Source organism: Pseudomonas sp. NPDC098747 (assembly GCF_044760045.1).
GTDB lineage: Bacteria > Pseudomonadota > Gammaproteobacteria > Pseudomonadales > Pseudomonadaceae > Aquipseudomonas.
Genome location: NZ_JBIWAL010000004.1, coordinates 1 through 56233, shown reverse-complemented (window position 1 = coordinate 56233; position 56233 = coordinate 1). Strand labels below are relative to the sequence as shown.

The window sequence follows — 56233 nt, the reverse complement described above, 5'->3', positions numbered from 1 at the left end:
GCCACCAGCCACAGCGCCATTTGCCAGCCAAACCTTTCAGCGAGCAACAGACTTACAGGCACTCCAAGCACCGTACCGCTGGCCATGCCGCCCATGATCACGGCAATCGCCTTGCCCCTCAATTCGGGAGCGCAAACAGCCGCCGATGCCGCGATGCCGGTGGCTAGATAGACACCTGCGCCGATGCCTGCGATGGCTCGACAGACCAGCAGTGCAACAAAGTCATCGACCAGGGCACTAGCCACGTTGGCCGCTACGAACAACGCCAAAGCGACCAGCAGGCCAAACCGTTGTCGTTGCGCCGGCAGTATCGCCACGAAGAGCGGCGAGCCAATGCCATAAGCCAGCGTGAACGCAGTGACCAGTTGCGCTGCCACGGCCACTTGCACATTGAAAGCTTGCTCGATCATCGGGATCAGGCCGGCAGTGACATAGGAAGCCATCCCCAAGGCAAAAGCGCCAATAGCGATGAGATAAACGGGTGCCGGTATTGTTTTGGACATAAGTTACTCCTTGTGCAAAGCAGGGGGCGTGACTCCGCAGCCCCCAGGTTTGATCAGATCACCAGATTGACGTCGTACTCGGTGAGCCAGGCGTTGAGGCCCACTGCCAACTCCATGCCCATGCGATCGTACATAGGCGAGTTGTCGCCCAATTGGCGGGCGAGGGTGGTAGTGACTTGCTGGCTGTCGAGAAGTGCACGAACCGGCGCGTTCGGATCTGCCATGATTGCGGCAAGATCAGCGCGCAATACGGCTTCATAGGCAGGATCCTGCGTCGACGGATACGGGCTCTTCACGCGATCAGAGATCGAAGCGGGGAGCAGGTCCCGGGTCGCGGCGCGCAAGATGCTTTTCTCTCGGCCATCAAATGCCTTGATCTCCCAAGGGATGTTGAAGGCATATTCGACCAGTCGGTGATCGCAGAACGGCACCCGAACTTCGAGGCCAACCGCCATGCTCATGCGATCTTTGCGGTCCAGCAAGGTTTGCACAAAGCGTGTCAGGTTCACGTACGTCATCTCGCGCATACGCTTATCCGTTGCGCTTTCGCCCGGCAACACCGGCACATCGCGCAGTGCTTGTTGATACGAGTCGGCAACAAACTCGTTCATCGACAGTTTTTCCATCAAGCCTTTGGCGAACAGCGGTTTGCCGTCGAAATACTTGCCGGTCACCGACGTCAGCCAAGGGAAGGTGTCTGCCTGGATTGCATCCGGGTCGTGGAACCAGCGATAGCCGCCGAACACTTCATCGGCGGACTCGCCCGAAAGCGCGACGGTCGAGTGCCGACGCACTTCTTCAAAGAGGCGATAAAGCGAAGGCCACATGTCACCCCAGAATGCGGGCGGCAAGTCCAGCGCCCGAATCACTTTCGAACGCAGTTCCGGATCAGCCATCTCGCGGCTGTCGAGCAGGATCTCACCGTGGGTTGAACGGATCTTCTGCACCAGATCTTTAACGAATGGTGCATCTGGCGTTCCGCGCACGGCATCGCTGGTGAAGCCACCGCCGTGGTCCATGAAATCCAGTGAGAACGAACGAATGTTTTCCTTGCCCGCCGCCAGCAGTTTTTTCGACGCCAGTGCGGTGATGATCGATGAGTCGAGCCCACCGGAAAGCAAACTGCACAGTGGAACGTCCGCAACGATCTGACGGTCGACGATGTCTTCGAGCAGATCACGGGTGTGCTTGATGGTTTGTTCGAGGCTGTCGGTGTGTTCTTTTGCCTCCAGCTTCCAATAACAATGGCGCTTGAGGCCGTTACGACTGATGGAGACGAACTCCCCCGGCAGCACTTCACGCATCCCTTCAAAAATGGCCTGGCCCGGGGTTTTGACCATTTCGAAGATTTCGCGCAAGCCGTCTGCACCGACGTTGCGTGGCACCAGAGGGTTGGCGAGTAAAGCCTTGGGCTCTGAGCCGAAGATTACGCCGTCTGCCGTTTCGAAGTAGTACAGCGGCTTGACGCCCATCCGGTCACGGACCAGATGCAACGTTTGCGTGTGCATGTCCCAGATCGCAAACGCGAACATGCCGTTGAGGTGTTCGGTGAAGCCTACGCCCCATTCAACATAGGCGCGCAGCACAACTTCCGTATCGCTCTGGGTCTCGAATTGATGCCCTCGGCTGAGCAGTTCGTTACGCAATTCGCGGAAGTTATACACCTCGCCACTGTAGGTGATGCTCGCCGCAACGGTGCCGGCATTACGCGCGAGCATCGGTTGGCGACCACCTTCCAGATCGATGATTGAAAGACGACGATGTCCAAGCCCCACTGGGCCATCGATCCATACACCGCCAGCGTCCGGGCCACGGTTGGCCATGGTCATGGTCATGCGCTCAAGCGTAGGTTGTTGGTGAATCAGGTCTTGGCTAAAAGAAAGCCATCCGGCTATACCGCACATAGTAAAACTCCTTGTTCAATTCTTTAGCCGAGACTTTCGAGGTCCGCGTCTTCCGGTATAAGGGTTCGCATGCCTGACTGGATGTATTGGACAGTGGTGCCCGTCAGTGACTGCGTGTCGATTTCATTGAGCAGCGTCTGCAGTTCAATCGTTGTCCCCAGCCCCGCGAAGGGTTGCCGGGGCTGCTCGCCGTTGACGACGAAACTCAGTACATCACGGCATAACCGACTGAGCTTGAGGATCGTTGCAGTCGATGGGTCAGTAGCGCTCTGATAGCTGCGCTGCTCCATTTCAACAATTGCGCCGCGTTCATCACGGGTCCAGATTCGCAGATGGTCGCTGTCCCAATCCGGCTCGTCGAACTCAAGCCTTGAGTGGATGATCCGCCCAGTTGGGTCGGCGAAGGTGAAGTCAACCGTGCGTTGCCGGTGGATATTCACGAAGCTTGCATAGCCCGCCACGGCGGCACCGCCGAGATCGGCGGTGAACATCACCGTGTCCAGCACATCGTTGCCGGAAATGGAGAAGTCCGACCTGATGCCGATTGCATGCTGTAATTTAAGCGGGGAGGGCGAAGGGCAGACCCAGCTCACGAGATCCAGTGCGTGGATAACCTCGCTGACAACTCCACAGGTCGGGCGGTAGTCGTTGAGCCGGTCTTTGCCCCAATGAAAACTTGAGCGCAAAAGTTGCCAGTCATTGACCTCAGCCAGTTGCTTGAGTCGGACGGTGGCTTGCGAATACCGTTCCACCAGATCCAGTGCAAAACCGCTGACATGGCGTAACCCCTGGCTGATCGCCAAGAGGTCGTCACTTGCGGTCAGCATTGGTTTTTCACAGATCACGAAGCCGCTGTAGCCGGCCAGATCGCCTAGTACCTCTGCATGGTTGATGTCATTGGCACTCACCACGACAATTTCGGGCTGCAGCTCTCGCAGTGCATCCTTGAGATCGGCGTAGTAAGGGAGACGGCTGTTTTTTTCTCGCCGGGAGCAATAAGAGAGCGTGACTTCGAAGTCCTGGCTCAATAGTTCAAATGCCCGCTGAAAGCGTTTGCCCGCATAGCCCAACCCGATAATCAGGATGTTCATGCGCATTGCTCCCGTGCTTGCCACGACCATATGTATTCGGTGCTGCGGTGATAGCCCATTCGTTGGTAAAGAGGTTCTGCAGCCGGGGTCGATTGAAGTACCACTTTGCCGACTTGCATGGTCTCGAACCAATTCATGAGCGCCTGCATCAAAACCCGTGACAGCCCCCGGGACCGAAACGCAGGCAGCACGACCATTGACTGAACCCAGCCGCACAAGCCGTTCAGGCAGTCCGGCCCAGGAGCCCGGCGATCAATGAAGCCGGTCACGCAGCCCACCACTTGGTCGCCGCTGATCGCTACCAGCAGTTGGGTTGCCGACGAACTTTCGAGCACTTCGTTGAGCCAGGTGGCATAGGTCTCTCGCCAGCGCTTTTTTTCTTCGATGGACGTGCAGGCATAACTCGCCCCCGAGCCTTCAAGCAGCAGCGCCCGCAACTCAATGACTGCGTCGAAATGCTCGCGGGTCGCTGGCCGTACGACTATTTCGTCGCTACGTATCACGCGACACCTCGCAGTTCGAAACCTGGTGCGAGCGCAATATCGAAATGCAGGAACGTCTCCTGCAACGCGGCGGCGAGGTGTTCGATTTGCGCCTCGCAGTGGTTGGGCGTCACGTTCACTCGAAAACGCTCCGTACCAATCGGCACAGAAGGCGAATTGATAGGTTGCAAGTAGACGGAGTGCGTATACAGCAGATGTTCAGCGGCCGCCTTGCACAAAGCGCCCTGGCCGATGAGTACCGGCAGAACGTGAGTGGTCGAGCACGGCATGACCGGGATGCCGTGCATCTGCAACTGATCGCGCAAATAGCGGGTTTTGGCATGCAACGCGTCTCGTTCGGTGTTGCTGGCCTTGAGGTGCTCGATACTCGCGATGCATCCCGCGACCACTGCTGGTGGCAGAGCGGTGGTAAAAATGAAGCCGGTACAGAGTGACCGAATGGCATCGATCATCGTATGGCTTGAGGCTACGTAGCCGCCAATAATGCCGATGGCCTTGGCCATGGTGCCCTGGATGATGTCCAACTGATCTTCGACACCCAGCTCGGCAGCCAGGCCGGCGCCCCGAGGACCATACATACCGACGGCGTGCACTTCATCCAGATAGGTCAGTGCATTGTGTTTTTTCGCGACCTGGGCAATTTCCGCAATAGGCGCACGATCGCCGTCCATGGAATAGATCGACTCGAACACGACGATTTTTGGCCGATCATGCGGATACAGCGAGAGCAGCTCTTCCAGATGAGCGACGTCGTTGTGACGGAACACGTGCCGGTCGGCCGTGACGGCCCGGATACCGTTGACGATGGAGGCGTGATTCAGTTCGTCACTGAACACCACGCAGTCCGGGAGTTGCCGGAGCAGGCATTGAAGGGTGGCATCATTGGAGCCAAAACCGGTCGGGAAGACCAGCGCCGCCTCCTTGCCATGCCATTCGGCGATGCTTCTCTCAAGCTGACCGAAAAGATTATGCGTACCACCGATGTTGCGCGACCCACCGGCACCAGCACCATAGCTGTCGACGGCATGATGCATTGCCGCTCTGACGCCCTGATGTTGGGACATGCCGAGATAATCGTTGCTGCACCAAACTACAACTTCGCTGTCATTATTGTCAGTGAGATGGGCCATAGGGTAGCGGCCGCAAATCCTGTTAAGCGTTGTAAATTGCCGATATTGCCCTGAGGAATGCAACGCCTCGAGCTTATCTTGCAGTAGAGCTTGATACATTCTTACTACTCCTTGGCATGGAATCTCGCGATAATCCTTCGCGGGTGTAAAGTGGCCGCTTGGTTCCCGGCCGAGCGGATTCTTTAACAACCTAATAGTTAGTACAATGGCTACCGTTTATAGTGTTACTAGGAGTAACTGGATAATGGAAAGGAATCTTGAACGCACTCGACAGGACCTGGCTGAGTTTTTACGCAGCCGCCGAGAGCGGATATCCCTGGCAGAAGCCGGGCTACCTCCGACAGGCAGACGCCGCACGCCCGGGCTGCGTCGAGAAGAAGTCGCCGCATTGGCGGGTGTTGGATTGTCTTGGTACACATGGCTGGAGCAGGGACGTGATATTGGCGTGTCACCTGCCTTTCTGGACAATCTGTGTCGGGTTCTCAAGCTTGATGCAGTTGAGCGCCGGCACCTTTATCTTCTTTCCCACCAGCGTCCACCAGCCGAACAAGGCAAAACATGGTGCGTCGTTCCGCAAATTGTTCACCGTCTGATGGCAGATCTGCCGCTTCGGCCTGCTTACGTTCTGAACCTGCGCTGGGATGTTCTGGCCTGGAATCCCGCTGCTGACAAGATTTTCAGGTTCTCTGAAAAAGCGCCCGAGCAACGCAATATTTTATCGATGTTGTTTACCGATGAGCGCACAAAATCACTTTTCCGCCCATGGGACGACCAGGCAATCCAGATGCTCTCCAGCTTTCGTCGGGATTATGTTCACGCCTCAAATGAAAGCGATGTAGCTTCGCTGGTGCGTGAACTTGAGAGCGTCAGTCCGCAGTTCAAGGAGTGGTGGTCGCGGCAAGACATCCATGGACCTTGCCAAGGCATTCGACACTTGGCGATCGAGTCATTCGGCGATGTCACATTGGAGCACACGACATTAACCATCGACGTGGAAAGGCACTTGCGCCTTGTGTACTTCGCCCCAATGGAACAGGGGCTGGCACTGTCTGAGTTCGAGAAATGGCTGGGGAAGTGCGTGGCAGAAGCTAAATGTGATCAACTTGTAATTTCATAGCTTTTGCTGCAAGGATTTGCATTGTTCTTGTTTCGACGTTCAGGAGGAAAAAGCTTCTGAGCGTTGTTGCGCAGTCGCCTTGTGTCTGTGAGGTTGCAGCCGAACTAACTGAGCCTGGACTTCGGTTGCTGCCTTTAAAACGCTCTGCGCCCAGTTCTCATCATCCGGACGCACGACCACCACGCGAAAACCGTGATCATGGCCTTCAATCTGCACGCCCTCGGAATCATCGACATGCAGATCGATATCGAATGCGGGGGGAAATTTCGAAGGGGAGTTGCAAAGCCCATGCGCCGCCAGGGCATGGTTATGCCGAACACTGTTGACCACGCCGTCAACGTGGATACCGTGCAGCAATAACCAGCGTCTGATGTAAGAAGGTGTGCGACCGGACGAGGTATAAACCCAGATGCTGCATCCCTGCCTGCGTAATTGTCGGGTCAGATCGCGTGTGCCCCTACGCAACGGCTCGCCTAGCCAACGGTGAACAAAAGCGGGCAGCCTGCTGTGCTCGACATCGCTGTGATGAGCCTGACAGGCCAACGTGTCATCTATATCAAACGAGATGCGTATACGTTGGCGCCTGAACACGTCCATCGCAATGGAGCGTTTAATTGTTTGCCACGCTCGACTGCTGGAAACACGGCATCTTTCCAGCGCTGAAGACCTTCTCATCAATGGCCCCCCTGATAGGCGGGCAGTGGTTTGTCGCTTAAAAAGAATTCCATTGGGTCAGGGGCCTGTTCTTCCAGGAAGGCTGCATATTTTTTCTTGATCTTGGGCAATTCGTACAGTGCCTTGACACCATGTTTTGCGGAGTTACGTATGACTGAAGACGGGTTGAAGTAACCCTCGGCGTTGTCTAGCGTCAACACGAAAGGAGGTAGCCCTGCGCGCATCAGCAAATAACTGACGATGAGCGACCCAGTGCGGTTATTGCCTTCAATAAACAATTGCGGCTTGCTGAGGATTCGAACATAGACACCGGCCGCACGCTTCCAGACTGACTCGCTGCGATACGCGCAGTACCAATTGAACAAGTCCTTTATCCCACCTTCAACGTTGTTGAAGAAGTGTTCCTCGGTAGCGGCAAGGTGCTGAGCGTATTCCAGGCGGCGTGCCGGCTCTCGACCGCAGAGCACGGTGGCATTGATTTCCAGCATCAGATTCAGTTGCTGAAGATCGAACAGGTCGACGCCACGTGCGACGTAGTCGTCAATCAGTGCATAGCCTTCAACCACATTGTTGAGCACTTCGTCAGTAAAGGGATCACGAGGCTCGGTAAAGTGGCTGCTGAGCTCCGCGAAGCGGCCCTGCACCTTACGCAGTGCGCGCTCAATCGCTGGCAAGTCAAGACGACGCGTTGCAGACATTGGCAATCCTGAATAAAGGTGTAATAGGTAAAACAACCGAATGCAGGCCAATGCCTTTCGGCCATTGTCTGCATTCGGTCTTGACCAGCCGTGTGTCGACTAGCTGAATTTACCGCTGATGTAATCGCTCGTCATTTGTTCGCGAGGATTGTCGAAGATCTGGGCAGTGGAGCCCATCTCAACCAGATAGCCGGTACGTGTGCCCTGGGAAATGTCTACCGAGAAAAATGCAGTGGTGTCCGCGACACGGATGGCCTGCTGCATATTGTGGGTAACCAGAGCGATGGTGTAATCCTTCTTCAATTCGACCATCAGTTCCTCGACCCGCCGGGTGGCAATCGGGTCGAGTGCCGAGCACGGTTCGTCCAGCAACAGGACTTCCGGTTCGGTGGCGATGGCACGAGCGATACAGAGTCGTTGTTGCTGGCCCCCCGACAGAGACAGGCCGCTGACCTTGAGCTTGTCCTTGACCTCATCCCACAACGCGGCGCCCTGCAGGGCGTGCTTCACGCGGTCACCCAAATCGCCCTGATAGCGATTGAGGCGCAGGCCAAAAGCGACGTTATCGAAAATGCTCATCGAAAACGGGTTTGGCTGCTGAAACACCATCCCGATGTATCGGCGCACGACCACAGGATCAACGCCTTTCCCATAAACGTCTTGCCCGAGGAAATGCACATGGCCCTCGAAACGAAAGCCTTTTACCAGATCATTCATTCGATTGAGGCTGCGCAGCACGGTGCTCTTGCCGCAGCCGGAAGGACCGATGAATCCGGTAATCTTGTTTTTTTCGATCGGCACATGGCTGTCGCGTACTGCCATGAAGTTGCCGTAGAAAATCTTGTCCAGCTTGCAGTCCATGACCACAGATGCCTGGGTCTCGAACGGGGCGGCTTTTTGCACAGATAATACATTCACAGTTCAGGTGCTCCCATTCTCAAAACTTTGGCTTGCCGAAAATACGGCTGACAACATTCACGACCAGCACGATCATCACCAACACCAGCGAGGCCGCCCATGCGAGCTCGAGCTGATTGTCGAACGGCATGCCTGAGAAGTTGTAAATCAGCACAGCAAGCGATGCGGTTGGATTCATTACCGCCAGGTTGCCGTCGTGGTAGATCCAGTAGTTACTGAACAGGGCGGTAAACAGCAATGGCGCCGTTTCGCCGGCTGCACGGGCCACCGCCAGCATTACGCCGGTGAGGATCGCCGGCATGCCGGTAGGCAGTACGATTTTCCAGATGACCTGCGATCGGGTACAGCCCATGCCATAGGCGGCATCCTTCATGATCTTGGGCACCATCTTCATCGACTCTTCAGCGGTCAGCACAACGATCGGCAGCATCAGTACTGCCAGCGCCACGCCACCTGCCGGTGCCGAGTAAGTACCCGTGGTCATCACCACCAAAGCGTAGGCAAAAACCCCGGCCAAAATCGAAGGCAGCCCCGTGAGCATCTTGGCGGCAAAGCGCGCGGAATTGGCCAGCTTGCTATCCGGCCCGAGTTCAGCAAGAAAGATGGCCGCCATGATGCCGATCGGAACCGCGAGTGCAGCCGCGATACCGACCATGACGAAGGTGCCTGCCATCGCGTTGCCGAAACCGCCGCCCGTCTCGAAGCCGGTCGGCGGCAGTTCGGTGAACACCTCCAGGCTGAGGCGGGCACCGCCACGTGTGATGAGCATGTAGAGCACGGAAATCAGAGGCACGCTGGCCAACAGGGCGCCAGCCCAGACCAGCGTGGTCAACACAAGGCTGCGCAGAGCGCGCCCTTCAAACTTGCGCTGCAGACTAGGTAGCGCGGCGGTAGGGGAGGAGAGGTTACTCATCATTTAGTACCACGCTGGGCATAGACCATGATCATGGATCCGATGATGTTCACTATCAGGGTGATCAACATCAGGACCAATGCGGCATACATCAAAACCTCGATCTCGGTCGGTCCCGCTTCGGGGAAATTCAGCGCTAACAAAGCCGCCAGCGTGTTGGCCGGTGCAAACAGAGAAAGGGAAATATTGTTCGAGTTGCCTACCAGCATGGCCAAGGCCATCGTTTCACCTAACGCCCGGCCCAGACCCAGCACCAGCGAGCCAAAAATGCCGGTGGCAGCGGAGGGCACCATAACTTTGAGAATCGCTTCCCAGTGGGTGGTACCCATGCCATAGGCCGCCTGCTTGGTTTTCATCGGAACGCCGGTGAGGGCATCCTGCGAAACAGCAGCAATGGTCGGCAGAATCATGATGGCAAGTACCAGCGCGGCAGGTAACAGTCCCGGTCCACTCAAGGTCGTACCGAAAAAGGGTATCCAGCCAAGTTCGCTGTTCAGCCAATCCGTGAGGGGCCGAATGGCCGGAATCACTACATAGATTCCCCACAGTCCATAAACGACGCTGGGAATAGCCGCGAGCAATTCGACAATGGTGCGAAAAATGGCCGCCAGTTGCGCCGGCAGGAAATCCTGGGTCAGGAAAATCGCCATGCTGACGCCGAAAACGCCTGCGATCAACAATGCGATAAAGGCGCTGTAGAGCGTGCCCCAAATGGCCGGCAGAATGCCGTACTTGCCCTGGTTCACATCCCAGACAGTCCCCAAAAGGACGTCTAGACCGTGTTTCTCCATGCCTGGAACTGCCTTGCGTCCTACCTCGAATATCAAGGCAAAGACCAGCGCCAGAATGAGAACCACACCTATGCGCGCAAGCGCGCGGAAGGTGCGATCAACCAGGAAATCCTTTGTAGAGGGTGGGCGGCAAGCAGAATCCGGATTAACCGGTACGACAAATGGCTTGTTCATGGGCTCTTCCGGAGCGTAGGGGAAAACTCCTCGGCGAGGCTAAAAGCACACGCCGAGAGAGGCCTCACGAGCATCACTGAATATTGGCGGAAGCTTTGCGAACCTGATCGACGACCGATTGCGGCAGGGGGATGTAACCCATCGAATCGGCAATTTTCTGACCTTCAGTCAGGCTGTACTCGACCATTTCACGCATGGCTTTGGCCTTGGCCGGGTTCTCGTTCTGCTTGCGGAAGATCATCCAGGTGTAGGAAGTGATCGGATAGGACTTGGCGCCATCCGGATCAGGCAGCCAGGCCACCAGACTTTCAGGCATCTTCACCGCAGCCAGAGCCTCGGCACCGCTCTCTGCATTAGGCACAACGTAATGACCTGCCTTGTTCTGCAATTGGGCAAAGTCGACCTTGGCCAGCTTGGCGAAGCCGTATTCGATGTAGCCAATGGCGCCAGGGGTCTGGCGTACGGTGGCAGTCACGCCATCGTTTTTGGGCGATTTGATGAATTTGTCGCTGGCTGGCCAGTTGACGGTGTTGCCTTCACCTAACGCTTGCTTGAACGCCGGGTTGATTGCCGCCAAGTGCTTGGTGAACACCGCGGTAGTACCGCTGGAGTCTGCACGCACGACAACAGTGATTGGCGTAGCAGGTAGTTTCAGCTCCGGATTGGCCGCGACGATCTGCGGATCGTTCCACTGAGTGATCTTGCCCAGGAAAATGTTGGAGTAGACGTCGCGTGGCAGCTTCAGCCCTTTGGGACTGCCCGGCAGGTTATAGGCCAGTACGATTTCACCCGCAGTCATCGGCAGCAGTTGCGCGCCCTCGGCAACCTTGGCGATATCCTCGTCTTTCATGGCCGAGTCGCTGGCCGCAAAATCAACCGTTTTGTTCAGGAAGTCTTGTACACCGGCACCGCTGCCCTTGGATTGGTAATCCACGGTAACGCCAGCGGTTTTCTTGCTGAAATCTTTGAACCAGGTGAGGTAAATCGGAGCCGGAAAACTGGCGCCAGAACCTGTCAGGCGGATGCTTTCCGCAGCGAAAGAAACTGAGGTCGCACAAAGAGAAACCGTAATGGCGAGCGCAGCAGACTTCATCAAACTTTTCATCGAAGGAACTCCTTGTGATAGCGGGCCCCGGAACTCTGCAACAATTTTGTTACGGTTTTATGAAAGTCGAATGGCGCAGGACCCGTCTGACAGATTTGTCTGATAGCTCGATGTCGCCTTGCACCGGTAGCGCCCCTCGTTACGGGACTGCTTTGAACCAAAAGTTGATGTAATTACTTCGTAACAGATTACGACTAACACTGAGTCAGGCCCCTCCCGACGCGAGCTTCTCCCATGCTATCCACCGAAGACACCTTGATACAGCGCATCCACCGTGAGCTGCTTGATCACGTTGACGAAGAGCTTGAACTGGAATTATCCGAAGACGGCACTGACTTGAATGCTCTGTTCGATGAGCAGATGGAGGAGGGGAGTGAGAAGGAAGCTCGAAGAGTTTATTTCAGCGAACTGTTCCGCCTGCAAGGCGAATTGGTGAAGCTGCAAAGCTGGGTGGTGAAGACAGGCCACAAAGTAGTCATTCTGTTCGAAGGTCGTGATGCCGCTGGCAAAGGAGGTGTCATCAAGCGGATTACCCAGCGGCTCAATCCTCGCGTCTGCCGGGTTGCCGCGTTGCCTGCACCCAATGACCGCGAACGTACTCAGTGGTACTTCCAGCGCTACGTCTCGCACCTGCCGGCAGCGGGTGAGATCGTGCTCTTCGACCGTAGCTGGTACAACCGCGCGGGGGTCGAACAGGTGATGGGATTTTGCAACGCCGATCAGTACGAAGAGTTCTTCCGCACCGTACCAGAGTTCGAAAGAATGCTTGCACGTTCCGGCATTCAGCTCATCAAATATTGGTTCTCCATTTCCGACCAGGAACAGCACCTGCGTTTTCTCAGTCGGATCCACGATCCGCTCAAGCAGTGGAAACTCAGCCCCATGGATCTGGAGTCCCGTCGGCGCTGGGAAGCTTATACAAAGGCCAAGGAAGTGATGCTGGAACGCACCCACATCGCCGAGGCGCCATGGTGGGTGGTGCAAGCCGATGATAAGAAGAAAGCGAGACTCAACTGCATCCACCACCTGCTCGGGCAGATGCCCTATGAAGAAGTGGAGTTACCGGTGATAGAACTACCGCAGCGCGTAAGACAGGAGGACTACTCCCGCAGCCCGACACCACCGGAACTCATCGTGCCCCAAGTCTATTGAGATAGGCTGAAGCGGGGCGCCTTCAATTGAATTGGCGCGCCGTCTTCATATAGATGGGTCGTTTCAAGAATGGCCGTTTATGGTCGAGGTTAGCACCTGCGACACCCGGATTAATATAACTAAATAAAACAGTCATTTAGTTTAGTTATAACTTTTAATTATTTACGGAGGAGGGGATCTGTTTCTGGCGTATAGGGAATATTAACCGTTAATCGGTCACCCGCAGACGTTACAAACAAACCTGCTCTTTCGACCAGGTCGTCAGCAATTTCTGAAATCAGGGTGAAACTAGCCTTACTTTCCCACTCGCCATAATCTTTCGCAATTTCAAGGCATGCTTCTTGTAAACGCTCAAAATAGGGTAGAAACCAATGATTATTGAGTGCTAAAGCCGTTTTTTCAGAATGCTTCCAGGATATTCCTAAGCCTTGAAGATTACCCAAGTGATATGACGAAAATTTCAGCAGCGTGCCATAGCAGTCGTATATTTCACTTAAGATTTGCTCAACAGACAAATGTCCTCGGAACGCCAAGATCAGGTTGTTAGATCGCTCATCAACGAGCGCCAAATCGTTTAGAAAGGCGTCTTCGTAGGTTTCTGTTTGGCTTTCACCTAAACCTGCAGAGCGCTCTGTTACTGCGTATTCGTCCCAAGCAGCAAAAATTATTTTCCACTGAAGCTGCTCCAGAATCGGCCCATATTTTGGGCGTAGCATTTCATTCGGAAAGCATCGATCGTACGCGTTCGTTACTTCAACATGGCCACATTCATGGGCCAAAACATGGATTGCATGAGCTCGACCGTCGACGTCATCCAAGTCAAGTAGAGGCCAAACGTGGCCTGCATTTACGACGATATGCGATTTCAGAATGTCGCCACGCAAAACGGCAGGTGTCATGGCAACGCCCGTCACGTGCGAGTTAGTAGCGGTCAGTTTGTAAGTCGTTTCGTAACCACGATCCAGATCAAGCAAGGCCTGGTTGTAGTCAACGGCAATTGTTACGCCGTCCAGACCGCTTAAATCGAATTTACTACCCAGTGCACGAATGGCTTCGCCGACGATCGTCGCAAGATTTGTTGCCGCGTCCACGTCATCGAAACCTCTCGCTTGGATACCAAAACTAGGCATCTTCGATGCATGTTGGTTGATGGTGTCAGGCGAAATATCCTGCGTGTCATCCATGATGATTGCTCCTCTAAAATGGTTTGAGCAGCCTGTGTTATCAAAACCATCATCGTCAAGGCGAGACTGCCAAATTGAGGCAGAGACTTTCAGCAGCCGTGCCAGGCTTCAAATCTGATCACAGAGCCCCTCAGGCCCGTACATGACGGTTCGCATAATGTATATTATGTTAAACGACAGGTCATGTCATAGATGTTCATGAGCTGCCCAAGCCACTGATTCGACAAACCCGCTTCTGGCGTCCACTCTCTCAACGGGCCATGTACTTCGTGTTCATGGCAAGTCATTGAATGAGGTGGCTGCCGATGAAGCTGATTCAGTGCCGTTTCTCTTCAGGTCAGCGTGTACCGCTGCTCGTGCAAGCTGGTAATGCAGCGCCGTTGCCCATACTCGTTCCGTTCATCTACGTCCAACTCAAACTCAGGCACCGCGCTTACAATACTGCTGCGGCGCATCTGCGCGCGATCCAGGCTTTCTACACCTATGCCAAAACCCGAGATCTGGATATCGATGAGGCCATCTTGGCCTGCCACTTTGAGGCGATTCTGGCTTTGCTGGATGGTTACGCCATCTGGCTCCAAAGCGGCCGTCAAGCCGATAATCTGGTCGCCCGAATCGGCATCGCTGCAACGGCACCTTTTCCGCAGATCGATCCGCGTACCCGTGACCAGTACCTGCGATTGCTGAAGCAATACCTGTCCTGGTGTGTCACCCGTTACATCCCCCGAGCCCGTCAAAAATCAACCACCCTGGTTAACATCGAGGTGGTATTTGCAGATGTCGCCGATGTCATAGAGCGGCGCTTTGAGAGCCATATCATCAATGTTCGTCCCGACCACACTCGTTACCGCAGCCTGACAGCTACGCAACTCCAGATCATTCGCACACTGATTCGCCCGGGCGCCGCGGAGAATCCGTTTCCGGAACGATTGCAGTTGCGCAATTGGCTAATGATTGAATTGCTGCTGGAGACTGGGATCCGTCGCGGTGAGCTTCTGAAGCTCTACACCACGGATATCAATCAGGGTTCTCAGCATGCCTATGTCAGTATCAATGATCGCGAACATGATCCAGGCGACCCGCGCGCCGAAGAGCCTGCACTGAAAACACGTGGTCGTACGGTCGGCATCTCGGCGCAGTTGTATGAGGTCTATGAACGTTATATCCAAGGCAACCGACGCCCCGTGCGCAACGGTAAACCGATGAAACTGCCTTACCGCTATTTGTTCATATCCGACCAAGCCCGCCCACTGTCGATTCGCGCCCTATCTAGCGTGCTTGATCGGCTGTTTCTGACCATTGAACTGGCTCATCCGGGACTTTTGCCTACACTATCCGCTCATGACTTTCGTCACACCTTTGCTGACCACTTCTTGGCATACCTGGTCGAGACGCGGGGGTATGACCTAGAGCGAGCTACAGACGAACTCCGGCGAGTCTGTGGCTGGTCTGATACTTCGACGATGCCACGTCGTTATGCAAGTCGTTATCTAGCCGAGTCGGCCAACCTCCACAACGCCCAGCGGGCTTCGGCGGCTTGGGAGCGGCTCGACACGTAGGGAGATTAGGTGTGGCCAAGTCATCTGACCAAGAACACGCGTTACCCGCCTCCCCTGCGCCAGCCTATGTGTTCGAGGGGCCGGCTCAGGTTGCTATTCGAACTCGTACTAATGACCAGCCAAGGTACGTCGATACCCGATTGAGCGTCTGGACGTGGTACGACGGCGGTCTTGCAATGAAAATTGATTGGACTGCTCTTCGATTTAGCTCTGAGCTCATGGCAATTAGCAAAAGCTTTATGGCATATGCGCTTGAAAAATATGCACCAAGAACTGCGCAAATGTTTGCAAATTCCCTTCAGGTTTTATCTAGGACTAAGCTAGCAAATGGCCTTCCTTGGGATAAGACCCTTCTAATTACCGTTCTTGAGAACTTGAAAAAATCAAGACACGATCTTGTAGGATTTCGTAGGTTTTATCGTTGGGCGGTTGATAGAGGCATCAAAGGTTTTGATCTAAATACTTACCTAACAATCAAAGATACAAAGTCAGCCCGGGTGGATCCGTATGCACGAATTTTTCTTTCGCAGTCTGGTTTTGACCTTGATGAGGAGGTTCGGTTGCTCAAGCGTATTGAGCGAGTACTTCCAACAGATCCTTGGGAGGACACCCAGTTAAATTTGATGCTTCTCTTGGGTTTTGAGCTCGGACCGCGCGCGATTCAGTTCCACTCGCTTGACATTGCGGATTTTGAATTCTTTGAAAGCACTAATCATGAGAAGTACTACACATTGTGGCTCCCCATGGCCAAAAAGGTTGGTCAACGCCGACCTGAACGCCGACCCCGCAAAATAACCACCCGGCTGGGTGAAAAAATCTCACAGCATATTTCGGAAATTCAACGCCGCTTTGGCAGCAACTGTGAACCATTATTTGTAAATCCCAAAGGAAGGCGCCTCTCGGTAACCGAAATCGGTGTAGGCCTCAAACACGAGCTGCGTGAAGCCGGGATAGACAAACCGAACCAGGTAACCATGTTACTGCGTCATCACCTCGGGCAAGGTTTGGCGGACCAAGGAACTCCAGCAGACATGATTGCCGAACTGCTGGGCCACAACAGCACAGTTGCGGCGCGTGCTTATGTAACGGCAACCCCAAATATTGCTCGGATCAAAGAGAAAGCACTGGGTAAGAGCCCGGCCTATCAACGCATCATGCGCAGCTTATTAACTGGGGAAATCGTCCAACGCCGCGATACGGTGCCGGAAAGAGCCATCCGCGGCGTCATCGATACGCAGTACATCGGGGACATTGGTGCCTGCGCCCTCCCGGTTCATACCCACTGCCCCTACAATCCCGTGTATGCCTGCTACACCTGCAAGAAGTTTCATCCGTTTGCTGACGGCCGCCATGAGCAGGTGAAAGAGGAGCTGCAACGAGAAGCCCAACGGTTCATTGACATGGCAGAACAAGCCGGAGACCTCATTCACAACCGGCCCCTCGCCCAGCATCAGACAACCATCCTGGCAGTAAGCGCTACGATCGAACGCTGCCGGCAGCACACGGAGGATGCCGCAGATGACGCTGTCTAGGGCACGGCAGAGCCTCGAAGGCTTCATTAACCAGGAGCAAGCGATTTTTCAGTCATTACCGATTACAACGCCGTGGGAGTCAACGCTGTGGTCGGTCGAGCATTGGCTGCCGCAGCGCTTAAAGCAACAGACCATCACCTTTGAAACTCACCGACAATCGCTTGAAAAGTATGGCTATTCTGTTCCTCCTAAAGCTGCCCTCCCCTTGGATTTCCAGGATTTTTGCAAGGCCTTAATCGTATATCTGCAGCGCACCCGGAGCCTGAAGTTTTCGATGGTCGCGGCCTACAATATTGCCGTCCGGCGGCTGTACAACCCCTTGTTTGAACGCGGCGTATCCGACCCCACACAGTTGACGCGAGGCGATTTTGACCGCGTCGTAGGATTTCTCCGCGAAAGTGGCTACAAGAACCTCTACGACGCGATCTCTCATCTTCAAGTAATAGCGGATACGATTGATAATCTGCAATTAACCGAGATCGCCATCCACTTTGAGCATGATGCCAAACCAGAAAAACGCCGACACGATTACATTTCATTGCACGATCCTGATCGTGCGGTAAAACAGCGTAAATCTGATGACAGGCTGCCTTCTGGCGAAGCGATGGAAGCCTACGCTTTATGTTCGAACAACCCGCTTAGTGAGGGCGAAGAAATCTTGCTGCGCGTGATCGATTTATTGATTGCGACTGGGCAACGGGGTAATGAGGTAGCAGTAATTCCCTATGACTGTTGGGTCGAAAGGCCGATCAAAGGGACGACAGGAGAGGTGGTTGTAGATGCCAATGGCAAGCCTCTGGTCGAATGCGGGATTAGGTACTTTGCGGAAAAGCAATTTCAATCCCGTGTTCATTGGTTCGCAGAAAGCGACGTTCCTTTAGCCAGGCGCGCGGTTGAACGACTGAAGGTGCTGACGCAAGAGCAGCGCGAAATCGCTAGGTGGCAAGAGGCCCATCCAGGACGTCTCTGGGATTACTCTCCGCAGACAGCAATGTCAGAGGTCGAAGTTCTGCGTTGGCTCGGGTTTAGCCAGAACCGAGACACCGCTAGGAATCTGTATGTGTACTTTTTACGAAATGGAATTCATCCCTGCGATCAGACCAATGATCGAACGAAGGCGATCAAGCGCAGATACTTGGCCGGTGATATTGAGCGTTTTCTCGTTCCCAAACTTCGGGGCCATGCAGCGTTAACTGAAAATGTTGGAGGCACGCTTCGTATTGTCCTAAAAACCAGCGAAACACTAGCCATCGCTTTTGATGGCCAATTTCGCCTCGGTGGACGGGAAGCAAATGTGTTTCGAGCAATCCCGTGTCGGGTGACCCTCGTGGATATTAATCACGCGCTAGGTAACGATGAAAAGTACTCGTCCATTTTTTTCCGCCGGTCATTAACCGAATCCGATGGGGCTCCGATTCGGCTAACAAGCCACCAACCTCGACACTGGCGGAACACGATTTACCATCTGACGGGCATGAGCGATGTTCAGCAAGCGCTGGCTTTGGGGCGAAAACGCCTCGACCAAAATACCTATTACCAACACACAAGCATTGAAGAAAACACCGCTGCCCACCAGGAGTTTTTGGCCTTCAATAGCCATCACGAGCGAATCGATTTCTTACATACAGGCATAAGAGATAAGCGCATTCAGGGCGCTTTGACCGACAGTTACCATGCTTTGCTATCAGATAAAGGCACGACCACTGCAGAAGCATTCCTCACCGTGCATGCCACGGCGCTGCACGTGACACCCTTCGGAGGTTGCATTCACGATTTTTCCCAAGCGCCCTGCCCTAAGCATCTTCAGTGCTGGAATGGCTGCTCGCACCTCCATCTGATGGGCACTTCATCGGAGCGGGCCAACCTTGAGAGACAAGCCGAGAATCTGACGACCGCAATTACGATCATGCGCGATGCCGGCGCCGGAGAGGCAGGCAGCGATGTATGGCTGGCGGACCAGGAAGACAAGCTCAACAATTTAAAATCCGTCCTCGCACGCGATACCAATGTAGGTGTGCAACGCGTATTTCCGAATGGGCATCCAATGACGATTGCGGACACGGACAAACGGCACAGCTCTGTTTCAGATGATTAGAGGCGACCATGGCTCATCGACAGACCTTGAGAGGCGGGACCTTGGATGAGGCGATCGACGCCCTCCTCGCCCAAATGATTAGCTTAGGACTAGAGAACGCGCCTATTTCGCGCCCCGAAGTGCAGCGTCGATTGGGTCTGACTAGCCGAGCTACCTTAGTGGGGGACCGTGGGATGCGAATCGAGTCCGCCCGTATCGCACAACTCAAGGAGAGTGGGAGAGATCCAGACGGTGCCCGCCGCCGAAGAAGCCTCGAAGAACGTATTGCTAATCTGCAGGCGGAGAATACCGACTTGATAAAGCAGCGAGACCAGCTCTTTGAAGCACTGTCGGCAATTGCGCACAACTGTCTGCTGAAAGGATTGGATGTCGAAAACATACTGACTCCGTTGCGGAAACGGTAAGTGGTAGAAAGGTTGCCAACGCCGCCAACTGACTCGGCGGGCAGGCTAGATTGCCTAATCGCTAGCGCGTCGAAGATGCCGTTAACCGTTCGAGCGTGTTGGTCTCATGCTCGCCGAGATGCCGGTGTAGCCGAAAAAATGATACGAGGATTTTGCAAATCGGATGTGCTGGACCCCAAGGCCTCAGTGTAGGTATGCCCTCCCTCCAGGCTATACACGTAGGCCGCCTCCTCACTGGTGTTATCCACCATTTCGCGCACCTCTAACAGCCTCTCCATCTTCCACCCGTCACTTCCGTTCAGATAAGCCGGTGAAACCAACTGCACATCCAACAGCCAGATGTCTGCTCCCTGTTCGTTAAGTAGCTTCTCAAGCGCTGAAACGCTGGCAAGCATAACCATACTAGTCAACGCTTCACCGCCTTGTTGTCGCCCTACTCTGACGTAAAACCAGGGACAATGAGTGGTCTGCTCAACGTACTGCCAGTACTGGGTAGAGTCATCTCCCAGGTATGCGCCGAGGAAAATCTCTGCTGGTTTGTGAGTGATGAACATAGCTCCACCCCAAAAGTGAACACTATAGATTGTAGCTCTATAGAGCTCGCGAAGGCTTCATCGTTCCTTTTGCGAGGTCGGCAATATGGAACTGAAACAGGCTTTTGGCACGGCCCTGAAAAAGCTGAGATCGGAGAGAAAGCTTTCGCAGGAGGATTTTTCCGACGTCAGTAGTCGTACCTATCTCAGCACCCTAGAGCGCGGTCTGAAGAGCCCTACGATCGAGAAGGTAGACGAGCTAGCATCTGTAATGGACGTTCATCCGCTGACCATCCTCGTAGGCTGTTATCTGCTTCAGGACAATCCGATGACCCTTGACGAGCTGTTTTCTCGGATTCGAACGGAACTGCCAAGCGAGATGAAATGAACATTTGGCGGATTAGGATTACCCTCCATAAGCAAAGGGGATCAACGGAAGACTGCGGGTTGTAAGGCTTGTGCTAGCATCCAATTTGATCCGAAGATCGAGGTCAGCAGCGATGAAGCATCCAGTTCAGCCGGAAAATAGCCTCTCTGAAATTTTGGAAGGTAAACACAAACGTCGTGATGCGTTAATGCTTGCTATTAGCCTTGCGTCGCCGTCCGAGCTAGAAGGATCTGCTCAGCGTTTGAAAGAGGTGATGAGGAAAGCAGCTGGCGCGCGCCGTCAGCGCATTCCCCCACCAGAGTTCGCACGATAGGCGAAAGTACGATTTCTGCTTCTTTGAACAACAGCGCTACCGTGTCGATCGTCGGTGTCAGCCCCGTACCGTGGATTACCAACGTTGATGACCATATCTACTGCAGTTATTGCCTATAGCCCTCGTGCCAACTGACATGCTCACGCTCCCTTTTGGTTCTCGGCGCAGGTTCATGTCCGTTTAGTGTGACGGCTGACCAGTAGGCCGTCGTCCCGCAAGCGTGCGAAAGGCAGCAGCCAATTCATGATTGTTTCTTGATCATTAGTGCTACCACAGGAGTCGGATTCATCGAGCAATTCGAGCATCGCGCGAAATGCATAATCGACGACATGGCAGTTAGAAACGACACGCCCAGAATCGACGTGATGATGAATCATTTCAATGAGCTGGGTATGATCGTCTGGGCGATCGTCTAAGCTTAAGGACGAAGCCACATATGCTGGAAAGCCACGTTTTCGGACCGCGACTATGGCGATGGCCCTGTATAGGTTTTCCACATCTTGCTGGCAAATGTAGGGCCCTGCAGCCCCGATCGAAGCAGATGTAAAGAAGTACTGTAAGGCTTCTACCCCAGGCAGTATGTCAGTGTTCCAACGACCATGATCTAGAAGTGATGGCTCCCTAGCATCCCGTGCGACGAAGATATTATCTAGGTGCCTTGAGAACTCCTCTGCTTGTTTGGAATGCAGAAATCGCTTCCACCAGGAGCCAAATTCACGCCTAAACACCCGTTGCTTTACCTCGGGAAGCAATGTTTCATTCAACCAGCGCAAAGTGAACTCACAAGGCCACCATCCTTTCGGTGAAGGGGATCTGTACGTGAGATCATCCGGCGCCCATAGCAGCTTAACCCTGTTACCGGACGTAAACTCCTCCTCTTTTGAAGCGCTAATTAAACAGTGATAACCGGCGTCGAATTCTGCAGTAGCAGACTGATGGCACGGTTTAAGAAACTCCGCATGGCCGTCGAATATATGCCAAGGTGTAGAGCCATTCGCATAATCGTGCTCCTCGGTGAATCGTCCGATCTCTCTCCAGACATCTTCACGTAGGGAAGCAATGACAACTCTATGCGACCCACTCCTATCCAAAAATGGAAAATCTACAGCTGACCAATTGCTTTCGATGGCCTTTAGCGCATCGCGCATGACATTGGTTAAGAGATCAGATATATCGGCTAGTTCTTGGACAATCTCTTCTTGGAGAGTCAGCCGGCAATTAGGTAGGTCGATCAGGTACTGGTTGGGCTCGCCTGGCATCTTTCCAATGATGAAGGTACGAGCTTTGCTCGACAGGGGCGCCCCTGCTGCAAAAAGAAAGCACTTCAGGAGCCAATCGTGACTCACCGTAATCGTGACTCCCTTTAAATTCTCTTGGTGGAAGTCAAAAGCGGCGGATGCTTTGGAGGATATTTGGTCAGGCAGGAACACACTAACTGAGAACCATGGCCCACTATAAAACCAATGCCGGCCGGTATGACTGACTTTCCGGAACGCGTTTATGGAAAAAGACAACTCCCCTGTCATTCGATGGGCGGAGGGTATTGTCGATCCAGCCGGTAGGTTACTGCCGCCCGAAATGCTGTCGAGTAGCCAGCCCGATTTTTCAATGAACTCTCTGGCCTTCTGTGCGACTCGCTCTCTGGGATCGAAGACTGCTTTTGAGACAGCATCGAGAAACCCGCTACGTTCCATCCACAAATTGCCGAAGGTCTCGACGTGCGCCCCTGGAAAAAACTTTGATAGCAGATCCGGATAAGACTGGGTTTTCTGTGTCAGGTGGTGAGCCGTCCAAAGTTCACCTTCAATTCCGGACTGCCTTAAGCGTTTTCTTTCGATGTCCCAACGTTTTGCCAGAGGCTCGCCAAGATCCTCTTGTGCCAAAATAAGCGTAAATGATCGAGTATCTTTCGCCCATTGACCTTGAAGAAATCGATCAATTGCTTTGGTTAGTCGTGTCGAATCGAATTTCTTCCAAGCCTTGCACTCGTACACATTAAGCTTGTCGATAAAGCGTTCATCATAAGCAAAAAGATCAATGCCGCCCTGCTCAGTTCCATTTTTACCGAGCCTTTGACAGCCATGCAGCGATTGCTCCTTGGTCAGCAGCGACCAACAGAACTGTTCGAAAGAAGCCGCCGGCATCCTGGCGAAGTCGAGCAGAAACTCACCGCGATGAAATACGCGTTCGACTGGTTTGACCGATGCCTCTGCGTGAAGATGATCGGGCCATTCTTGGGGTAATTCTTCATGGACTTGAGAACTATCTGCAAATGTGTACGATTGCCCCTGATTTGAAAAATTCAAAATACATTTCCGAATGTGTTTTCGGCCAAAATCTTGGCGGGATTTCAATAATGCTGCTAGCCGATGCTTGCCGCGCAGCACCGGGATAATTACCCCAAGAACTTTATGGCCATTTATACATCGTACTTGATAGTATGGCTCGTTGATGCTGGCATGTGTTCAGTGCCAAACTTCCAGAAGCTACCAGCATCATGAATTGCCTCCACAACAAGATGAGTATAGTTTTTGCTTAGAGCTCTTTTAAATATTTCATTGCTAGGGATCTCGGCATATACATAGTCAGCATTGAGAGTTGGTTTAAAGTAATTTATTAGGCTCATTTCCACAAGAGAAATCGCGTCCTCAACAGAGACATCGCTAGTGTAATTACGCTCTAAGTGCATGCTTCCGTCAGGCAGATTTTTTTTGATTATTTTGTCGCTATCAAATTGAAATGCGTACAAGTAAATATCGGAATCATCATCCAGCTCCGCTAGAGCCTGTTGTATTTTTTCATGCTTATATATTCTGTCCACGAGTGATGATGATTTTCCTATATAAGCAATTCTAGGGTAGTCCCTTGCAACAATTTCATATGCGGATATGATGCTGTGAATTGGAATTATAGCATCATTAGCTTGCCCGTCAGGAGTGTAAAGCCTTAATGCGACATTCTTTTTTGTCTGCTTTTCTGGAATCAACGACAAACCAATTATTGGTAGCTCCCCAGGTTCAGCTAGCAATCGCTTATAGTCATCTGTATCTTCGACAGACCTCATGTGCTTTTGGAGCGTTCCTGTATCGATATAAATCTTTTTGAACATTTCTCCCAAATCAATAAATAGCGGTGCCGCATCAATCGTCTCCCTTATCACTTCCCCATCGCGCAGTCTAAAATCAATTCGCAATCTTCCTTTGCTTGATAACTTTATTTTTTTGGGGTCAACACGAATCTTTCCTCTTTCAGCTATAAAATAAATATTGCCTTTTTCAATGTGCTCAAGATTTTTTAGAATTTTTCTGTTTTTGTCGTACAGCTGCTCAGGCTTGAAAAATATTGACTGAGTCAAGTGAGCATTGAAATATATTTCGTCCATATAAGCTTTAATTCCCTGCTTCTATAATGATAATCGATTTAAAGTTCGTCTCTGCGTAAGTGGCGTGCCGGTGTACTACTGGAAATTCTTTGATTTACGCCGCTTATGCTTCCCCGCTGCCCAGAGTATGAAATCCAGAGCTTTATGCTCAGAAACCTCACTCTCAGCGCAGCCAAATTTTGATCGAAACTGAGTTCTCACCAATCTGAGCGAATCGTCCTCTATGGATAGGTAGGTGTGGCGATATGGTCGCAGCGAGTTTGGTGGCGAAGGAAAATTGGAGCGACTGCTGCCCTTTCAGATTTGGATAGTCCCTCAGTTCCGTGGTAATCGCGCCGACATCGGCCCTCCCCTCCAACCTTGCAGAACTCATCAGTTCAAAAAAACGCTTCTTGAAAGCCGCGGTGAGCCCCGCACTGTCCAGCCGATAGAATGACCGAAAAACGAACTGGAACAGTTCATCTTGAGCAGGATCGTAAGTCTTGAAGCGCTCAGATAAGAATCGATATACAGTTACCGACTCAGTACTCAATTCACCAAGGACTGCCGTCGCTTTATCATCGACCCAAACCAGTTTCCCCATTTCCATTGTCGCTCCTTATCTAGCATGAAGACACGTGGCGTGTCGGGGCGGTGATAACCGAAATAATGCATACACCCAGTACGATGCTAAGAGGCGAGGTATCGTCTTCCAGCCCCTGTGAGCGCTTGGGCGAAGTGTCGATGCCCAAAAGCTACATCCTGTTCGCTGCCTATTCGCCGGTCGAGTGCTGCCGGCATGGACTCTTGGGGGGGGGCATGCATGCGTTGCGTTCCTTCATCAACGTGTTATGGCCGATCGCCAGCAGCTCATGAGATTACTGGATTGGACAAATCAACACTATCCAATTGAGTCTCGAACATCTGGCGCTCTGCTCTAGCCCCACGTTGCCTACGGCTGACCAACGCTCATCGAAATATTAAAGCCACTAATCTGCCACCAATCTTATAATCTTCAGCTACACATCAACCCCACACGGTATTAATCAGGAAGGAACCAGATGGTTGAGCTACCGCCAGTGGTTTATGAGCAGAGATGTTCCGTTGGAAAGATTCGCCATCAATTGCATCCGGCGGTCGTCACTCGTGTGACCAACGAGACGCTCATACCTATTTCTCCCAGAATCAGGGAGCGTTTGTGGTCGCTGGACAATGGCAGTCGTGTTTTGATCACAGAGCGCGCGAGTGTCGCGCTGCCTGAAGGGGTGGATGGGATCATTCAGCTCCGACAAAACAAGTATGTCTGGAGAGCTCATCGCCTCTTAAATGACCTAAAAATCAGGCTTGAAGAGTTGTCCTTGGCTGACTTGGCGAAGGAAGCAGCAGACAGCTGGCAGAATCAGGTCTCGTACCGTGCTGAGCGGCGGGATGCTTCGGGGAATATACCTGAGGGTCAAGAAGGGCTGCGACCTCCGCAGTTAGGGGCTCTCTTCGCTATCGGGGCTCATTGGAGCCTCGATGCTCAGCCCGCGACAATCGTCATGCCCACGGGAACGGGCAAAACTGAAACGATGCTGGCCACACTGACAGCTCATGGTAAATCGCCGATCTTGGTGGTTGTGCCATGGGACTTGCTGCGTCTCCAGACTGCAAACAAATTCCAAGGCCTGGGGCTGCTGCGCAAACTTGGCGTAGTGCCCAACGACATCATCAACCCCGTGGTTGGAATTATCACCTCTAGGCCAAAAACGGAAGCAGACTTAGAGATATTCACGCAATGTAACGTAGTGGTATCAACGATCGGATCACTGACGTTTGAACTTGACAGCCTCCTACCCGCCGCTATCGCTCAGCGCTGTAAAGCACTGATCTTGGACGAAGCACACCATGTGCCCGCCAAGACGTGGAGCGGATTGAAATCAGCCTTTCGATCGATTCCAACGCTCCAGTTCACGGCAACACCTTTTCGCCGGGACGGAGAATTAGTCGACGGTAAAGTGGTCTTCAACTACCCACTCGCCGCCGCGCAAAGAGACGAATACTTCAAACCTATACATTTCGAACCAATCTACCAGCCAAGCGGTGGCAGACAGGCAGACCAAGCGATAGCAGTGGCAGCAGTGCACAAACTCCGACAGAATCTTGAGGCAGGTCTCAATCACCTGCTGATGGCTCGCTGTAGCAGCATTGCACGAGCGACTGTTATTGAACATATCTACAGAGGCCTTGCGCCTGACCTTCGACCTGTACTCATACACTCAAAAATCAATGACACCGAGACTCGGCTCGCCAATCTGCGTTCAGGTGCTTCCCGGGTAGTGATTTGTGTCGACATGCTTGGTGAGGGGTTCGACCTGCCTCAATTGAAGATTGCGGCGCTTCATGACAGCCATCGAAGCTTGGCGATTCTGTTGCAATTCATTGGGAGATTTACTCGCGTTGCAGGGCAGGACATTGGTGAAGCTACAGTAGTCGCCAATATCGGAGACCAGGATGTGGCCCATTCGTTGGAGCGCCTCTACAGCGAAGACGCAGACTGGAACCGAGTGTTGAGCGAGCTCAGCTCGAATGCCGTGCGGGAACATAGCGAGCTTGTAGCCTTCCTCCGAGCCTCTAACCGCTTGGATGAGGAAGATGATGCAAACGTGGCGCTATCGCCTCAACTACTCCGACCAGTCTTCAGCACAGCGACCTACAGAGCTCAACAGTTCTTCCCCAACCGCTTCCATCATGGCCTGTCCTCAAAACTTCAGGTTAAAGGTGCTTGGCTTAACAGGGAGATGCGTACACTTTATTTCGTTACCCGGTCCGAGGGACGAGTTCGCTGGACAAACGCCAAAGGCGTACTGGATCGTGAATGGACGTTGTTCGTGCTACACCACAACGAAGAGCTTGGTCTACTGTTCCTCTCTTCCACGGATCACAGCTCTCTGTTTCCGGAGCTAGCACAGCACGTTACAGGCCAAGCCGATCTGCTGCAGGGCGAACGGATGTTCCGAATGCTGGGGCAAATCAACCGCCTGGTGTTCCAGAACATGGGCGTAAAGAAACACGGGCGCAGAAATCTCAGCTACGCAATGTATACCGGCGCAGATGTCGCCGTTGCGCTTGGTCTGGCTGAGCGCAGTGGTTCTGTTAAAAATAATGTCAGCGGTACCGGATGGGAAAATGGCGAAAAAGTCTCAGTCGGGTGTTCGTACAAAGGCCGGGTCTGGTCTCGAGAGCAAGGCTCCATTCCTGAGTTCGTACGGTGGTGTGCAGGGGTAGGCGCCAAGCTTCTGGACGATAGCATCGTAGTTGATGACATCATTGCGAACGTTCTGATTCCTACGGAGGTGACTGGGTTTCCGAATGACAAGATCGTGCTCACAGTCGAATGGCCAGCCGAGATTATTAGCATTGCTGAAGACCGAGTGGTGCTGATCACCCCAGCCTTTCCGACCGGCCTCCCGATTACCTTCGTCGACTTGCGCTACATCGATGTTGCGGCTAACAACATGCGGTTTTCATTGGCCAGCGACGAAACGGGCGACTTCGCCGAGTTTACGCTCACGGTCGGAGGCGAAAATGGTTACTCCGTAACGCAGACTGCAGGTGACCCTGTAGAACTAACTATAGGTAGAAGCTCGGGGACATTAAGCCAGTATTTGAGCGAGTACCCTCCTCTGGTACGTTTCGTCGACCTGACCGAGTTGGACGGCAACATGCTCATCCAGCCCCAAGACCCAAGGCATCTGCAGATCGGAGAAGAACGATTCGAGGCCTGGGATTGGACAGGAGTCGACTTCACCAAAGAATCTTATTGGAAGGATGATCTTGCCCGAGTCGACTCTGTCCAGTGGAAGGCCGCTCAACATTTCATCCAAGGTGGGTTTGAGATTGTATTCGATGACGACGGGGCCGGCGAGGCAGCTGACCTGGTATGCCTCAAGGAAGAAAATAATCGCATCCGTCTTACTCTCATACACTGCAAGTATTCGGGTGGAAGGACTTCTGGCGAACGCGTGAAGGATGTCGTTGAGGTCTGCTCGCAGGCGATAAGGTCCGCGAAATGGAAGTGGCGCTTCTCCGAGCTTGGGAAGCACATTCAAGGTCGTGAAGATCGGCTGACGTCATTACAGCGTCCTACCCGTTACCTCGCGGGCAATGGGTTGATGCTCAACGAGTTGATCAAAATGGCACGATTCAAAACGATCGAGGCGGAGATTGTGATCGTCCAGCCAGGCCTCTCGGTACGTGGTCGTACCGCTGACCAGAATTTGGTGCTCGCCGCCGCGGTGGCCTATCTCAAGGAAACGATAGGGTGTGATATGGATATTGTGTGCAGTGAATGAGTCATAAGGCGTAGATCTATACATCATAGGCGCGAGCCTCCGACGGTATTCTGGGTGAACCATCGTGCTGCATTGAAATCGACAGGAATGGCCATCGTTAAATTCCTTTTCGGATCGGGCTTAAGATGCTGACCTTCCCCATGCATCCATCGCATGGATAGCTAATACCTTGCATTCAACGCCTCATCGATGACAGCTATGACTTCCAACGGCGACATCTCAAAATAGTATTTGGAGGGTATTCCGCTATTTGCAAAATAGAGAACGTCTCCCTGAGGCCGAAAGACGTATCCGCCCAAGGCAATGGTTTCGGTTGAGTCCGCTTGGAGATGTACCTTGAGCTTGACGAGCTGGGTCTCGTTCATCGAAATCTTCATCCAATCGCCCCAATAAGTTCGCAGTGCGATGGATCGATTCATAAACTTCCTATATGTCGGTGGGGGGAGCGGCGGCGCCAAGCTACAGCGACTCGTCAGGTTTTGAGGATCCTAAAATCCACCCAGTAAATCCTGTCGCTAGTCGTGGACTTTAGCGACCAAACTTATACCAACTGCCTCCTGAAAGCCCAGCGCATGATACCGGTTTGATGCATGATGGCCACTCGCCTCGGAGCATCAGAGGTCGTAACATCGGGAGCGTCGATGGGCTAGGCGACTTCTGAAATACGGTTTTCTAAGAAGGAGCTGAGATGACCATCCCAACGCAGAAAGAGATCGCAATCGCAGCCGCGGAAGGCCGACTGCTAGATATGATATTCAAGGACAGCTGGCGGCATGATACCTATGCCTATTCACAAGTGTTGATCACCGCCCACCAAGCGAAGGATATTAATCTACGCGCCCTCCTCCCTTTTCCTGAGGAGCCCGCCTACTCGAACCATGAACTGTATGCAGGTTTGGGAATCCTGTTGCCGGCATTGTGCGCCATCGCGCTCAACTGTGATGACTTGCTTGAGCTCATGGCTGGGGCGATCCATCAGGAGGATCCGATGCTCAGCCACCTGGTGTTTACGGAGTCGATGAAATGGTGTTGCCGCTGACCGAAAACTGACCCAGTAAAGGCTGTTCTGCCGACTGAAAACTGACCCAGGTGTTCAACTGCTTCTGCTCACTTTTCGAGCAGGAGAACACAGGGTGATCAGCATGGAAATGTTGGGAAAAATCCGGCGGATGTACTTCCGCGACAAGCTCTCGCTGCATCAGATACCCGCTCGTTTGGCGCGTTAGGTGGGGTGCCGCGTCGCGGCATCTACGACAACATGAAGACCGCTGTCGACAAGGTCAACAAGGGTAAGGGCCGCACGGTCAATGCTCGGTTTGCCGTGATGTGTGCGCACTACCTGTTCGACCCGGACTTCTGCAACGTCGCTTCCGGCTGGGAAAAAGGCATCGTTGAAAAGAACGTCCAAGACAGCCGACGGCGCATCTGGCTCGATGCTCAAAACTGCATGTTCCACACCTTCGAGGAATTGAATGCCTGGCTCGGCCAACGCTGCCGTGCGCTCTGGGGCGAACTGCTGCACCCGCAGTACAACGGGCTGACCGTGGCGGACGTCCTGGAGCTGGAACGCGCTGAATTGATGCCGATGCCGACTGCCTTTGATGGCTACGTCGAGCGCACCGTACGGGTCTCCAGCACCTGCCTGATCAGCGTGGCGCGAAATCGCTACTCGGTGCCGTGTGAGCGGGTCGGCCAGTGGGTCAGCAGCCGTTTGTATCCTTCCCGGGTGGTGGTCATCGCCGATGAAACGACGATTGCCAGCCACGAGCGTCTGTTTGATCGAGATCAGGTCAGTTTTGACTGGCAGCATTACATCCCGCTTATCGAGCGCAAGCCTGGAGCGCTGCGCAATGGCGCTCCGTTTGCTGATCTGCCGAAGCCGTTGCAGCTGCTAAAACGCGGTCTGAGGCGTCACGCCAATGGTGATCGAGTCATGACGCAGGTACTGGCGGCAGTTCCCATCGCCGGGCTCGATGCCGTGTTGGTGGCTGTGGAGTTGGTACTTGAATCAGGCAGCTTGAGTGCTGAGCACATCCTGAATGTCCTGGCTCGACTGACATCTACAGCAGCCCCTCCGTCCGCCGAAACCAGCCTTCAACTCAAGATAGCGCCTGTCGCCAATACGGCACGCTACGACCGGCTCCGTACCACCGATGAGGAGACTCGCAATGCGTGATCTTATGGCGGAACTCAAAGAACTGCGTCTGCATGGCATGGCCAGCGCCTGGGAAGAACTAGCCTCGCAAGGAGAAGCTTCGACGGCATCCTCGAAATGGCTGCTCGAGCATCTTCTCCAACAAGAACATGCGGATCGAGCGGTGCGCTCAGTGAACCACCAGATGAACATGGCCAAACTCCCCATGCATCGTGATTTGGCCGGCTTCGACTTCAGCGCTTCCAGCGCAGATGCCCGCCTGATCAGGGATCTGTCCAACCTGGAGTTCACCGATACCGCGCAGAATGTCGTGTTCATCGGCGGGCCTGGAACAGGCAAAACACACCTCGCCACCGCCTTGGCTGTGTCCGGGATCACGACGCATCACAAACGTGTGCGCTTCTACTCCACGGTGGATCTGGTCAATCTGCTGGAGCGCGAAAAGTACGATGGCAAGACGGGCCGCATCGCTCAAGGGCTGTTACGAACAGACCTGGTGATACTCGATGAACTGGGGTATTTGCCCTTCAGCCAGAGCGGTGGTGCCCTGTTATTTCACTTGCTGTCCAAGCTGTACGAGCACACCAGCGTGGTGATCACCACCAACCTCAGCTTCTCGGAATGGTCGAGTGTGTTTGGTGACGCCAAGATGACAACGGCGTTGCTGGATCGGCTGACACACCACTGCCACATCGTCGAAACGGGCAACGAGTCCTACCGCCTGCAACACAGCAGCTTGGTCGCCCAGACTAAGATCAAATCACGTGAACGAAAGCGCAAAGACAATGATGGTGCCGAGGACGATGAGCTGTTTTGATCTGCACCAAAAATACCCTGCCGCATGCCCACATGCGGTGGGGCTTTAATGCCTCTTCCACCGGGACACGACTGCTAAGCTTATCCACAATTGCTGATGCCAAAATCAGCAATCCGCCCTGGGTCAATTTTCAATCGGCAGGGTGGGTCAATTTTCAATCAGCGCCAACAAGCCACTGAACTGGTGCTCAGCCTCTCCAAGGTCAATGCATGCTGCACTAACGTTGGAAATATGGAAAGGGGGTGGGCGAGGGGCGAAGAAACCCAATGCCCGCTTCTGGACGGAAGCAGCCGCTCATGACTGACCGCCTCCGGCCAGAAGCGGACATTCGGGACCGAGCGTAACCTCAGGCATCACGAAGGCTGTTACCCGCAGCCGGACCTTTATTGGCCCCGTGATCGACGGAGTGATCCTGACCGTAATCTTCGGCGGCTATATCCTGTTTGCGTGGCTGGGGTCATAGCATCGGATGCTCGCCTAATTGCGCTAAGCGCGGACTCATGACGAACGTTGGCACCAAGAAAACCGATGGACGATCGTCTATTGTGATGGTTCATGTAGGAGGTGTGATTCGCTGCCAGGCGGTATAAGGTCTAGCAGACAATTCGAGTGGAGCTTTGATATGTCTGAAGTCCAGCAAAAATCAGAAAAGCAGGAAGACGCTGAGGCCGCCGTCGACGATTTCCGAAAGGACCTTGGACCTTTTGTTGTTGCCGCGGAGACGACACGCATGGCAATGCTTTTTACCGACGCGAAGGCACCCGGCGACCCGATCGTTTACGCAAACGACAGCTTTCTAAAGCTGACTGGGTACGATCGGAACGAGGTATTGGGCCAGAGTTTCAATTCCTTACTGGAACAACGCGTCGACCCTGAGGTCATCGAGAAGATCAAGTCCGAATTCGAGAAATGTGAGAATCACGACAATAACCTGGATATCGACTATAACCGGAAGGACGGCAGTGCGTTGTTCGTCTCGGTTTTCATAAGCCCGGTGTGGGACGAGAGTGGCGAGATCGTGCAGCATTTCGTTTCGTTCATGGATATTACCAAGCACAAAGAGGCGCAAAACAAGTCGAAAATGTTCATCGACGAGCTTAATCATCGCGTAAAAAACACTTTAGCCACGGTGCAGGCGATAGTCTGGCAGTCGTTCAAAAAATCATCCGATACCCAGATCGTTCGAGAGTCTATCGATTCCCGCCTCTTTGCTCTTTCTCGATCGCATGATCTCCTTACCCGTGAGCATTGGAACGGCGTGAGTTTTCGCGATTTAGTGAACGAGGTATTGGAGCCGTTTGGGGTAGCAGGCGATGGGGCGGCGCGCTTCATCATCGCGGGTCGAAATGTCCGCATTTCACCGCAGACGGCGCTGGCGCTAGGTGTCGCGCTCAACGAACTCGCGACAAACGCCCTGAAGTACGGTGCCTTATCCAACGAAGCAGGATGCGTCCTGATCGAGTGGGCGGTTGCGCCAATGCCGGCGGGCAACAGGCTGATTATTCGTTGGCAGGAAAAGGACGGCCCAACTGTGGCTCCGCCGTCGCGCAAAGGGTTCGGTTCGCAGGTGATCGAGCGTGGGTTGTGTCATGAGCTGGCAGGGACAGTGCATCTCGACTTTCCGGAAGCAGGCGCGGTTTGCATGATCGATATTCCGGCACCCGAGCGTGCCCATGTCGAGTAAGCCGCTTGCCGGTCGGCGCATCTTGGTCGTCGAAGACGAGTTGATGATTTTGATGCTCGTCGAGGACATGCTGGCCGAACTCGGGTGTACCTCCATCACGTCAGCCGCAACTGTTGACCAAGCACTTGCTATTATCGACGAGAAAGACTTCGACGCCGCGACATTGGACGTCAACCTACACGGGATCAAAAGCTTTCCCATCGCCGACGCGCTCATCGCGCGCGGCGTACCCTTCATGTTTGCAACCGGATTTGGCGCGGAGGGAGTACCGGCCCGATATAACGAGCAACCTGTCCTAAGAAAGCCGTTCCGCTACCAAGATGTATCAGACCAATTCCAGCGGCTCTTAAACTGCTAAACAGCAACCCTTGGTCCGCGCCAACGATGAGGCGGTGCCTGCGATCTACTCAATGAAGCGCAGGGGCGTGATCTTGGGCCGCCCAAATAGGTGTCCCCCGACGTTCCACGGCACCTTCGACTCGTAGAAAAGCTGCGCGTAGCTCGTATCGTGACGCCGGTGCTGATCCTGTCGGGCGTTAACGAGATCGACAGCAAGGTGCGCTCGTTCGGCTTCGGCGCAGACGATTACGTCACCAAGCCCTTTCATCGCGACGAGCAGGTCCCGCGCATTCACGCCGTTGTCCGCCGATCGAAGGGCCACAGCCAGTCGGTGATCCGCACTGGCAAGCTGGCAATCAACCTCGACGCCAAGACCGTCGAAGTCGACAACGCCCGCGTCCACCTCGCCGGCAAGGAATATGCGCTGCTCTAGCTCTTATTGCTCCGCAAGGGCACGACGCTGACCAAGGACATGTTCCTCAACGACGCCTATGGCGGGATGGACGAGCCCGAACTCAAGATCATCGACGTCTTCATCTGCAAGCTGCGCAAGAAACTGAGCCTGGCGTGCGACGGCGAGAATTACATCGAGACCTTCTGGGGTCGCGGCTATGTATTGCGCGATCCCGAAGAGGTCCGCGTGGTCAAGGCGAAGGTCGCCTGACCGAGCTGATGGCAGCCGATGCGAGCATGATCCCGCCGCTCTGATAGCTCCTCACAGGCTCAGCCGCAGGCGTTTTCACACGTGCATGTTGGGCTAATTAAGCCCATATTGATTCGGTATTCAGATCGCTGTGGGTATGCTTAACCTGGAATTGATGAATGTAGAAAATTCACAGTAAGGTTCAGCACACCGAAACTATGAAGAGATCCATGAAAACCATTACGTTCGTGTCTGGTCGATTAACACCTAAAGCTCTTTCTGTGGGCCTGGTAGCTTTCATCTTTTTGGTCTGTGTCATGCTGGTGTCCGCAATTACTTGGCAGTTAAAGCAGTCGGCGGACGAACGATTGACTAATGCCCAAATTGCTGTTCACAACATTGTTCGGGCTTCCGAGCAGCAGGCTCAAGACACCTTGCGTCAGGCTGAAAGCATTCTCAGCAACCTTGCAGAGCGCGTTGAAAATGACAAACTTAGCAACGAACAGAGAATTCGTTTATCCAAAGTAATGGCCAACAACGTTGAGGCAACTGACGGAATTCAAGCGTTGTTCATTTACGACGAGAATGGCGACTGGGTTGTTAATTCGTTCTCCTCAGAGACAGTCGCAAAGAACAATAGCGATCGTTCTTATTTTATCTACCACAGGAACCATCCTGGCACGGCCATCCATATAGGCGAGGTGATTTTGAGTCGCACTACCGGCGACATGATCATCCCTGTCAGCCGTCGCACTCAATACCCCGATGGCAGCTTCAGCGGAGTGGTTTTGGCGACGTTGCCCGTTGCATACTTTCAAAGTTTCTTTGAACGTTTAGACGTAGACAAACAAGGGGTGATACTGCTTGCACTGAATAACGGCGATTTGCTGGCCCGCCGACCAATGATTGGCGCGCTAATGACGACTAATATCGCAAAGGGAGAGCTATTTAGTCGATACTTAAAAAGCAGCAACGAAGGAACAGCAAACTGGACGTCGGGCGTGGACGGGGTAGAAAGAGTTTATGCGTACAGCCGCGTACGAGGCCTTCCGATCGTCGCTGCAGCAGGATTGTCGTTAGATTCAGTATTTGCAACATGGTGGACGTACGTCTATCAGGCATCGGTTATGGTGCTGCTTATAATTTTTGTGCTGACCAGTCTGGGCTTTCTCTTTTACCGACAAATTCAACGCTTGTTGGTGGCAGAAGAAGAACTGCGTCTTGCGCATCAAGATTTGGAGCATATTTCTAAAACAGACAGCCTTACGGGGTTGCCCAACCGTAGGTATTTCGACGCTACATTGACACAAGAGTGGTCGAGAGCATGCCGCACTGGAAATAGCTTAGCGCTCATACTTATCGATATAGACTGGTTCAAACAGTACAACGACCATTATGGTCACGTTCTCGGCGACGAATGCTTAAGGCAAATCGCAGAGTTGATAGGTAAAAATATAAATCGTCCAGCCGACCTCGCTGCCCGGTATGGTGGTGAAGAGTTTGTAATCTTGCTTCCAGAGACGGAACTGGCAGGTGCACTAAAGATCGCCGAGGAAGTGCGGTCAGTAATAGAGGCTTCTAAAATTGAACACAGAGGCAGCACAGCAGGCATTGTCACCATCAGCGCAGGTGTCGCTTCCAACCATCAAGATGGCGTAATTGTCTCGACTAATTTGCTGGAGAAGGCCGACAGTCTTCTGTATCGCGCAAAAAAACTGGGGCGCAATCGAGTTGAACATCAGGTGCGGGGAGCCCTCGAAACATAGAGCGTCACGACTGCAGGTCGCCCCCCCCCCCCTGCAGGTCCATTTAAATCAACGCACAGTGTTCCTCTGATCATCGGCGTGCTACTCACTGAATATCCCCGGATTCCTAGACGTTTCTGACACTCAGTTTTTGACCGTTAGCTTTCTTCCTCGAGAGGTAGCAATGGGTCAATTACGGCCCTTGACGACAAATAGGTTGAACGCTGAATGCGAATAAACACCTCTTATGTTCAACCAGATGCCATGTTAGAAATGTTCATGAGCCTCGTAAGGCACTGATTCGACAAACCTGCTTTTGACGTCCACTCTCTCAACCTCAACGGGCCATGTCCTTCGTGTTCATGGCGAGTCATTGAATAAGGTGGCTGGCGATGAAACTGATTCAGTGCCGGTACTCTTCTGATCAGCGTGTACCGTTGCTCTTGCAAACCGGAGATGCGACGCCGTTGCCAATGCTTGTCCCGTTCATCTACGTTCAACTCAAGCTAAGGTACCGCGCTTACAACACGGCTGCGGCTCATCTGCGCGCGATCTTTGCTTTCTACACCGATGCCAATACCCGAGATCTGGATACTGAGGCCAATTTGGAGGGCCATGAGCAACTCGCTTTACCACCGAAGCATCAACCCCCAGGTTAACCACTAGTAAAATAATATGTGCGGCCAACAAGCAGGCTCCATACAGTGCACCGACGAACGTATTTCATGGTGCTCTCCCCTTTTGCGGCAAACGATCGACAGTGTCAGCTCGCCAGTGCCGGATGCGCGGCGGCAACTCGGTACTGGCCTGCATGGAAGACCAGCGGTTCTGCGCCGCTGTATCGGTATTGTTCGATCTCGCCAATGAATATCAGGTGGTCACCGCCCTCGTATTGGGTGACGTTGCGGCACACCAGCACTGCCACCACATCTTCCAGCACTGGGGCTCCCGCCTTGCCATAGGAATGAGCTACACCGGCGAACTTGTCAGCTGCTGCCCGTGCGAACTGCTCCGACAAGTGGTGCTGGTACGCGCCCAGCACGTTGATGGCGAAGTGGCTCGCCGAGCAAAAATCCTTCAGGCTCGGTGCCGTGCGTGCCAGGCTCCAGAGCACCAGCGCCGGCGACAGCGACAGTGAGGTGAACGAGTTGGCGGTCACACCGACGTTGCGGTCGTCAGCGGTGCGCGTGGTGATCACGGTCACACCGGTAGCGAACTGCCCCAGCAAGTTGCGCAGTTCGCGGACATCGCGGCCCTCGGCATCGAGCAAATCGTGAGCCTTGGTTTCGCTGGCAGCATTCATGGTGATCTCTCCCCTCAAGCCGGCTCAGGCGGCCTGTTGGCTCATTTTTGTGATAAAGGCATGGCATTGCTCGGCGTCGAACCACCAGGGTGCGAACTGGCGCGGGTCGTCGAAAGCAGTGGTAATGGCGCTGGCCAGCGGCTGTACCTGGCTGGCGGCACGGAGCAGTTGAAGCACGTGCTCGGCGGGTGGCACCAACATGCTGTTGGTCCAGATCACGACATGGCGGGCATAGTCCCAGTACTGCTCGAAGGTCTGCGCCATCCAGGCACGACTGAAGGGTTCCTCGTCCTGAGCGAGAATTCCCTCCAAATGGGTATCCCCCCCTTTAGAGGGGCAATTTTCAATTGGCGTATACATGTCTGGCGCGCTTCACTTACTGGCATCCGGGATTGCTGGCGTCGCGCGCGATTGCACGCGCAGCGTGAATCGAACCAGCGGTGCGGTCAGCACCGTCGTCACCAGCGCGAACACCACGAGGATCGTGTAGACCCTTGGCGGAAGGATCTGCATCTGCAGACCGATTGACAAGACGATTAGCTCCATCAAACCGCGCGTATTCATCAACGAGCTCGCCAGCATCGCATCGTGTGGCGCAAGCCCGGTGGCACGCGCGCCCAGATAGCTGCCGCCGAACTTACCGATGAATCCGCCCACGAGGAAGACACCGCACCACATCCATGATGCTGCGTCGTCGATCGTGCCGATCGACGCATGCAGCCCCGCATACGCGAAAAACACCGGCATCAGCACAAGCTTGACGAAACCTTCGACGTTGTCGCGCCACTCCTTCGCGACGCCGGGCACATGCCGCACGAACAGCGCCGCCGCAAGCGCGCCAAATGCGCTATGGAATCCGATCAGCGACGTTGCGAGTGCCGACGCCATTACGAAGCAGAACAACACGGCCAAGCGGTCGCGCGCCGCATGCGCACTCGACGCGAGCCGCGCAAGCGTCGGTCGAATCGCAAAGCGCACCAGGAGCGCGCACACCACCAGATACGCGAGCAGGCTGACGAGCATGCGCGCAAATGCCCAGCCCGCCCCGCTCGATAGCGAGGCAATCGTTGCAAGCAGCATCCATCCGAGCGCATCCGTCAGCATCGCGGCAGACATCGCGTGCCGTGCACCCACCATGGCGCTGAGCGCCAGGTCGTCGATGATGCGCGCCATCACCGGAAGCGCTGACACCGCAAGTGCGACACCGCAGAAGAGCACATAGGGCAGCGCCGGTACGTCGCTGGCGAGCGTGTCTTTCGAGACGGTGGCGATGATCATGCCGATCGCGGCCGGTGCGGCGAACCCGCCCGCTGCGATCGCGACGGGCATGCGCCACCGCTTGCCGCGCAGCGTCTCGCCCAACTCCATATGCAGACCGACCTGAAACATCAGCAGTACCAGGCCGACTTCGCTGACTTGCGCCATCGCTGACATCGTACGTGGGCCGAACAATACGTCGTAGAAACTCGGTGCGATAACGCCGAACAGCGAAGGCCCCAACAGCAAACCGGCCGCGATCTCGCCCACGACCGCGCACTGGCCGAGCCGTTCGGCAATGCGGCCGCAGACGTTGCAGAGCGCGATCACCAGAACGAGTTGCAGCAGCCAGATAGTCATGAATACCTCGCAAAGAGCGACACCGACACGAAGCTGGTGGCCAGGATCCCAAGCGGGCCCGCCGCACCGTACGCCGTGATGACCGTGACGCCGCTCGCCAGGTTCGCGAGCGCCTGGCGGAGCAACGCGGCCGAGACCGGCTCGGCTTCACGCATCACCGCTCGCTCGCGACGCGGTCGACCCAGCCCCGGTAGAACGCACGGTACTTGAGCACGAGCTTGTCGTACTTGCTGTACGCGCCGCCGCCGTCCGGCTTCATCCCGTTCCAGATTTTGACGTCGTACCCCGCTGCCTGTCTGGTCTGCAGCCCGAACAGCACGAAGTCGGTCGCGCGGCGCAAGGAGCCGCCCACCTTCTTGATAGAGATGAGCATGTGCATGACGTTCCTGCCGTCGCTCACCGGCGTGACACACTGGAGCAGCTTGTATTTGAAGTCTCCGTCCAGGGCGACGGTCATGACGCACCCGCCGGGGTAGCCATCGAAGTGCAGGTTCATCTTCGACATGTTCAGGCCGAGAGCGCGCGACAGCATGCCGAGGGGGCCGAAGTACCGGTCCACGGTGAAGTCGATCCCGGCACCGAACCACGCGCCCGCCCGGGCCAGCGACTCAACCTCCGGCCACTGGCGCCAATCGTCGAAGAGCTTGAGCTCAAAGGCCGAGATCGGGAGCGCGTGCACGGGGGTCGCGTGCTGCGCGTCATAGAAGTTCTCGATGATCCGCAAGACCGCCGTCGTCGTCTCGAACGCGAAGTGAAGGTGCATAAAGTCGCTGTTATCGACGTCGGCCGCGGCGATTTCGGGCAGCGGGTGCAGCGGCTGCAGGGAGCCGTACCAGGCCCACAGGTAGCCGTATCGCTCGGCGGTGACCAACGTCGGCTGGCGCGCCCCACGTGGCACGGGCTCCAGCTGCCGCACCGCCTGACTGTCGCCGGGGATGTGAACGCACTGGCCCTGCTCGTCGTACCGCCAGTGGTGAAACGGGCACTGGATGCACCCGTCCTTGACAGTCCCGTCAGCCAGGTTCGCGCCTAGGTGCGAGCAGTGGCGGTCCATCACCACGGCCCGCCCCGTCGCTCCGCGCCACGCCACATAAGGACGGTCGAAGAGCGTCAACTCCGTCGGCTTGCCCTTGAGGTCGTCCGAGCGCATCACGACGTACCAGCTCGCGGCCAGGCGCGTGGTCGCGTCGTACGCCCCCGAGGGATGCTTCTTGACGCTCGCTTGATTCAATTGAATGTCGTTCATCGTTTTTTTGTCGTTGTCGGCCGGCTACTTCTGCCGATGCGGGTCGTGATGTACGCCTTGAGCAGCGCGAACATCGGGTTATAGTCGAAGTACTTTTTCACCTCTGCCGGCGCGCTGGTTTGCGTCCAGTACATCAGCTTCATCGCCGGCAGTAGGCTGTACTTCGAGTTGTTGAGCTGCGGCTTGTCCCCGGTGATGCAGTACCCGAAGCCGAGCATCGGCTTGGCGAAGTCTCGTTCTTCAATGAGGGCGTGAATCCGCGCCGCGGCCTCCTCGGCTGGCTTGCGCCCGGCGCTCACGGCCTCCACCTCGGCTTTGGCGTCGTTGAACAACTGGTAGTACTCCTCCATGTCCGCGCACAGGTACCCGAGATACGGGGGGTTGTTGTCGAGGTGATCGAGGTCACCCTCGTCGCGCGACACGCGGTACCTTGCGTGGGCTTGCACGAGCCGGAACTGCCCGAGGATTGTGCCGACCGCCCACAGCCTGTGGAACGCATTCCATAGGCGGAAGTTCGAGAACGCCGTGTAGCAGCAGCTGACGAAGTCGTCGTTGTGGTCCAAAAGCTTTTGCTGCAGGCGCTCGATGTACTCGAAGCGCTCGGGGGAGAAGTCGTCGTCGCGCAGCGCCTTGATGAGGCGGGCCGCGAGCGCGTGGATGGTCACCGCGGTGTTCTCAAGCCCCCGCGAGAAGAGCGGGTCGATGAACCCGTTCGCATGCAGCATCAGGCAGTAGCGGTCGCCGACGCAGGCGCTCGACGAGAATTGCAGGCGGTCGGTCTTGACCCAGTCGCGCACCGGCACGGCGTCCTGGAACTGCGCGCCGATGCTTGGGAATCGCGCGAGGAACTCGTCGAATTCCTGCTGCGCGGAGATGTCCGTTTTTGGGTAGACACGCGGGTCGAGCTGCAGGCCGACGCTCACCAGGTTGTTGGTCGACCGCGGGTGGTTGTTGAACGGAATCACCCAGAGCCAACCGCCCTCGAACATGTGGTGCAAGGTCCCCTCGTGCCAGCGCCAGCGCTGCCCCTTGACCTTGAAGATGTCGTCGAACGGCTTGACCCCGAGCATGTGCGTGTAGAGGCTGCGCGAGTGCGTCTTGAAGCGACACGGTTCTTCGCGGAGCTTGAACTTGGTCGCAAGCGGCGCACGGGGTCCTCCGCAGTCGATCATGTACCGGCCGGTGAACCGTTCGCCTTGGGCGGTGGTCACCGCGACGCCGTCTTTATCGGCGTGGTATTCAGTCACGTTAGTCTTCTGGCAAACCTTGCAGCCGTATTTAATGGCGGCTTGCAACAAGTAGGCGTCGACATCTTGCCGGTAATAATGGCTCTCCGGCCCCCACGGCAGCTCGGGAATGACGCACTGCGTGAACTCCTTCGGGTCGTGCTCCTGGCCAGGCTTGTGGAACACGAAGCCGAAGTTGCGCTTGATGCCCGTGCTCGACGAGACGTAACGTTGCGTCGAGTAGAACGACGTGATGTGATCGAGCTCCGGAATGTCGTAACGATCAGCGATGATGCGGTTCATAAGAGACGTCTCGGGAATCGACGATTCGCCGATCGTGAACCGCGGGTGCGACGACTCCTCGATGATCAGCACACGAAACTGCTTTTTGGCCAAGATGGCCCCCATCTGGGTGCCGGACATGCCCGAGCCGAGGATGATCACATCGAAATGGTTGCTATCGCGCCCGTTCGCGGGGCTCTTCTGAGTCATGGGGGTACACTCTCCTTGTGAGATAACACATGTCCGTGTGCGTCAGGATTCGTCGAGCGCAGCGCGGATGCGGGACCGCGCGTCACACGTGAGCGTGAGTAGATCGCCGAGCATGCTGGGCGCGTACCCTCCGCTGCCGACTGCGGGGCCGCTTCGCCCGACTTCGTAAGCCCGCTCCGCCAATTTAAGGTGAGGTGCCCGGAAGCGCAGCAGGACCTTGATGACTCGCTCGAGGGCTGCCAGCCCAGCTCGGACGGGCTCGCTGCGCGCACCAAGCGCAAGCGCCTCGCCGAGCGCGCGGTCGACGAGCGCCGGCCCCCCAGTGAACCGAGCGTAGACCGCCCTGTACGCGGGAAGCACATAGGGCAGGTACGTCTCTTTGAATTCTCGATAAGCTGGGTGATCCGATTGCGAGCCCCACAGCACGTGCTCCAGCACGAAGAGGGGCATTTCCACGGCACCGGGCCCGAGGTAGCTCTGGCCTCCGATTCGAATGGGTTCGTAGAAGGGGCGCAGCTCGTCGTAGAAGACCTGCACCGAGATGAAACGGTAGGCGTAAACGATCGAATCAACCATTTTCTGCAGATAGGCTGCCAGCTCGTCGCACCCTTGCGCGAATGCTGGCGACCGCAGGGGCACCTCATACAGCTCGACGGTCACCGCGATGGCCGCTTCGAGGGCCGCCATCGAGATGCGCACGCTCTCGAGCAAGTGCGCTTCGTCGGGCAGCCCGGTGTAGCTGCGCTGCGCGTCGGCCGTTGCGGGATTCCAGACCGTCACATGCAAGAGTGTCTCGCGCGGCGGCAGGTCGGTCACGCGCGCCAGGTCGAGTAGTACCGGCTCGAGCCCAGGCACCACGTCCGCCGGCTCGTGTCCGTGCCGCTTGAGCGATCCCAGGAAGAACCCGATGTCCCGCATGGCGGCGGCGGCTTCGACGAAGCCCCAGCCGGAGGGCACGCCACGCGCCGGGAGGACCACGCGCAGCAGGCCGACGATGCCGGGCACGTCCTTATTACGGTTCAGGCCCGGCAGCTGCAGAACGAGCGAGCGTGCGTGCAGCGGGTCGCTGGCCGCCACGGCAGCGTGCGTAGCCGCGAATGCGCCTACCCGGTCCAAGGTGCGTTCCACTACCGGGGCCCGCGCTGGCTGCGAGACAGCCTCGCGTCGCCGTCACGCAGCGACCGCAGGTAGTCGTAGTTCGTCGGCAGGCTCGTTCGCAGACGCTCGGTCTCGCGCCGGATGCTGGCGAACATCGCCTCGGCCTTCTCGATCGACTCCGGTCGGTGGTGCAAGAGCGGAAGCGACCGGTCGGGCAGCATGCCTAAGCCGGCAAAGATGCAGTAGTAGTTGCCGTTCAACCAGAAGTTCTTGAATTCGTAGTCGAAGGTCTCGTAGTACGTGGAATCGTCGAACGAAGTGGTGGTCAGCGGCAGCCCCGCCTTGTAGCGCTCGACCTTCTCTTTGATAGCGTCCGAGAGCCGCAGGTCGTGCCGGTTCGCGAGCCAGAACGGTGTGTCTTCGCGCGATGAGGTGAAATAGTGCGCCTGCACGAAATCTCGGCAGTCATCGAACATGTAGACGATCTCGGCGTTGAATGCGTCGCTCAACCGCGGATCGAACGAGGTGTCGGGGAAGTGCTTCACTAGCTGGTAAAGCGCTGCGTAGATGAAGTAGATTCCCGTCGATTCCAGGGGCTCCAGAAAGCACGACGACAGCCCGATCGAGACGCAGTTGTTGACCCACGCCCGCTTGTTGCGCCCGACCCGGAACTTGATCTGGTTGAGCGGCTGATTGTCCGAAAGGCCCCAGAGATTGAGGAAGTCGGCGGTGGCCTGGTCACGTGAGGTGAAGTTGCTCGAGAAGACGTAGCCGCTGCCGAACCGGCCCAGCATCGGAATCTTCCAGGTCCACCCCGAGTTCATGGCGATCGCGGAGGTGTACGGCTCGACCCCCTCGCGCGCGTCGTCGTTGGGCACAGCGCTGGCGACCGCGCTGTCGCACAGCAGGTAGTCGGACATGTCGATGAAGGGCTCCTTCAGGGCCTGATTGATCAGGAGCCCACGCATGCCGGAGCAGTCGATGAACAGGTCCGCCTCCAGCGTCTGTCCCTCCTTGGTGAACAGGCTGGAGATGTAGCCGCGCTCGCTCAGGTGAACGTCCACGACCTCGTCGACCACTCGCTTCACCCCGCGTTCGACGGCCCAGCGCTTCAAGAAGTCGGCCACCAGGTGCGCGTCGAAGTGCCACGCGTGGGACATCTGGCGGGTGCCGTCGGGCAGGCACGGTGCCAGCTTACCGTCGAGCGCCCCGGCCTGCGGGTAGCACGCGTACTCCATCGGCTGCTGGAAGCCCTGTTCGCGCTTGCGCAGCCAGTAGTGGGTGAGCGGCACGCCGTCGCAGTTCGGCACGTTGCCGAACAAATGGTAGAAATGATCGTCGCGCGAGTAGTCGGGAGACTTTCTCCAATTCACGAATTTGATCGCGGCCTTGAACGCGCCGTTCACTTGGGGCATCCACTCCCGCTCTGGTATCCCGAGGAAGTCGAAGAACACCTTCTGCAAACTCGGGATGGTCGCCTCACCCACGCCGATCCGGGGGATCGCCGCAGACTCGATGAGCGTAATGTTCGCCTGCTGTTGGAGCGCCCGGACGAGGTACGAGGCGGCCATCCAGCCCGCAGTGCCGCCGCCAACGATGACGATATTCTTAATCGGCTTGTTCATGACAACTTCCTTGTTTTAAGACGGACTGCCTGTGACGGGGGGGAGACCGCCGGTATCCGTGCAAGAGGCACATCAATGTGCTTGTTCGATAAGACTCTAGCCTGCCGGAGAAGCAGCGCAAATTCCTTTTCCGAATTAACATTCTAAAACGCCAAGGAATTTGGTATAAAAGGAAGGTTTTTAATACGTTTTTTGCGCCTAATCAGTCCGCCGCTAAGGAGCGGTCTGAAGTGGCCATGTATTTTGGGCTGACTTCATCCACCGCCGATTTTGAAAGAGGTGAGCCGATCAAAAATGATCGGATCACTCGCTCATTTCGGTGTTTCAGTCGTCGCGAGCACCCCGCGGCGGCCACTTTCCGCATCACAGGCGCACCTCTTCTGCGCTGGCCAGCAAATGTCGGCGGGCCATCCACAGATTCGATAGGGCAGACAGCGTCACCATCTGCTCTGCACAGCCCGACTTCCTTCTGCATGCGGTTCACGTCCCCTGTCGCGTCACAAAGCCATCCGCCAGAGCGAGTTTTTCTTTGGCATCACGCTGAATGCCCCTCGCCTCTCTAAGCTTCTGCTCACTAGAGATGATCGCCTCGACGAGACTGCGATACTCACTCTTCATGCTGTGCTCCAGAAAGGAAAAGGCCCGCTGGTATGGCGAGCCTCGAAATGGATCAGCTCCAACTGCACTCCCAGCTCGAAGCAATGGGTGTGGGGAGCTATAAACGAAAAAGCCCCAGCAGATGCTGAGGCGCGAAAAAACCACTTTGAGCCTGACGCTCAGAGGCTCCGAGGGCTATGGGAATCTTGGACCATAAAAAACCCGGCGCAATAACCGGGCCTTCTTTAAGGTGTCGCACTGAAACAGCTAAATAAGTTATTACAGGAATGCTTATATAGCGGCCCTAGCACTGCCCTAGACAATCTTTCTACAGAGATTGTTTTACAATAAAAAGGAATGGATCAAAACTCATCGTTTGCTTCCCATTCATTAGCAGCTCCACGCTGTACTGCACTTTATCACCAACAGTTGTATCATTGACGCGGCCTTGCCAGTAAGTTCGCCCTTGACTAGGTGTCTTCTCAGGCGAACAGATTTTATCTTTAATCATGTTGCCAGAAAAATTATTAATTTCGACTTGGTTTTCAGCTACAACACCAACGACACTCCAGTTGACGAGCTGCCCATTACAACAAGCTGTAACCAGCTCATCATTACCTTCATAACTAGACCCAGAGTTCTTGTTGTTGTCTATCAAATACACATTGCCGCCTAGATCATTTGTTACTAGTGCATTCTCAACATCAACAACAATCAAAACACTAATCTCTTTCATCACAATACTCCTTTTGTGCAAGTTATCCGCTTACTTCCATTTACACAATCCAGACGGAAACCTGAGAGTAGCACTGGTTTTTTTAAAGTAAAGCCATGGACGCCTTCAGTTATGAAACATTGAGCGCGCCATATTTTTGGCTAAATCACTCTATTATCGACGATAACTCTACATACCCGGATGCAACTTATTGATACTCAATCGATAAATTAAGAAGCCGCGTAGATCGTCGGTGTTAACAATTCGAGCAACTGCACCAGTCTCACCGAAACGCCCCGTTCACCCTATGAAGCGCAATCAGGGTATGGCGCAAGAACCGCGGAGCATTGTACTGCCGGCTTTTCAGTGTCCAGCCCTTCCGCTAGGCCGCCCTAGCTGCGGTGAAATTGCCGGATCAAGTCGGCTACAGCAGCACTCCCAGCTCGGAGCAATGGGTGTGGCTGAGCCGAAAACGAAAAAGCCCGGCACATTGGCCGGGCTCAGGTATTCATGTGCGTGTTGCGTGAATTGCGCACTATGGAAAAAGTACGCGCAAAATCCCACCATGTCAATATATTTATGCCGCCTCCTCGTCATTATCCGAGTGAATAACCTGCCATATCGACTGTTGTGCCTGAATATCCACTTCAGCGATCACCTTCTTTAGTGATTCCCACAGATCCATCCAATCCCTGTTCCAGTGCTTTGGCTCAATCGACACGCCGAAGAACTCTTTCATCTCGGCGGCCACCCGCGCAGGCCCCCACTCCGCCGCCCCCTGCACTTCTCCCTTGTACGACTGCAGAGCCAGAGTGACCAAGTACTCTGCCTTCACGCGTTTAGCCTTGGTCAGATCGGGCAGCGCCGCCTTTGCGGTGATCAGCAGCACAGCATTCAACAAATGCCGCATGTTCATCGCCGGGTGATACAGGTAGTGCCCAAACTGCTGTACCTGGAACGGCAGCGTATCGATCGCGCGCAGCACTTTGCCGATCATTGCCAGGTGCGCAGCGCGGGCGGTGGACCGGCCAACCGGAGTGCGACGTGTCTCACTGATGCTGATCCTCTCGCGCACAACCTGGATGCGCTCTTCTTTGTCATCGCCCAGCGCGGCGAATACGGCCTCATGCCGGCGCATGCGGGCGCCCTTCTTCACCGGTGCCGATTCACCACGCTCAATTGCCACAGCGCTGATCGACGCGTTCGATTCGTGCTGAGCCTCAGTCCATAACTGCTGGCATGCGAGGGTTTACGACAAAAGCAAAGAAATCCATCTCGGCTGTTTTGGCGACTTATTCAGCGCTGTATGCTCAAGAAAGTCCGCCGAGCTTCGCATTGGCTATCACGAAAATAACGGAAGGTCCTAAACAACCAGCGCAACGACAGCGACTGGGTAATCAACAGCGTCAAGCCCAGCTTAAAAACCGGGATTTGAGAACTGGATATAGATGTCAAAGTTTGCGAGAACCACCCAGAAAATCACAAAAAGCCACGGGGTTCTCATAGAGAACTGAAGGGATTTGCGATATCCCTTTTGACTGGACTCTGCTTCGCAGAACAGGGGCGAATCATCATAGTTGGCCCCCATTGCAGGCTCGCTGCGCAAAAGATGGCTTTGCTTGAAATGCCAGTGATCAATTATTGCGTAAGCAGCTCGAATCCCTGGCCGCGCATTGAGCGAACTCACAATCCCGAGTATGGCCATCAACAAAGGTACAACTAAGGTAAAGATCTTGCCCCACTCCGGGTTGACGTTGGCCATTGAGGATGCGAACGCAATCACCAAAAAAGATTGCGCCGTCAGATTCGCATTTGTTCGATTCGACAGCAGAGTCGTTTCGTACTGAATTTCTCGACGATAGAAATCGAGACGGTCTTTCGGAGTTCCGAATAGTAATGCGTCAGGTGGGAGGGACTCATGCGTACTGACCTTCTCGGTAATGATCTTAGTCACAGTCGCTCACCAAATATGGATCAATTGATTTAGACGCCCGCGGGCGTCAGTGGTTCATTACATCTAACCCCCTTCCCCGCCTCTACCGGAACCGGCTTGGGCTCACCTCGAGCGCGGCGAAAGCTCGATCCGGATCAAGTGAGGCCAGCATGATCAGTCTGAACCTCAACGCAGTTCGAGCAAAACAAGCTGAGTCGGATGAAATCGCCGCTGCGATGGCCGACTTCTGGACGCGGCCCGGCGGCAGCTTCAAAGAGTTGCCGCCAGTTCGCATGGAACCCATACCAGCACGGCGCCACTGGGTAGCCCCTGAAAGGGTCCTCAAGCGGCGCCCAAAGCCGATATCGGCAACCGACCGCAAGGCTCTGCGCAAAATGGCGGACGCGATATGAAGTCGAAACGCAAACCCAACAACGGTTTCGCCCGGGCTGAGAGCAGTTGCCGGGCGCCGCTGCGCACCAATCACGTCGCGGTGGTGAACATCGACCCCAGCGGCAGCCAGATCATGGCGAACTGGAAGAGCTGCAGGCAGATCCGCAGTATGGCGATCGCCAACGCAATCTTCGATTTCTCCTACCGCTGGACGATCTACATCGGCGCCATGTGTCGCGACGAGCGCGGCGCCGAGTACATCAAGTCAGTCGAGATCTCGCCGGAGGGCATCTACAAGGTCGAGCGACTTACCGATGCCATCGAGCATTACTACCTGGTGCTGCGCAACAGCGCGAACCCGAACCATCTGGTTGCATCAGGCTGGATTGCCATTCCGGACGAGGTTTCGATGGATGAAGCCCAGGCCGCGAAGCTGTTCTACGCCGCCGGCGCCTGGCATCAGGTGAAGGTCGCAGCCTGAGACGTTTTCGCACCCAACAACGCAAACGACAGACCTGGCTGGACTTGCCGGCCAGCGGAATTGAAGAGGTAGGCCATGGCCAAGAGCAATGCCGATCGCTCAGCGAAAGCCGCGGCGAAGAGGAAGGAGCGCGACGAAGAGGAAATCAGGCTTCACTGCCTGCCCGGTACGCGCCAAGTCCTTGCTGAGCTGATGGCCTGGAGCGGCATAGAGGAACAGGGCGAGGCGGTCACGCTGATGATTCACCACCTGCACGGCCTTGGCCCCGGCGGCGCCCTTCCTCTGCTCACCCCGCCGCGACACGAATACGTGATACCGGAAAACGTGTCGCGTAAATTGAAGCTGGCGTATCAGCGCGAGGCGCTGCGGGTCGATTGTGACGATTAAGGCTGCAGAGGACGCTGCGTGAGCATCCGAGCGATCTTGCCTTCAGCGACCTGTAGCTCGTTCGGGTCACCGTCCAGGTGATTTAGAAACCACATCACGCCAGTTAGGTAGCTTGTTACGAGGTCTTCTACCCTTACGAAAACGACTTCTTCCGACTTGTTAGCGAGCTTCGGAGTACTCCCGTATACATAGCAGAGCAGCCTGATTTCAGCGTTATCACGGTTCGCAAAAGACTCTGCAGTACCCATGTGAAGTAGGCCGTTTCTAGCCTCCCAGATTTCGCGGGCAGTGCATGGCAGTGGATCATAAGGCTGCATGTAAGAGTTGATCCACCTCTGAAAGTCAGCCGGCCCAGACCTCAACGGTTCCACTGACAGCCAGGCCATTTGCTCAATAGCAACATAGGTCAGCATCGCCGCCTGCAAGTGATGACCTCCATCGCGCAAGCAAATAATCGAATCAGTCATCTGCTTAGCGAACGCAAAAACTTGTTCTGTGCTCATCCAGCGCTCCTTGGTCCGGCTCCTCGCCGGCCACCCGTAATATCCCAACCCAAACCCAATTGCCACCACCGTTCACGGAGGGCGGCGCCTGACTGGCGGAACACGATCAGCGCATCATGACGTGGACTTCGTAACCTTTCCCCGTTGGCCAGTCTTCCCGCACCACCTCTACGACCCCTTTACCAACTTTGGCGGATCCATGCTCACCTCGCTTTATCAGTGCTATCACAGGTGCGGGCAAGCTCGCCCCAAGCGCTCGCTGAGACAGCTTATCGGAGGCTGCAAGTAAAGCCTTCGTGGCGGAGCTGGATTGAGATGGCTGGTTATAGTTGAACACAAGCTTAATCTCCATTACGTACTGGCTGACCCCAGTGACGTAGAAAGACAGATTATTCGCCAGACCGCTTGCTGAGCCGATGTCCTTGTAGTCACTGGCACAGCCCGACGAGCCATCTCCATAATCATCAACCCATTTTCTACCCTTCAGGCCAGAGTCCGACAGCAGCGAGCAGACATTTGACGGTGTGGGATCAATGATCTCAGCCGAGGCAGAAGTTGCGGTCATCGCAGCTATGAGAAGTAGCAACAGTTTTTTCAAATCCAGATCCCCATCCGGCTCCATGCCGGGCCGAACACAAATACCTCACTTCTACGAATCACGCCAGCCACGCTCTATCGCAGGAGAAATTCTGAATAATCGCCGATCGTTTGTGTATAAGTCGCCAAGTCTACTATCTGCCGTAAGCAGATAACGATGTCCAGTTTCTGCTGGTCGTCTGGAAGACCAATCCACTTGAGCATCATTCGAGCATCTTCCTCGATAGCCGCAAGTGCGTCGATATCGCTTTGCATTCTCATTTCGGCCTCCTGCCAGTGTGAGTTCAGAGATACATACCCCACTTCTATGAATCACGCCAGCCGGCGAGGCAGGCGTATGCCTGGAGAGTTCCAATGAGCATTCCCGCCAACGCTCTGAGCGACGAAGAGTGCCTTCACTACGCTGCGCTCGAACCGGCCGCCGCCGCCGAACTGACCCGACGTCTTACCGCGCAATGCATTGACCCAAGCGCAGAAGCTGAAGGCCTTCGCGAAGACATCCGTCGACTGGAGAGCCAAGCCGAGGAAGAATCTGAAGAGTTGGATAACCTGAGCGATAGCGCTGATGAAGCCTGCGAACTTATCCAGCGCGCAATGAATCACGACAACCATGAAGAGCTGTCAGTGCACGCGCTTCTTCAAAAAGCCCTCGACTGCTTGGAGTGATCCCATGAGTACATTTCCTGGATCTGGACGAGGACGATCAGTGGGAGTATCTCGCCGAGTGCGATGACCACACCGTCACCGGCTGGAACAAACGCTGGGAGATCGTGAATAGCCACTTAACCAGGGATGCCGCTGAAGCGTTCATCCAACGCAAGCAGCATGACTACGGCGAGATGCGCGTCTAAGTCGAGTCGCAGTACTACGCCTGGGAGTTTGAGGCGATCAAGGAAGCGATCCTCGACGTACAAGCCTGAGGTGGCCGCATGAGGCGCATCTACCTCAGCGGGCCAATGACTAGCCGGCGTAGAGCAGCCGTCTCAAACATCAATCAGACGACTAACCTGTTGCGAATCGATAGTTGGTATGAATCCAGAACCCTGCTGGTGCGCGAGCCACATTCGAGATAGCTCAACGTCAAAATGCCAGCCGTGGGCTTTCAACAGCGCGAGCGCCGTACCGGTTACTCGATAGTGTCCACACCTCGGGCAGGCTCTTTCTTGGTAGTCACCGCCAGCATCAACTTCGGCCGAAGGCTCGTCGCAAATCAAGCAAGACATGAACTTCTCCTTTTGACTGATCTCCCAACTGTAGCCGATCCCTGCCAACACTCCACTACCCACGCATTACCTAGCAAAGGACGTCCGCGCCGGTGCCAACACCGAATCATCGCCGCGATGTAACTGGTGCTTCGGCGGGGCGAAAGAAGAAGTCCAGCTATTCAGAAGTTATCGGTTTAGAGCTACTCGGCAAACGATCAGATCGACCTTCGGAGACACGATGCAGTAAAGCAACGTTGTAATCGTAGGTCGATATCAACGGCGCTGGCCCCTCGCGACGAGCCATTTCAAGCCATTGCCTTGTTCGTTCAACGTCAAAGAACCCGCCCTTGAACCTCATCTTCGCAACAAGGTTCGCTGAGACTCTAAAGCGTCCACATCCGGCCGAGCATTTGACCTCAGACCAGCATCCTTCCATGTGAACAATTTTAGAAGCAGCCTGACAAATTAAACATTGCATGTCCGATCTCCATTTCGATGACGTATCTACTGTAGTTCAGCTTCGGCAACGGCCAACCCGACATCAGCTACCCATCTTCGACGCGATGACCGCAAACCTGCGCGCCGACGACCACACAGTCACCAATCCCGCCGAGCTGATTTCGAGCGTGGCACCGCCGTGCGTGACGCCCTGCAGTTGCGTCTGAACGCAGCGGATCAACGGATTGGTGAGCTGAGCGTCAATCTCTGCGTTTATTGCGCTGAGAGCCCTTGCAGCTCAACGGCCTCGAACAGATAACCCTGCAGCTCCCCCATTAAGCGGAAGTAATAGAAGCTAGCCTCCGCTTCCGACTTGGTTTCAAAGGCTTCCGCCTCCTCGGGTGTCTTGCAGCGATAACGAAAACCATCGCGGTCTATTGCCTCGCCAAAGAAGGTAGCTCCGCACGGGCTTGTAAGCATCACTACCCAAGCCATATTTGCCCCCTAATGAGATAGCGTGGGGAGTTTTGGAACCAGGAACCGATGGAAAAGCAGCACAGTATCAGTCCGGTGAAGTCATCTACTCAGCTCAGCTCAGCTCAGCAAAGCCCAGCCCAGCCGAGCCATGGCCTGCACGTGAATTTTCGGGGGACTCCCTTGTCCTAGCGTCAGCCGCTTGGATCTAACCGCACATTACCCGTACCGGAGGAATTTGTATGAAGCTAGTTGAGATCAGTACGTTTATTACTCGGTGGCCATTGCTAGGCTTGGTGCCCCCTACCGCTTGGCTTGTTTCTCAAGACTGCGAAAATCAAGTTTTGGCCTTGCTGGCAGGTCTTGGTGCGGGTTATCGGCGCCATGGAGACTGTGCCATCCACGAAAGCGCCGTTGTGGAGCAAGGGGCTGTGCTGAAAGGCCCGATTATCATCGGCGAAGGATCATTTGTGGCGGCAGGAGCTTACCTGCGTGGAGGCGTTTACCTCGGCAGCAATTGCATCGTGGGCCCAAGCTGCGAAATGAAAAGCAGCTTCATGCTCGGAGGAAGCAAGCTGGCACACTTCAACTTTGTCGGCGACTCGTTGATCGGCGAGGGCGTGAATATTGAAGCAGGTGCAATAATTGCCAATTACCGTAATGAACTGGATGGTGCAGATATCAAAATCCGCCATGATGACAATGTGATCGTGACGGGAGTAAAAAAATTCGGTGCCTTAGTCGGTGACGGCTGCAAAATTGGAGCAAATGCAGTCATTGCTCCCGGCGCTCTACTACGGCCAAACACCCACGTCCCACGTCTGGGGTTGATTGACCAGTTCGCCTACGATTAAGTGCCGCCAACTTTAGGAGATCGCATCATGGAAGCCGGCACGGCTAAAGCATGTCGGGTGAGTGTATAGAAACCTTCAGGCCGACGAAGCTAGAACGTCAATTACCCAAGTCTGAGAAATGAAAAGGCAAAAAACGGTGCTTACACCGTCGAGTCATGGATGGACCGATAATTATCATCATCAACAAGAGCCCCCAGCGCTCTGCTGTGCGGGAAGGGAGATTGTGCCTAAAAGTTTTTTAACTTAATTGAAGCAAAGACTGAATTGTTACGAGCTTACGCCGAGAGGTAATCGTTCACAGATTTGACGGCGGCGTAGCCGAATTCAAAGGCTGCCATCATCGTGGCATGCGCTTGAGCGGCAGGAACGTTTACGCCACCAAATGTGAGATCCAAGGTGGCACAGGCGTCATGCAGCACGGTAACGGAGTAGCCCATGTCCGCCGCCGCGCGTACTACGGCGTCGATGCACATGTGGCTCATCGCGCCTATGACCACGATTTCCTGGACATCAGCGGCTTCCAACTGCTGCGTCAGATCAGTTTCCCTGAAGGCGTTGATGTGTTTTTTTACGATTACAGGTTCATTACCTTGTGGAGCTACATCTGCTTGAATTTCCGCTCCATTGGATCCCTTTGCAAAGATTGGAGCGCCTTCAGCGGACTCATGCCGTATGTGGAAAACAGGAAATCCCGTATCACGGGCGTGGCTGATCACCCGGATAGCATTTTCGACAGCGGTGTCGATGCCGGTCAAAGGAAGCTTGCCAGTAGGTAGGTATTCGTTTTGCAGGTCAACTACAACGAGACCTCGCTTCATGATTAATCTCCAGTCAAATATCAACGTGATGTTGTAGAGGGCCGAGCTTTCGCGGGCAGATAGGCCAGCGTCATCTACGGCCCAATTAATCAGAACTCCAGCGAAGTGCCGTCTTCTGGAATTTCGACTTGGCTTTCGATACCGTGCTTCTTGACGTAGGTGCGCAGTTCTTCACGGGTCAGGGACATGTGGTTGATTGCGTCCATGTGCACGGCAACAATTTTCGCGTCTTTCGCGGCCTTTGAGGCGCGTAGTACGTCTTCCTCGCCCATGATGATCGACCCCTTATACCCGGTCATCATTGCTTTCCCGGCGTTGAGTACAATGACTTCTGGATGATATTTCTCGATGGTCTGATCGACTTCTTTACGCCAGACAGTATCGCCAGCAAGGTAAAGGGTCTTGTAGCCTGGTGCTTGGAAGACCACGCCCATGGCTTCACCTAGCGGTTTTGCGAGTGCTGGCACGGCATACATTTCGTCTGTGCCATGTTGACCACCAGTCTTGGTGATTTTGACGCCGCCGAATTCAGCTTCATCAGTCAGTACGCGCACATTCTTGAAGCCTTGGGAGCGAATCAGCTGCGCATCTTCTTCATGCTGAGCGAACAGAGGGATGTCTTTAGGCAGTGCTTTCTGTGCAGCATCGTCCCAGTGGTCAAGATGCGTATGAGTGACGATGACAGCGTCGACACCTGAGATCACTTTTTCGGCCGACTCGGTCAGGTCAACCAATGGATTGCGCAGGTTGCTACGGTAGGTATTTTCAAATCCTGGGTATGCCCCCTTTTTTGCCAGCATCGGGTCGATCAGAAAGGTCGTACCGCCATAGGTGATTTTTGCCGTTGCGTTACGCACTTGCTGCAAATCCACTTTATGAGATGCGTCAGGCGCTACGGCGGCGCTTGTAGCCGCGAACGCCGGTATAGTGGCTGCAACGCTAATGGCAAGAGTCAGAGTTCTGAGTTTCATCGGATTAATCCTGTTGATTCATCAAGGACACCATTCTTGCCGAACGCTTACGTGCCTGACAGTGGCCTGAATGACATATTGCGATATAATTGGGCCAGTCGATGAGCGTTCTCTGTGGATGCTGATGGTGGTCGACATGTCCCACTATCCGTGAAAATGCGTCCGCGTGAGCGGTCGTCCATAATTCCTGTGTTCGATAGGCTTGAGCCATACAGGGTGAATCTGAGGCTGACAGATGCAATCCATACGTGTTGCTGTTTTAGCGTTCAACGGCGTAAGCCTCTTCCATCTCTCTGTGCCAGGAGTCGTGCTAGGTGCAGCTCAATCCGCGCCTGATGAGCCTCGTTACGAGATCAATTACTGTGCCGAGGTGCCGGGAGTGGTGAGCAGTGACCAAGGCATCGGACTGGCGGTCACCCATGGCCTAGAACTGATGGAGGCATCTGACGTAATTGTCATTCCAGCGTGGGGCGATCAATCGGCCGCTGCGTCTGCACAGCTTGTGAAAGCCTTACAGCTCGCCAATTCCAAAGGCAAGCTGATAGTAGGGTTATGCCTAGGAGCATTTGTGCTGGGCGATGCCGGGCTACTTGATGGGAAAGAGGCTACGACTCACTGGGTGGCCCGTGACGAATTTGCGCGACGTTTCCCGGAGGTTCGTTTTCGGCCTGAGGTGCTCTATGTCAGTGCCGGCAATATAATGACCTCTGCGGGAACCGTAGCGGCAATCGATTGTTGCCTGCATCTGGTACGCCAGCGGCTCGGTGCTGATGTGGCGAATCGTACCGCGAAGATGCTGGTGACACCGCCGCATAGGCAGGGAGGCCAAGCTCAATACGTAGAGCATCCTGTGCCGCAGTTATCTAGCGAGACTCATTTGTCTGATGTACTAGCGTGGGCCCGCATAAACCTGTCCAGTAATCTGTCGCTCGACGTCCTGGCGGACATGGCTAAAATGAGTAGGCGCACCTTTACTCGTCGGTTTAAGGAGGCCACCGGCACTACCGTATCCAAATGGTTAAACGCTGAACGAGTTGTCAGAGCCCAAGAGCTACTGGAAACGACTGAATTACCGATTGAATGCATCGCGGGTGAAGTAGGTTTTGGAACGCCCCTATCTTTAAGACAACAATTTGGCGCTCATCTAGGTACATCGCCATCTGACTATCGGAAGATGTTTTGTCTCGGAATGAATCAAAAAAACTGAGTGAAAGAGTGACAGCGTTTTGTCAAATCGCATACTAGATCATAGTCCATGGCGCAGAGATGAAAGTGCCAAGCCGGACGCTTTGACCTCCTGGCCAAGATCATATTTCCAGCTGCTGTTCCTGCAATTCGGCTCGAGGCTACTCAAGCCGAACGTCCGCTTCTGGCCGAAAGCAGTCGTTCGTGAGCGGCAGCTTTCGGCCCAGAGTGTGTAAAAACGCTTTCGCAAACCCTTGCTATGATTTCTGAGGATTTCATCGCAAGGATCGCCCATGAAGCGCTTTATCCAAGGTG

At 54.7% G+C, this 56233-nt stretch carries 57 protein-coding genes and 2 pseudogenes (1 of these 59 cut by a window edge); 23 read left to right on the top strand and 36 right to left on the bottom strand.

Annotated features, from left to right (window positions below):
- The 5 genes in view from ACIQVE_RS03615 to hemA are tightly spaced (at most 53 nt apart) and all read right to left on the bottom strand, a layout consistent with a single transcriptional unit that may run on beyond the window.
- On the bottom strand, positions 1-503 hold the start of the coding sequence (locus ACIQVE_RS03615) for an MFS transporter (RefSeq protein WP_402804646.1). The gene continues 694 nt to the left of window position 1, outside the view; only the first 503 of its 1197 coding nucleotides appear in the window; it begins with the start codon at positions 501-503; its stop codon lies off the left edge, out of view.
- A 53-nt stretch (positions 504-556) separates the two neighbouring features.
- Complete coding sequence (gene asnB, locus ACIQVE_RS03610) at positions 557-2407, bottom strand: asparagine synthase (glutamine-hydrolyzing) (protein WP_402804644.1); 1851 nt, start codon at positions 2405-2407, stop codon at positions 557-559.
- 23 nt (positions 2408-2430) lie between these two features.
- Entirely contained in the window at positions 2431-3498 is a 1068-nt protein-coding gene (locus tag ACIQVE_RS03605; RefSeq protein WP_402804642.1) for a Gfo/Idh/MocA family oxidoreductase, read from the bottom strand.
- Complete coding sequence (locus ACIQVE_RS03600; RefSeq protein ID WP_402804640.1) at positions 3495-4001, bottom strand: GNAT family N-acetyltransferase; 507 nt, start codon at positions 3999-4001, stop codon at positions 3495-3497. The genes ACIQVE_RS03605 and ACIQVE_RS03600 overlap by 4 nt, the downstream gene beginning before the upstream one ends.
- Positions 3998-5230 (bottom strand): 5-aminolevulinate synthase, encoded by a 1233-nt coding sequence (hemA, locus tag ACIQVE_RS03595; protein WP_402804638.1) that lies wholly within the window; start codon positions 5228-5230, stop codon positions 3998-4000. The genes ACIQVE_RS03600 and hemA overlap by 4 nt, the downstream gene beginning before the upstream one ends.
- 145 nt (positions 5231-5375) lie before the next feature.
- On the opposite strand from hemA, the gene ACIQVE_RS03590 reads away from it, so the two are divergent.
- Positions 5376-6248, top strand: a complete 873-nt coding sequence (locus tag ACIQVE_RS03590) for a helix-turn-helix transcriptional regulator (protein WP_402804636.1) — start codon at positions 5376-5378, stop codon at positions 6246-6248.
- A 39-nt stretch (positions 6249-6287) separates the two neighbouring features.
- Here the strand turns inward: ACIQVE_RS03590 and ACIQVE_RS03585 are convergent, their stop codons facing one another.
- The 6 genes from ACIQVE_RS03585 to pstS all read right to left on the bottom strand — a co-directional run bounded on the left by ACIQVE_RS03585 (position 6288) and on the right by pstS (position 11522).
- Positions 6288-6923: a hypothetical protein gene (locus ACIQVE_RS03585; protein ID WP_402804634.1), complete on the bottom strand. Its 636-nt coding sequence runs from the start codon at positions 6921-6923 to the stop codon at positions 6288-6290.
- On the bottom strand, positions 6923-7621 hold the full coding sequence (locus ACIQVE_RS03580) for a hypothetical protein (protein ID WP_402804632.1): 699 nt from the start codon (positions 7619-7621) through the stop codon (positions 6923-6925). The genes ACIQVE_RS03585 and ACIQVE_RS03580 overlap by 1 nt, the downstream gene beginning before the upstream one ends.
- Before the next feature lie 99 nt (positions 7622-7720).
- Positions 7721-8482, bottom strand: a complete 762-nt coding sequence (gene pstB / locus ACIQVE_RS03575) for a phosphate ABC transporter ATP-binding protein PstB (protein WP_402804900.1) — start codon at positions 8480-8482, stop codon at positions 7721-7723.
- Positions 8483-8558: 76 nt separating this feature from the next.
- Positions 8559-9452 carry a phosphate ABC transporter permease PstA gene (pstA, locus tag ACIQVE_RS03570; protein WP_402804630.1) on the bottom strand — a complete coding sequence of 298 codons (894 nt, stop codon included), beginning with the start codon at positions 9450-9452 and terminating at the stop codon, positions 8559-8561.
- Positions 9452-10417: a phosphate ABC transporter permease subunit PstC gene (gene pstC / locus ACIQVE_RS03565; protein ID WP_402804628.1), complete on the bottom strand. Its 966-nt coding sequence runs from the start codon at positions 10415-10417 to the stop codon at positions 9452-9454. Before pstC ends, pstA begins: the two co-directional genes overlap by 1 nt.
- A gap of 73 nt (positions 10418-10490) precedes the next feature.
- The gene (gene pstS, locus ACIQVE_RS03560; RefSeq protein ID WP_402804626.1) at positions 10491-11522 is read right to left on the bottom strand and encodes a phosphate ABC transporter substrate-binding protein PstS; all 1032 of its coding nucleotides are present in this window, start codon (positions 11520-11522) and stop codon (positions 10491-10493) included.
- 234 nt (positions 11523-11756) lie between these two features.
- Between pstS and ppk2 the strand changes: the two genes are divergently transcribed.
- Entirely contained in the window at positions 11757-12674 is a 918-nt protein-coding gene (gene ppk2 / locus ACIQVE_RS03555; RefSeq protein ID WP_402804624.1) for a polyphosphate kinase 2, read from the top strand.
- 158 nt (positions 12675-12832) lie between these two features.
- Here the strand turns inward: ppk2 and ACIQVE_RS03550 are convergent, their stop codons facing one another.
- Positions 12833-13858, bottom strand: a complete 1026-nt coding sequence (locus tag ACIQVE_RS03550; RefSeq protein ID WP_402804623.1) for a hypothetical protein — start codon at positions 13856-13858, stop codon at positions 12833-12835.
- A 305-nt stretch (positions 13859-14163) separates the two neighbouring features.
- On the opposite strand from ACIQVE_RS03550, the gene ACIQVE_RS03545 reads away from it, so the two are divergent.
- The 3 genes from ACIQVE_RS03545 to ACIQVE_RS03535 are packed head-to-tail and all read left to right on the top strand — an operon-like array spanning position 14164 to position 19044.
- Positions 14164-15417: a tyrosine-type recombinase/integrase gene (locus tag ACIQVE_RS03545; protein WP_402804621.1), complete on the top strand. Its 1254-nt coding sequence runs from the start codon at positions 14164-14166 to the stop codon at positions 15415-15417.
- Positions 15418-15428: 11 nt separating this feature from the next.
- Positions 15429-16949, top strand: a complete 1521-nt coding sequence (locus ACIQVE_RS03540) for a tyrosine-type recombinase/integrase (RefSeq protein ID WP_402804619.1) — start codon at positions 15429-15431, stop codon at positions 16947-16949.
- Positions 16936-19044, top strand: coding sequence for a hypothetical protein (locus ACIQVE_RS03535; protein ID WP_402804617.1), 2109 nt, complete (start codon positions 16936-16938; stop codon positions 19042-19044). The genes ACIQVE_RS03540 and ACIQVE_RS03535 overlap by 14 nt, the downstream gene beginning before the upstream one ends.
- A gap of 508 nt (positions 19045-19552) precedes the next feature.
- On the opposite strand, the gene ACIQVE_RS03530 is transcribed toward ACIQVE_RS03535, so the two are convergent.
- Complete coding sequence (locus tag ACIQVE_RS03530) at positions 19553-20002, bottom strand: hypothetical protein (protein WP_402804615.1); 450 nt, start codon at positions 20000-20002, stop codon at positions 19553-19555.
- An 85-nt stretch (positions 20003-20087) separates the two neighbouring features.
- On the opposite strand from ACIQVE_RS03530, the gene ACIQVE_RS03525 reads away from it, so the two are divergent.
- Complete coding sequence (locus tag ACIQVE_RS03525) at positions 20088-20369, top strand: helix-turn-helix domain-containing protein (RefSeq protein WP_402804613.1); 282 nt, start codon at positions 20088-20090, stop codon at positions 20367-20369.
- A 112-nt stretch (positions 20370-20481) separates the two neighbouring features.
- Positions 20482-20682, top strand: coding sequence for a hypothetical protein (locus tag ACIQVE_RS03520; RefSeq protein WP_402804611.1), 201 nt, complete (start codon positions 20482-20484; stop codon positions 20680-20682).
- Between the two features lie 170 nt (positions 20683-20852).
- Here ACIQVE_RS03520 and ACIQVE_RS03515 read toward each other — a convergent pair whose 3' ends face one another.
- From ACIQVE_RS03515 to ACIQVE_RS03505, 3 genes are all read right to left on the bottom strand, one after another.
- The gene (locus tag ACIQVE_RS03515) at positions 20853-23069 is read right to left on the bottom strand and encodes a hypothetical protein (protein ID WP_402804610.1); all 2217 of its coding nucleotides are present in this window, start codon (positions 23067-23069) and stop codon (positions 20853-20855) included.
- Positions 23070-23101: 32 nt separating this feature from the next.
- Positions 23102-24064: a hypothetical protein gene (locus ACIQVE_RS03510; protein WP_402804608.1), complete on the bottom strand. Its 963-nt coding sequence runs from the start codon at positions 24062-24064 to the stop codon at positions 23102-23104.
- Between the two features lie 163 nt (positions 24065-24227).
- A complete protein-coding gene (locus ACIQVE_RS03505) occupies positions 24228-24653 on the bottom strand; it encodes a hypothetical protein (RefSeq protein WP_402804606.1) in 426 nt (141 codons plus the stop codon).
- A gap of 451 nt (positions 24654-25104) precedes the next feature.
- Between ACIQVE_RS03505 and ACIQVE_RS03500 the strand changes: the two genes are divergently transcribed.
- The 10 genes and pseudogenes from ACIQVE_RS03500 to ACIQVE_RS03455 all read left to right on the top strand — a co-directional run bounded on the left by ACIQVE_RS03500 (position 25105) and on the right by ACIQVE_RS03455 (position 36419).
- Positions 25105-28377, top strand: a complete 3273-nt coding sequence (locus ACIQVE_RS03500; protein WP_402804603.1) for a DEAD/DEAH box helicase — start codon at positions 25105-25107, stop codon at positions 28375-28377.
- A gap of 688 nt (positions 28378-29065) precedes the next feature.
- Positions 29066-29416, top strand: a complete 351-nt coding sequence (locus ACIQVE_RS03495; protein WP_402804601.1) for a hypothetical protein — start codon at positions 29066-29068, stop codon at positions 29414-29416.
- 159 nt (positions 29417-29575) lie between these two features.
- Positions 29576-30553 (top strand): annotated as a pseudogene (gene istA / locus ACIQVE_RS03490) (IS21-like element ISPpu27 family transposase); the annotation flags it as partial.
- On the top strand, positions 30546-31349 hold the full coding sequence (gene istB, locus ACIQVE_RS03485) for an IS21-like element helper ATPase IstB (protein WP_010466203.1): 804 nt from the start codon (positions 30546-30548) through the stop codon (positions 31347-31349). The pseudogene istA and the gene istB, both read left to right, overlap by 8 nt.
- A 622-nt stretch (positions 31350-31971) precedes the next feature.
- Positions 31972-33033, top strand: a complete 1062-nt coding sequence (locus ACIQVE_RS03480; RefSeq protein ID WP_402804598.1) for an HWE histidine kinase domain-containing protein — start codon at positions 31972-31974, stop codon at positions 33031-33033.
- Positions 33023-33391, top strand: a complete 369-nt coding sequence (locus ACIQVE_RS03475; RefSeq protein WP_402804596.1) for a response regulator — start codon at positions 33023-33025, stop codon at positions 33389-33391. Before ACIQVE_RS03480 ends, ACIQVE_RS03475 begins: the two co-directional genes overlap by 11 nt.
- Positions 33392-33541: 150 nt before the next feature.
- Positions 33542-33805, top strand: a complete 264-nt coding sequence (locus ACIQVE_RS03470) for a hypothetical protein (RefSeq protein WP_402804594.1) — start codon at positions 33542-33544, stop codon at positions 33803-33805.
- 6 nt (positions 33806-33811) lie between these two features.
- Complete coding sequence (locus ACIQVE_RS03465; RefSeq protein ID WP_402804592.1) at positions 33812-34036, top strand: helix-turn-helix domain-containing protein; 225 nt, start codon at positions 33812-33814, stop codon at positions 34034-34036.
- Between the two features lie 209 nt (positions 34037-34245).
- The gene (locus ACIQVE_RS03460) at positions 34246-35781 is read left to right on the top strand and encodes a diguanylate cyclase (RefSeq protein ID WP_402804590.1); all 1536 of its coding nucleotides are present in this window, start codon (positions 34246-34248) and stop codon (positions 35779-35781) included.
- A gap of 371 nt (positions 35782-36152) precedes the next feature.
- On the top strand, positions 36153-36419 hold the full coding sequence (locus ACIQVE_RS03455) for a hypothetical protein (RefSeq protein ID WP_402804588.1): 267 nt from the start codon (positions 36153-36155) through the stop codon (positions 36417-36419).
- 104 nt (positions 36420-36523) lie between these two features.
- On the opposite strand, the gene ACIQVE_RS03450 is transcribed toward ACIQVE_RS03455, so the two are convergent.
- From ACIQVE_RS03450 to ACIQVE_RS03395, 12 genes and pseudogenes are all read right to left on the bottom strand, one after another.
- Positions 36524-37063 (bottom strand): flavin reductase family protein, encoded by a 540-nt coding sequence (locus ACIQVE_RS03450; protein ID WP_402804586.1) that lies wholly within the window; start codon positions 37061-37063, stop codon positions 36524-36526.
- A 24-nt stretch (positions 37064-37087) separates the two neighbouring features.
- Positions 37088-37336, bottom strand: a pseudogene (locus tag ACIQVE_RS03445) (FAD-binding oxidoreductase); the annotation flags it as partial.
- Between the two features lie 99 nt (positions 37337-37435).
- Positions 37436-38680 (bottom strand): cation:proton antiporter, encoded by a 1245-nt coding sequence (locus tag ACIQVE_RS03440; protein ID WP_402804584.1) that lies wholly within the window; start codon positions 38678-38680, stop codon positions 37436-37438.
- A complete protein-coding gene (locus ACIQVE_RS03435) occupies positions 38677-38835 on the bottom strand; it encodes a flavin reductase (RefSeq protein WP_402804582.1) in 159 nt (52 codons plus the stop codon). Before ACIQVE_RS03435 ends, ACIQVE_RS03440 begins: the two co-directional genes overlap by 4 nt.
- A complete protein-coding gene (locus ACIQVE_RS03430; protein ID WP_402804580.1) occupies positions 38835-39926 on the bottom strand; it encodes a Rieske 2Fe-2S domain-containing protein in 1092 nt (363 codons plus the stop codon). Before ACIQVE_RS03430 ends, ACIQVE_RS03435 begins: the two co-directional genes overlap by 1 nt.
- The gene (locus tag ACIQVE_RS03425; RefSeq protein WP_402804578.1) at positions 39923-41644 is read right to left on the bottom strand and encodes an NAD(P)/FAD-dependent oxidoreductase; all 1722 of its coding nucleotides are present in this window, start codon (positions 41642-41644) and stop codon (positions 39923-39925) included. Before ACIQVE_RS03425 ends, ACIQVE_RS03430 begins: the two co-directional genes overlap by 4 nt.
- A gap of 42 nt (positions 41645-41686) precedes the next feature.
- On the bottom strand, positions 41687-42772 hold the full coding sequence (locus ACIQVE_RS03420; protein ID WP_402804576.1) for a monodechloroaminopyrrolnitrin synthase PrnB family protein: 1086 nt from the start codon (positions 42770-42772) through the stop codon (positions 41687-41689).
- Positions 42772-44367, bottom strand: a complete 1596-nt coding sequence (locus ACIQVE_RS03415) for a tryptophan halogenase family protein (protein ID WP_402804574.1) — start codon at positions 44365-44367, stop codon at positions 42772-42774. The genes ACIQVE_RS03420 and ACIQVE_RS03415 overlap by 1 nt, the downstream gene beginning before the upstream one ends.
- A 480-nt stretch (positions 44368-44847) precedes the next feature.
- On the bottom strand, positions 44848-44985 hold the full coding sequence (locus ACIQVE_RS03410) for a hypothetical protein (RefSeq protein ID WP_402804572.1): 138 nt from the start codon (positions 44983-44985) through the stop codon (positions 44848-44850).
- Between the two features lie 307 nt (positions 44986-45292).
- Positions 45293-45700, bottom strand: coding sequence for a hypothetical protein (locus ACIQVE_RS03405; protein ID WP_402804569.1), 408 nt, complete (start codon positions 45698-45700; stop codon positions 45293-45295).
- A gap of 556 nt (positions 45701-46256) precedes the next feature.
- The gene (locus ACIQVE_RS03400) at positions 46257-46865 is read right to left on the bottom strand and encodes a hypothetical protein (RefSeq protein ID WP_402804567.1); all 609 of its coding nucleotides are present in this window, start codon (positions 46863-46865) and stop codon (positions 46257-46259) included.
- Between the two features lie 231 nt (positions 46866-47096).
- Complete coding sequence (locus tag ACIQVE_RS03395; protein WP_402804565.1) at positions 47097-47633, bottom strand: hypothetical protein; 537 nt, start codon at positions 47631-47633, stop codon at positions 47097-47099.
- Between the two features lie 149 nt (positions 47634-47782).
- Between ACIQVE_RS03395 and ACIQVE_RS03390 the strand changes: the two genes are divergently transcribed.
- The 3 genes from ACIQVE_RS03390 to ACIQVE_RS03380 all read left to right on the top strand — a co-directional run bounded on the left by ACIQVE_RS03390 (position 47783) and on the right by ACIQVE_RS03380 (position 48873).
- Positions 47783-48025 (top strand): hypothetical protein, encoded by a 243-nt coding sequence (locus tag ACIQVE_RS03390; RefSeq protein WP_402804562.1) that lies wholly within the window; start codon positions 47783-47785, stop codon positions 48023-48025.
- Entirely contained in the window at positions 48022-48486 is a 465-nt protein-coding gene (locus ACIQVE_RS03385) for a hypothetical protein (protein ID WP_402804560.1), read from the top strand. Before ACIQVE_RS03390 ends, ACIQVE_RS03385 begins: the two co-directional genes overlap by 4 nt.
- Positions 48487-48561: 75 nt before the next feature.
- Positions 48562-48873, top strand: a complete 312-nt coding sequence (locus tag ACIQVE_RS03380; RefSeq protein WP_402804558.1) for a hypothetical protein — start codon at positions 48562-48564, stop codon at positions 48871-48873.
- Here ACIQVE_RS03380 and ACIQVE_RS03375 read toward each other — a convergent pair.
- From ACIQVE_RS03375 to ACIQVE_RS03365, 3 genes are all read right to left on the bottom strand, one after another.
- The gene (locus ACIQVE_RS03375) at positions 48870-49376 is read right to left on the bottom strand and encodes a hypothetical protein (RefSeq protein WP_402804557.1); all 507 of its coding nucleotides are present in this window, start codon (positions 49374-49376) and stop codon (positions 48870-48872) included. The two genes, ACIQVE_RS03380 and ACIQVE_RS03375, sit on opposite strands and share 4 nt — an antisense overlap.
- A 106-nt stretch (positions 49377-49482) precedes the next feature.
- Complete coding sequence (locus tag ACIQVE_RS03370) at positions 49483-49974, bottom strand: hypothetical protein (protein ID WP_402804555.1); 492 nt, start codon at positions 49972-49974, stop codon at positions 49483-49485.
- Positions 49975-50048: 74 nt separating this feature from the next.
- Entirely contained in the window at positions 50049-50234 is a 186-nt protein-coding gene (locus ACIQVE_RS03365; protein WP_402804553.1) for a hypothetical protein, read from the bottom strand.
- Positions 50235-50327: 93 nt separating this feature from the next.
- Here ACIQVE_RS03365 and ACIQVE_RS03360 point away from each other — a divergent pair, with 93 nt between their 5' ends.
- On the top strand, positions 50328-50639 hold the full coding sequence (locus tag ACIQVE_RS03360) for a hypothetical protein (RefSeq protein ID WP_402804551.1): 312 nt from the start codon (positions 50328-50330) through the stop codon (positions 50637-50639).
- A gap of 317 nt (positions 50640-50956) precedes the next feature.
- Here ACIQVE_RS03360 and ACIQVE_RS03355 read toward each other — a convergent pair whose 3' ends face one another.
- Complete coding sequence (locus ACIQVE_RS03355; RefSeq protein ID WP_402804549.1) at positions 50957-51196, bottom strand: hypothetical protein; 240 nt, start codon at positions 51194-51196, stop codon at positions 50957-50959.
- 693 nt (positions 51197-51889) lie between these two features.
- A complete protein-coding gene (locus ACIQVE_RS03350) occupies positions 51890-52111 on the bottom strand; it encodes a hypothetical protein (protein ID WP_402804547.1) in 222 nt (73 codons plus the stop codon).
- 221 nt (positions 52112-52332) lie between these two features.
- On the opposite strand from ACIQVE_RS03350, the gene ACIQVE_RS03345 reads away from it, so the two are divergent.
- Positions 52333-52944, top strand: coding sequence for a DapH/DapD/GlmU-related protein (locus ACIQVE_RS03345; protein WP_402804545.1), 612 nt, complete (start codon positions 52333-52335; stop codon positions 52942-52944).
- Between the two features lie 275 nt (positions 52945-53219).
- On the opposite strand, the gene ACIQVE_RS03340 is transcribed toward ACIQVE_RS03345, so the two are convergent.
- Both ACIQVE_RS03340 and ACIQVE_RS03335 read right to left on the bottom strand, forming a co-directional pair.
- Complete coding sequence (locus ACIQVE_RS03340; protein ID WP_402804542.1) at positions 53220-53762, bottom strand: cysteine hydrolase family protein; 543 nt, start codon at positions 53760-53762, stop codon at positions 53220-53222.
- Between the two features lie 89 nt (positions 53763-53851).
- Positions 53852-54733: an MBL fold metallo-hydrolase gene (locus ACIQVE_RS03335; protein ID WP_402804540.1), complete on the bottom strand. Its 882-nt coding sequence runs from the start codon at positions 54731-54733 to the stop codon at positions 53852-53854.
- A gap of 235 nt (positions 54734-54968) precedes the next feature.
- On the opposite strand from ACIQVE_RS03335, the gene ACIQVE_RS03330 reads away from it, so the two are divergent.
- Positions 54969-55940, top strand: coding sequence for a GlxA family transcriptional regulator (locus ACIQVE_RS03330; RefSeq protein ID WP_402804538.1), 972 nt, complete (start codon positions 54969-54971; stop codon positions 55938-55940).
- 39 nt (positions 55941-55979) lie between these two features.
- Here the strand turns inward: ACIQVE_RS03330 and ACIQVE_RS03325 are convergent.
- A partial coding sequence (locus ACIQVE_RS03325) for a hypothetical protein (protein ID WP_402804536.1) occupies positions 55980-56233 on the bottom strand: 254 nt, incomplete at its 5' end.

Coding starts and splice junctions, on each gene's coding strand:
- ACIQVE_RS03350 (WP_402804547.1), bottom strand. CDS start 52,111: ATGGCTTGGGTAGTGATGCTTACAAGCCCGTGCGGAGCTACCTTCTTT.
- ACIQVE_RS03405 (WP_402804569.1), bottom strand. CDS start 45,700: ATGAAAGAGATTAGTGTTTTGATTGTTGTTGATGTTGAGAATGCACTA.
- ACIQVE_RS03505 (WP_402804606.1), bottom strand. CDS start 24,653: ATGGAAATGGGGAAACTGGTTTGGGTCGATGATAAAGCGACGGCAGTC.
- ACIQVE_RS03380 (WP_402804558.1), top strand. CDS start 48,562: ATGGCCAAGAGCAATGCCGATCGCTCAGCGAAAGCCGCGGCGAAGAGG.
- ACIQVE_RS03590 (WP_402804636.1), top strand. CDS start 5,376: ATGGAAAGGAATCTTGAACGCACTCGACAGGACCTGGCTGAGTTTTTA.
- ACIQVE_RS03435 (WP_402804582.1), bottom strand. CDS start 38,835: ATGCGTGAAGCCGAGCCGGTCTCGGCCGCGTTGCTCCGCCAGGCGCTC.
- ACIQVE_RS03425 (WP_402804578.1), bottom strand. CDS start 41,644: ATGACTCAGAAGAGCCCCGCGAACGGGCGCGATAGCAACCATTTCGAT.
- ACIQVE_RS03525 (WP_402804613.1), top strand. CDS start 20,088: ATGGAACTGAAACAGGCTTTTGGCACGGCCCTGAAAAAGCTGAGATCG.
- ACIQVE_RS03530 (WP_402804615.1), bottom strand. CDS start 20,002: ATGTTCATCACTCACAAACCAGCAGAGATTTTCCTCGGCGCATACCTG.
- ACIQVE_RS03375 (WP_402804557.1), bottom strand. CDS start 49,376: ATGAGCACAGAACAAGTTTTTGCGTTCGCTAAGCAGATGACTGATTCG.
- ACIQVE_RS03390 (WP_402804562.1), top strand. CDS start 47,783: ATGATCAGTCTGAACCTCAACGCAGTTCGAGCAAAACAAGCTGAGTCG.
- pstC (WP_402804628.1), bottom strand. CDS start 10,417: ATGAACAAGCCATTTGTCGTACCGGTTAATCCGGATTCTGCTTGCCGC.
- ACIQVE_RS03460 (WP_402804590.1), top strand. CDS start 34,246: ATGAAAACCATTACGTTCGTGTCTGGTCGATTAACACCTAAAGCTCTT.
- ACIQVE_RS03550 (WP_402804623.1), bottom strand. CDS start 13,858: ATGGATGACACGCAGGATATTTCGCCTGACACCATCAACCAACATGCA.
- istB (WP_010466203.1), top strand. CDS start 30,546: ATGCGTGATCTTATGGCGGAACTCAAAGAACTGCGTCTGCATGGCATG.
- hemA (WP_402804638.1), bottom strand. CDS start 5,230: ATGTATCAAGCTCTACTGCAAGATAAGCTCGAGGCGTTGCATTCCTCA.
- ppk2 (WP_402804624.1), top strand. CDS start 11,757: ATGCTATCCACCGAAGACACCTTGATACAGCGCATCCACCGTGAGCTG.
- ACIQVE_RS03495 (WP_402804601.1), top strand. CDS start 29,066: ATGACCATCCCAACGCAGAAAGAGATCGCAATCGCAGCCGCGGAAGGC.
- ACIQVE_RS03415 (WP_402804574.1), bottom strand. CDS start 44,367: ATGAACAAGCCGATTAAGAATATCGTCATCGTTGGCGGCGGCACTGCG.
- ACIQVE_RS03545 (WP_402804621.1), top strand. CDS start 14,164: ATGAAGCTGATTCAGTGCCGTTTCTCTTCAGGTCAGCGTGTACCGCTG.
- ACIQVE_RS03340 (WP_402804542.1), bottom strand. CDS start 53,762: ATGAAGCGAGGTCTCGTTGTAGTTGACCTGCAAAACGAATACCTACCT.
- ACIQVE_RS03385 (WP_402804560.1), top strand. CDS start 48,022: ATGAAGTCGAAACGCAAACCCAACAACGGTTTCGCCCGGGCTGAGAGC.
- ACIQVE_RS03360 (WP_402804551.1), top strand. CDS start 50,328: ATGAGCATTCCCGCCAACGCTCTGAGCGACGAAGAGTGCCTTCACTAC.
- ACIQVE_RS03580 (WP_402804632.1), bottom strand. CDS start 7,621: ATGTCTGCAACGCGTCGTCTTGACTTGCCAGCGATTGAGCGCGCACTG.
- ACIQVE_RS03605 (WP_402804642.1), bottom strand. CDS start 3,498: ATGAACATCCTGATTATCGGGTTGGGCTATGCGGGCAAACGCTTTCAG.
- ACIQVE_RS03335 (WP_402804540.1), bottom strand. CDS start 54,733: ATGAAACTCAGAACTCTGACTCTTGCCATTAGCGTTGCAGCCACTATA.
- ACIQVE_RS03535 (WP_402804617.1), top strand. CDS start 16,936: ATGACGCTGTCTAGGGCACGGCAGAGCCTCGAAGGCTTCATTAACCAG.
- pstS (WP_402804626.1), bottom strand. CDS start 11,522: ATGAAAAGTTTGATGAAGTCTGCTGCGCTCGCCATTACGGTTTCTCTT.
- ACIQVE_RS03455 (WP_402804588.1), top strand. CDS start 36,153: ATGAAACTGATTCAGTGCCGGTACTCTTCTGATCAGCGTGTACCGTTG.
- ACIQVE_RS03520 (WP_402804611.1), top strand. CDS start 20,482: ATGAAGCATCCAGTTCAGCCGGAAAATAGCCTCTCTGAAATTTTGGAA.
- ACIQVE_RS03345 (WP_402804545.1), top strand. CDS start 52,333: ATGAAGCTAGTTGAGATCAGTACGTTTATTACTCGGTGGCCATTGCTA.
- ACIQVE_RS03585 (WP_402804634.1), bottom strand. CDS start 6,923: ATGAGAAGGTCTTCAGCGCTGGAAAGATGCCGTGTTTCCAGCAGTCGA.
- ACIQVE_RS03430 (WP_402804580.1), bottom strand. CDS start 39,926: ATGAACGACATTCAATTGAATCAAGCGAGCGTCAAGAAGCATCCCTCG.
- ACIQVE_RS03355 (WP_402804549.1), bottom strand. CDS start 51,196: ATGTCTTGCTTGATTTGCGACGAGCCTTCGGCCGAAGTTGATGCTGGC.
- ACIQVE_RS03450 (WP_402804586.1), bottom strand. CDS start 37,063: ATGAATGCTGCCAGCGAAACCAAGGCTCACGATTTGCTCGATGCCGAG.
- ACIQVE_RS03500 (WP_402804603.1), top strand. CDS start 25,105: ATGGTTGAGCTACCGCCAGTGGTTTATGAGCAGAGATGTTCCGTTGGA.
- ACIQVE_RS03480 (WP_402804598.1), top strand. CDS start 31,972: ATGTCTGAAGTCCAGCAAAAATCAGAAAAGCAGGAAGACGCTGAGGCC.
- pstB (WP_402804900.1), bottom strand. CDS start 8,482: ATGGACTGCAAGCTGGACAAGATTTTCTACGGCAACTTCATGGCAGTA.
- ACIQVE_RS03475 (WP_402804596.1), top strand. CDS start 33,023: ATGTCGAGTAAGCCGCTTGCCGGTCGGCGCATCTTGGTCGTCGAAGAC.
- ACIQVE_RS03510 (WP_402804608.1), bottom strand. CDS start 24,064: ATGGACGAAATATATTTCAATGCTCACTTGACTCAGTCAATATTTTTC.
- ACIQVE_RS03440 (WP_402804584.1), bottom strand. CDS start 38,680: ATGACTATCTGGCTGCTGCAACTCGTTCTGGTGATCGCGCTCTGCAAC.
- ACIQVE_RS03410 (WP_402804572.1), bottom strand. CDS start 44,985: ATGAAGAGTGAGTATCGCAGTCTCGTCGAGGCGATCATCTCTAGTGAG.
- ACIQVE_RS03365 (WP_402804553.1), bottom strand. CDS start 50,234: ATGAGAATGCAAAGCGATATCGACGCACTTGCGGCTATCGAGGAAGAT.
- ACIQVE_RS03330 (WP_402804538.1), top strand. CDS start 54,969: ATGCAATCCATACGTGTTGCTGTTTTAGCGTTCAACGGCGTAAGCCTC.
- asnB (WP_402804644.1), bottom strand. CDS start 2,407: ATGTGCGGTATAGCCGGATGGCTTTCTTTTAGCCAAGACCTGATTCAC.
- pstA (WP_402804630.1), bottom strand. CDS start 9,452: ATGAGTAACCTCTCCTCCCCTACCGCCGCGCTACCTAGTCTGCAGCGC.